Source organism: Pseudomonas brenneri (genome assembly GCF_007858285.1).
Classification (GTDB): Bacteria; Pseudomonadota; Gammaproteobacteria; order Pseudomonadales; family Pseudomonadaceae; genus Aquipseudomonas; species Aquipseudomonas brenneri.
In genome coordinates this window covers 514,882-572,552 of the sequence record NZ_VFIL01000001.1, presented here as the reverse complement: position 1 = coordinate 572,552, position 57,671 = coordinate 514,882, and the positions used below count along the sequence as shown (strand labels likewise).

Annotated in this window: 48 protein-coding genes and 1 pseudogene (1 of these 49 running past the window's edge); 26 read left to right on the top strand and 23 right to left on the bottom strand. The window is 60.3% G+C overall.

Going from position 1 to position 57,671, the window contains the following annotated elements; all coding sequences use genetic code 11:
- Positions 1-117: 117 nt before the first annotated feature.
- Together FJD34_RS02450 and FJD34_RS02445 are read left to right on the top strand one after the other, a co-directional pair.
- Positions 118-729 carry an FMN-dependent NADH-azoreductase gene (locus FJD34_RS02450; protein ID WP_090291047.1) on the top strand — a complete coding sequence of 204 codons (612 nt, stop codon included), beginning with the start codon at positions 118-120 and terminating at the stop codon, positions 727-729.
- 202 nt (positions 730-931) lie between these two features.
- Positions 932-1,969, top strand: a complete 1,038-nt coding sequence (locus FJD34_RS02445; protein ID WP_032860506.1) for an alpha/beta hydrolase family protein — start codon at positions 932-934, stop codon at positions 1,967-1,969.
- Here the strand turns inward: FJD34_RS02445 and FJD34_RS02440 are convergent.
- Both FJD34_RS02440 and FJD34_RS02435 read right to left on the bottom strand, forming a co-directional pair.
- Positions 1,963-3,135 (bottom strand): MFS transporter, encoded by a 1,173-nt coding sequence (locus tag FJD34_RS02440; RefSeq protein ID WP_090291048.1) that lies wholly within the window; start codon positions 3,133-3,135, stop codon positions 1,963-1,965. The genes FJD34_RS02445 and FJD34_RS02440 overlap by 7 nt on opposite strands.
- Positions 3,136-3,302: 167 nt before the next feature.
- Positions 3,303-4,889 carry an ABC-F family ATPase gene (locus tag FJD34_RS02435; protein ID WP_082445592.1) on the bottom strand — a complete coding sequence of 529 codons (1,587 nt, stop codon included), beginning with the start codon at positions 4,887-4,889 and terminating at the stop codon, positions 3,303-3,305.
- A 468-nt stretch (positions 4,890-5,357) separates the two neighbouring features.
- Here FJD34_RS02435 and FJD34_RS02430 point away from each other — a divergent pair, with 468 nt between their 5' ends.
- Entirely contained in the window at positions 5,358-6,170 is an 813-nt protein-coding gene (locus tag FJD34_RS02430) for a class I SAM-dependent methyltransferase (RefSeq protein ID WP_090291049.1), read from the top strand.
- A gap of 127 nt (positions 6,171-6,297) precedes the next feature.
- Here the strand turns inward: FJD34_RS02430 and FJD34_RS02425 are convergent, their stop codons facing one another.
- Complete coding sequence (locus FJD34_RS02425; protein WP_090293136.1) at positions 6,298-6,708, bottom strand: TIGR03067 domain-containing protein; 411 nt, start codon at positions 6,706-6,708, stop codon at positions 6,298-6,300.
- Between the two features lie 395 nt (positions 6,709-7,103).
- Between FJD34_RS02425 and FJD34_RS02420 the strand changes: the two genes are divergently transcribed.
- The 4 genes from FJD34_RS02420 to FJD34_RS02405 all read left to right on the top strand — a co-directional run bounded on the left by FJD34_RS02420 (position 7,104) and on the right by FJD34_RS02405 (position 11,279).
- Entirely contained in the window at positions 7,104-8,447 is a 1,344-nt protein-coding gene (locus FJD34_RS02420; protein WP_090291050.1) for a Wzz/FepE/Etk N-terminal domain-containing protein, read from the top strand.
- 278 nt (positions 8,448-8,725) lie between these two features.
- A complete protein-coding gene (lpxO, locus tag FJD34_RS02415) occupies positions 8,726-9,625 on the top strand; it encodes a lipid A hydroxylase LpxO (RefSeq protein ID WP_032860500.1) in 900 nt (299 codons plus the stop codon).
- A 159-nt stretch (positions 9,626-9,784) separates the two neighbouring features.
- Entirely contained in the window at positions 9,785-10,102 is a 318-nt protein-coding gene (locus FJD34_RS02410) for a hypothetical protein (RefSeq protein ID WP_065943233.1), read from the top strand.
- 19 nt (positions 10,103-10,121) lie between these two features.
- A complete protein-coding gene (locus FJD34_RS02405) occupies positions 10,122-11,279 on the top strand; it encodes a PQQ-dependent sugar dehydrogenase (RefSeq protein WP_090291051.1) in 1,158 nt (385 codons plus the stop codon).
- 105 nt (positions 11,280-11,384) lie between these two features.
- On the opposite strand, the gene FJD34_RS02400 is transcribed toward FJD34_RS02405, so the two are convergent.
- Positions 11,385-11,864, bottom strand: a complete 480-nt coding sequence (locus FJD34_RS02400; protein WP_032860495.1) for a nuclear transport factor 2 family protein — start codon at positions 11,862-11,864, stop codon at positions 11,385-11,387.
- Positions 11,865-11,896: 32 nt separating this feature from the next.
- Positions 11,897-12,460, bottom strand: coding sequence for a TetR/AcrR family transcriptional regulator (locus FJD34_RS02395; RefSeq protein WP_090291052.1), 564 nt, complete (start codon positions 12,458-12,460; stop codon positions 11,897-11,899).
- A 125-nt stretch (positions 12,461-12,585) separates the two neighbouring features.
- Between FJD34_RS02395 and pssA the strand changes: the two genes are divergently transcribed.
- Positions 12,586-13,929, top strand: a complete 1,344-nt coding sequence (gene pssA, locus FJD34_RS02390; RefSeq protein ID WP_090291053.1) for a CDP-diacylglycerol--serine O-phosphatidyltransferase — start codon at positions 12,586-12,588, stop codon at positions 13,927-13,929.
- On the opposite strand, the gene FJD34_RS02385 is transcribed toward pssA, so the two are convergent.
- The 5 genes from FJD34_RS02385 to efeU all read right to left on the bottom strand — a co-directional run bounded on the left by FJD34_RS02385 (position 13,926) and on the right by efeU (position 19,570).
- Positions 13,926-15,128 (bottom strand): MFS transporter, encoded by a 1,203-nt coding sequence (locus FJD34_RS02385; protein ID WP_090291054.1) that lies wholly within the window; start codon positions 15,126-15,128, stop codon positions 13,926-13,928. The genes pssA and FJD34_RS02385 overlap by 4 nt on opposite strands.
- A gap of 246 nt (positions 15,129-15,374) precedes the next feature.
- On the bottom strand, positions 15,375-16,193 hold the full coding sequence (gene efeO, locus FJD34_RS02380; RefSeq protein ID WP_090291055.1) for an iron uptake system protein EfeO: 819 nt from the start codon (positions 16,191-16,193) through the stop codon (positions 15,375-15,377).
- Between the two features lie 27 nt (positions 16,194-16,220).
- Positions 16,221-17,510 carry an iron uptake transporter deferrochelatase/peroxidase subunit gene (efeB, locus tag FJD34_RS02375; RefSeq protein WP_090291056.1) on the bottom strand — a complete coding sequence of 430 codons (1,290 nt, stop codon included), beginning with the start codon at positions 17,508-17,510 and terminating at the stop codon, positions 16,221-16,223.
- Positions 17,511-17,524: 14 nt separating this feature from the next.
- On the bottom strand, positions 17,525-18,727 hold the full coding sequence (gene efeO / locus FJD34_RS02370; protein WP_090291057.1) for an iron uptake system protein EfeO: 1,203 nt from the start codon (positions 18,725-18,727) through the stop codon (positions 17,525-17,527).
- A 9-nt stretch (positions 18,728-18,736) separates the two neighbouring features.
- Positions 18,737-19,570, bottom strand: a complete 834-nt coding sequence (gene efeU, locus FJD34_RS02365) for an iron uptake transporter permease EfeU (protein WP_090291058.1) — start codon at positions 19,568-19,570, stop codon at positions 18,737-18,739.
- Positions 19,571-19,771: 201 nt separating this feature from the next.
- Here efeU and FJD34_RS02360 point away from each other — a divergent pair, with 201 nt between their 5' ends.
- Positions 19,772-20,779 carry an AraC family transcriptional regulator gene (locus FJD34_RS02360; protein ID WP_090291059.1) on the top strand — a complete coding sequence of 336 codons (1,008 nt, stop codon included), beginning with the start codon at positions 19,772-19,774 and terminating at the stop codon, positions 20,777-20,779.
- A 197-nt stretch (positions 20,780-20,976) separates the two neighbouring features.
- Here FJD34_RS02360 and FJD34_RS02355 read toward each other — a convergent pair whose 3' ends face one another.
- The 3 genes from FJD34_RS02355 to mexE are packed head-to-tail and all read right to left on the bottom strand — an operon-like array spanning position 20,977 to position 26,831.
- Positions 20,977-22,392, bottom strand: coding sequence for an efflux transporter outer membrane subunit (locus FJD34_RS02355; RefSeq protein WP_090291060.1), 1,416 nt, complete (start codon positions 22,390-22,392; stop codon positions 20,977-20,979).
- A complete protein-coding gene (locus FJD34_RS02350; RefSeq protein WP_090291061.1) occupies positions 22,389-25,568 on the bottom strand; it encodes an efflux RND transporter permease subunit in 3,180 nt (1,059 codons plus the stop codon). The genes FJD34_RS02355 and FJD34_RS02350 overlap by 4 nt, the downstream gene beginning before the upstream one ends.
- 15 nt (positions 25,569-25,583) lie before the next feature.
- Positions 25,584-26,831: a multidrug efflux RND transporter periplasmic adaptor subunit MexE gene (gene mexE / locus FJD34_RS02345; RefSeq protein WP_090293138.1), complete on the bottom strand. Its 1,248-nt coding sequence runs from the start codon at positions 26,829-26,831 to the stop codon at positions 25,584-25,586.
- 367 nt (positions 26,832-27,198) lie between these two features.
- Here mexE and yddG point away from each other — a divergent pair, with 367 nt between their 5' ends.
- The gene (gene yddG, locus FJD34_RS02340; RefSeq protein ID WP_090291062.1) at positions 27,199-28,089 is read left to right on the top strand and encodes an aromatic amino acid DMT transporter YddG; all 891 of its coding nucleotides are present in this window, start codon (positions 27,199-27,201) and stop codon (positions 28,087-28,089) included.
- On the opposite strand, the gene FJD34_RS02335 is transcribed toward yddG, so the two are convergent.
- Positions 28,086-29,048, bottom strand: coding sequence for an arsenic resistance protein (locus FJD34_RS02335; protein WP_090291063.1), 963 nt, complete (start codon positions 29,046-29,048; stop codon positions 28,086-28,088). The two genes, yddG and FJD34_RS02335, sit on opposite strands and share 4 nt — an antisense overlap.
- Before the next feature lie 165 nt (positions 29,049-29,213).
- On the opposite strand from FJD34_RS02335, the gene FJD34_RS02330 reads away from it, so the two are divergent.
- Entirely contained in the window at positions 29,214-29,951 is a 738-nt protein-coding gene (locus tag FJD34_RS02330) for a FadR/GntR family transcriptional regulator (protein ID WP_090291064.1), read from the top strand.
- 120 nt (positions 29,952-30,071) lie between these two features.
- Here the strand turns inward: FJD34_RS02330 and FJD34_RS02325 are convergent, their stop codons facing one another.
- The 3 genes from FJD34_RS02325 to FJD34_RS02315 form a co-directional block, all read right to left on the bottom strand.
- Positions 30,072-30,959: an SMP-30/gluconolactonase/LRE family protein gene (locus tag FJD34_RS02325; RefSeq protein ID WP_090291065.1), complete on the bottom strand. Its 888-nt coding sequence runs from the start codon at positions 30,957-30,959 to the stop codon at positions 30,072-30,074.
- A 35-nt stretch (positions 30,960-30,994) separates the two neighbouring features.
- Entirely contained in the window at positions 30,995-31,819 is an 825-nt protein-coding gene (locus tag FJD34_RS02320; protein ID WP_090291066.1) for an NAD-dependent epimerase/dehydratase family protein, read from the bottom strand.
- Between the two features lie 72 nt (positions 31,820-31,891).
- On the bottom strand, positions 31,892-32,617 hold the full coding sequence (locus tag FJD34_RS02315; protein WP_090291067.1) for an oligogalacturonate-specific porin KdgM family protein: 726 nt from the start codon (positions 32,615-32,617) through the stop codon (positions 31,892-31,894).
- Between the two features lie 369 nt (positions 32,618-32,986).
- Here FJD34_RS02315 and FJD34_RS02310 point away from each other — a divergent pair, with 369 nt between their 5' ends.
- The 10 genes from FJD34_RS02310 (at position 32,987) to FJD34_RS02265 (ending at position 44,649) form a co-directional block, all read left to right on the top strand.
- Positions 32,987-34,141 (top strand): mandelate racemase family protein, encoded by a 1,155-nt coding sequence (locus tag FJD34_RS02310; RefSeq protein ID WP_090291068.1) that lies wholly within the window; start codon positions 32,987-32,989, stop codon positions 34,139-34,141.
- 72 nt (positions 34,142-34,213) lie between these two features.
- Positions 34,214-35,824 (top strand): ABC transporter substrate-binding protein, encoded by a 1,611-nt coding sequence (locus FJD34_RS02305; RefSeq protein WP_090291069.1) that lies wholly within the window; start codon positions 34,214-34,216, stop codon positions 35,822-35,824.
- A gap of 41 nt (positions 35,825-35,865) precedes the next feature.
- Positions 35,866-36,903, top strand: a complete 1,038-nt coding sequence (locus FJD34_RS02300; protein WP_090291070.1) for an ABC transporter permease — start codon at positions 35,866-35,868, stop codon at positions 36,901-36,903.
- 24 nt (positions 36,904-36,927) lie between these two features.
- Positions 36,928-38,538 carry an ABC transporter substrate-binding protein gene (locus FJD34_RS02295; RefSeq protein ID WP_090291071.1) on the top strand — a complete coding sequence of 537 codons (1,611 nt, stop codon included), beginning with the start codon at positions 36,928-36,930 and terminating at the stop codon, positions 38,536-38,538.
- A gap of 61 nt (positions 38,539-38,599) precedes the next feature.
- Positions 38,600-39,517, top strand: a complete 918-nt coding sequence (locus FJD34_RS02290; protein WP_090291072.1) for an ABC transporter permease — start codon at positions 38,600-38,602, stop codon at positions 39,515-39,517.
- A gap of 11 nt (positions 39,518-39,528) precedes the next feature.
- Complete coding sequence (locus FJD34_RS02285) at positions 39,529-40,368, top strand: ABC transporter ATP-binding protein (protein ID WP_090291073.1); 840 nt, start codon at positions 39,529-39,531, stop codon at positions 40,366-40,368.
- Positions 40,369-40,378: 10 nt separating this feature from the next.
- Positions 40,379-41,155: an ABC transporter ATP-binding protein gene (locus FJD34_RS02280; protein ID WP_090291074.1), complete on the top strand. Its 777-nt coding sequence runs from the start codon at positions 40,379-40,381 to the stop codon at positions 41,153-41,155.
- A gap of 263 nt (positions 41,156-41,418) precedes the next feature.
- Positions 41,419-42,330 (top strand): 5-dehydro-4-deoxyglucarate dehydratase, encoded by a 912-nt coding sequence (gene kdgD / locus FJD34_RS02275; RefSeq protein WP_090291075.1) that lies wholly within the window; start codon positions 41,419-41,421, stop codon positions 42,328-42,330.
- 111 nt (positions 42,331-42,441) lie between these two features.
- Positions 42,442-42,810, top strand: a complete 369-nt coding sequence (locus tag FJD34_RS02270; protein WP_090291076.1) for a 5-carboxymethyl-2-hydroxymuconate Delta-isomerase — start codon at positions 42,442-42,444, stop codon at positions 42,808-42,810.
- Positions 42,811-42,852: 42 nt separating this feature from the next.
- Positions 42,853-44,649: a glycoside hydrolase family 28 protein gene (locus FJD34_RS02265; protein ID WP_090291077.1), complete on the top strand. Its 1,797-nt coding sequence runs from the start codon at positions 42,853-42,855 to the stop codon at positions 44,647-44,649.
- 45 nt (positions 44,650-44,694) lie between these two features.
- Here the strand turns inward: FJD34_RS02265 and FJD34_RS02260 are convergent, their stop codons facing one another.
- From FJD34_RS02260 to FJD34_RS02235, 6 genes are all read right to left on the bottom strand, one after another.
- Positions 44,695-45,321 carry a LysE family translocator gene (locus FJD34_RS02260; RefSeq protein ID WP_065943222.1) on the bottom strand — a complete coding sequence of 209 codons (627 nt, stop codon included), beginning with the start codon at positions 45,319-45,321 and terminating at the stop codon, positions 44,695-44,697.
- Positions 45,322-45,421: 100 nt separating this feature from the next.
- Complete coding sequence (locus FJD34_RS02255) at positions 45,422-47,827, bottom strand: glucose/quinate/shikimate family membrane-bound PQQ-dependent dehydrogenase (RefSeq protein WP_090291078.1); 2,406 nt, start codon at positions 47,825-47,827, stop codon at positions 45,422-45,424.
- A gap of 221 nt (positions 47,828-48,048) precedes the next feature.
- Entirely contained in the window at positions 48,049-49,458 is a 1,410-nt protein-coding gene (locus FJD34_RS02250; RefSeq protein ID WP_223232672.1) for an ArnT family glycosyltransferase, read from the bottom strand.
- Positions 49,458-50,408 carry a glycosyltransferase family 2 protein gene (locus FJD34_RS02245; RefSeq protein WP_050593360.1) on the bottom strand — a complete coding sequence of 317 codons (951 nt, stop codon included), beginning with the start codon at positions 50,406-50,408 and terminating at the stop codon, positions 49,458-49,460. Before FJD34_RS02245 ends, FJD34_RS02250 begins: the two co-directional genes overlap by 1 nt.
- A gap of 16 nt (positions 50,409-50,424) precedes the next feature.
- Positions 50,425-50,820: a GtrA family protein gene (locus tag FJD34_RS02240; RefSeq protein ID WP_090291079.1), complete on the bottom strand. Its 396-nt coding sequence runs from the start codon at positions 50,818-50,820 to the stop codon at positions 50,425-50,427.
- Positions 50,821-51,200: 380 nt separating this feature from the next.
- Positions 51,201-51,671 carry an NUDIX hydrolase gene (locus FJD34_RS02235; RefSeq protein ID WP_032860477.1) on the bottom strand — a complete coding sequence of 157 codons (471 nt, stop codon included), beginning with the start codon at positions 51,669-51,671 and terminating at the stop codon, positions 51,201-51,203.
- Between the two features lie 183 nt (positions 51,672-51,854).
- Here FJD34_RS02235 and FJD34_RS28775 point away from each other — a divergent pair.
- The 5 genes and pseudogenes from FJD34_RS28775 to FJD34_RS02215 all read left to right on the top strand — a co-directional run.
- A pseudogene (locus FJD34_RS28775) lies at positions 51,855-52,673 on the top strand (HAMP domain-containing protein); the annotation flags it as partial.
- Entirely contained in the window at positions 52,668-53,531 is an 864-nt protein-coding gene (locus tag FJD34_RS28770; RefSeq protein ID WP_373290015.1) for a methyl-accepting chemotaxis protein, read from the top strand. The pseudogene FJD34_RS28775 and the gene FJD34_RS28770, both read left to right, overlap by 6 nt.
- Before the next feature lie 119 nt (positions 53,532-53,650).
- Complete coding sequence (locus tag FJD34_RS02225; RefSeq protein WP_090291080.1) at positions 53,651-53,890, top strand: hypothetical protein; 240 nt, start codon at positions 53,651-53,653, stop codon at positions 53,888-53,890.
- A gap of 491 nt (positions 53,891-54,381) precedes the next feature.
- Positions 54,382-57,093 carry a type VI secretion system Vgr family protein gene (locus FJD34_RS02220; RefSeq protein WP_090291081.1) on the top strand — a complete coding sequence of 904 codons (2,712 nt, stop codon included), beginning with the start codon at positions 54,382-54,384 and terminating at the stop codon, positions 57,091-57,093.
- Positions 57,090-57,671: the 5' end (the start) of a phospholipase D-like domain-containing protein gene (locus tag FJD34_RS02215; protein ID WP_090291082.1), read on the top strand. It continues 1,323 nt past the right edge of the window; the window shows 582 of its 1,905 coding nt (coding positions 1-582); its start codon is at positions 57,090-57,092; its stop codon lies off the right edge, out of view. Before FJD34_RS02220 ends, FJD34_RS02215 begins: the two co-directional genes overlap by 4 nt.

Here is a 57,671-nt window from a genome sequence, read left to right as displayed (position 1 = left end):
ATTGTCCTGTCAGTGGGACGAACTATCGCATTTTAACCGGCTAATCGGCTATTGGATTGATCTGTAGGATTCTCTCCATCAGATCGCCCGGTGGCGGTCCTCACTTGGAGATCCCACATGAAACTCTTGCATATCGATTCCAGCATCTTGGGCGACAACTCGGTGTCCCGTCAGTTGAGCCGCGAAGTGGTCAAGGCCTGGCAGGCAGCCGAGCCGGGTGTGGACGTGACCTACCGCGACTTGGCCAGCGAAGGGATCAACCACTTTTCCGGGATTACCCTGGGCGCCCTGGGCACCGCTGCCGAGCTGCGTGATGCGGTGCAGAAGCACGAAGCCGACCTGAGCGCCTCGACCCTGGCTGAGTTCCTGGCGGCTGACGCGGTGGTCATCGCAGCGCCGATGTACAACTTCACCATCCCAACCCAGCTCAAAGCCTGGATCGACCGCATTGCCGTCGCCGGCCAGACGTTCCGCTACACCGAAGCCGGCCCTGAAGGCCTGTGCGGCAACAAAAAAGTCATCGTGGTCTCCACCGCCGGCGGCCTGCACGCTGGCCAACCTACCGGTGTGGCGCACGAAGACTACTTGAAAGTGTTGCTGGGTTTCCTCGGTATCACCGATGTCGAGTTCGTGCGCGCCCATGGCCTGGCCTACGGTGACGAAGTGCGCAGCAAGGCGCTGAACGATGCCAACGCCCTGATCAGCGAGCAGCTGTTCATCGCTGCGTAAGTACGCTGTAAATTTCACCGCGGCTCGCTATCAATCTGATTCGAGACGCCTAAACTCTGTATTCTGATGGCCTGAAAGCCAGCGGAATACGGAGTTTTCTGTTTTGAACGGGCGAATCTGGCGCAGGTTATGCAGTGCAGAGCCATACCGCCCGGGCCTGAGCCGACTCCCAGGCTTCACGCAGCACAGGTGGACATCCCCCATGATGCGTCTTTGTGCAGTCTTGCTGGTTTCCCTGCTCGGCGGCCTCGTTTCGGTGCAGGCTGCGGTGGCGCCGCACCCTCATTGGAGTGTGGGCTATCACCGGATGAGCTTTCTCGACCCGCTGGATTTGCAGCCGATGAAAGCCATCGCCTTTTACCCATCCACAGGCCAGGAACATATCAGTCAGGTGGGGGCGTATCGTGTTGCCGCCACGGAGGACGCCAAGGTCGCCATTGGCCGCTTTCCGCTGTTGATGCTGTCCCACGGCAATACCGGCACGCCCCTGGCCTTGCATGACCTGGCGACGTCGCTGGCGCGCAAGGGTTTTGTGGTGGTGGCGGTGCTGCATCCGGGCGACAACTACAAAGACCACAGCCGCCTGGGTACCTTGAGCAATCTGTATGGGCGGCCGATCCAGATTTCCACAGCGATTACCGCCACCCTTGGCGACCCGATGCTGTCGCCATTCGTCAATGAGGACCAGGTGGGGGTGATTGGCTATTCGGCGGGCGGGGAAACGGCGTTGATCCTGGCCGGGGCCAAGCCGGACTTCGAGCGTTTGCGCCGTTATTGCCAGGAGCGTCCCGAAGACCATGATGCCTGTACGACCAAGGGTGAGCTGGTGGTCGACCGCGATGACCTGCAACCCCAGTCCGATCCACGGATCCATGCGTTGATGCTGATGGCACCGCTGAGTCTGATGTTTGGTCGGCACACCTTGGGCGACGTGCATGTCCCGGTGCTGCTCTACAGCGGTGATGGCGACAAGCTAGTGGCCGTGGATAAAAACGCTGCCGCCCTGGCGCGCAAACTGCCGCAGCCACCGGACTTTAAACTGTTGGCTGGGGCTGGGCACTTTATCTTCATGGCTCCGTGCGATGACGAGCAACTGGCGCTGATGCCGGCGCTGTGTACGGATGCCGACGGGGTGGACCGTGAGGGTATTCACCGCGACCTGATTTCCGAGGCCGGGCGTTTTTTCAGTCGCACCCTCGGCCAGCACTCGCGGGCCGGCATGCAGACCGCCGATCAGTAGGCCCGGCGCATCAACAGCAAGCTCAGGCCCAGGCCCGTGACGGACAGTAGGGCCGCGCAGAAGAAGATCCATGAATAACCCAGATTCAGCGCCACCGCGCCCATCAATGGCCCGGCAATCGCCAGCGCCAGATCAAAAAACACCGCATAGGCACTCAGCCCGGCGCCCCGGCTGCTGTTGGGCACCTGCTTGATGGCTTCGACGCCCAATGCCGGATACACCAGGGACAGGCCAAAGCCGGTGAGGCCGGCGCCGATCAGGGCGATGCCAGGAGACGGTGCGAGCCACAGCAGGACCAGGCCGATGGTTTCCAGGGTCATGCAGGCAATCGCTGCGCGAAAGCCGCCGAAGCGGTTGATGCTGGAGATAAACAGCAGGCGCGACAGGATAAAGCAGATGCCAAACACCGTCAGGCACCAGGCGGCGCCGATCCAGCCGCGACTGAGGTAGAACAAGGTAATGAAGGTGGTCAAAGTGCCATAGCCAATGGAGGCCAGGCACAGGCTGGCGCCAAACGGCGCAATTCGCCCGAACACCGCCCAGAACGGCAGGCGCTCGCCGCGCACCACCGGCACCGAGGGCTTTTTGCGAATCAGCACCAGGCCCAGCGCAGCCAACAGCGCCAGGGCGATACCGAGACTGTTGTAGCCGTATTGCGCAACCATCACCACGCCCAGCGGTGCGCCAATGGCGATGGCGCCATAGGACGCAATACCGTTCCACGAAATGGAGCGAGCGGTGTGTTCGGCGCCGACCTGGCCCATGCACCAACTGATGGTACCCACGCCGATCAGGCCCTGGGCCACACCGAGCAGTACGCGGCCGACAATCAGAACCCCCAGGCTCAGGCTGGGCAGGCTTTGCAGCAGAGTGGCGAAAAAGGTCAAGACACCGCTGAGCAGGATGCCGCTCAAGCCGAGCACGATCGCACGCTTGGTGCCGACGTTGTCCGACATGCGCCCGGCCATGGGGCGGCTGAGGAGGGTGGCCAGGTACTGCGAACCGATCGTCACACCTGCCACGACGGCGCTAAAGTCCAACTGTTCGTGGACGTAGCCGGGAATCACCGCAATCGGCAGGCCGATGCAGATGAACGCAATAAAGGTATAGAAGACGATGGAGACGATCTGCAGGGTGATCGACAGGGAGCTGGGAGCGGCAGGCATGGAGGCTCATTCGCGGCAGGGCGGTGAACGCATCATGGCAAGGGCTGGGGAGAAAAGGAAGCAGGCTAACGATCTATCAGCAGCGTAATTTCCGTCAATGTAAAAAGCCCCGTCACTGCTGGCGGGGCTTTTACTTGCTGCATGTGGCTAACCGCTATTGGCAGCCCTTAAAACACCACACCCTGGCTACGCAGGTAGTCGTCATAGGTGCCGCTGAAGTCGATCACGCCGCTTGGGCTCAGCTCGATGATGCGGGTGGCCAGGGACGATACGAACTCACGGTCGTGGCTGACGAAGATCAGCGTGCCCGGGTAGTTCTCCAGCGCCAGGTTCAGCGCTTCGATGGATTCCATGTCCAAGTGGTTGGTCGGTTCGTCCATGACCAGCACGTTGGGCTTTTGCAGGATCAGCTTGCCGAACAGCATGCGGCCTTGTTCGCCACCGGAGATGACCTTGACCGACTTGAGGATCTCGTCGTTGGAGAACAGCATGCGCCCCAGGGTGCCACGGATCACTTGTTCGCCCTGGGCCCACTGGCCCATCCAGTCGAACAGCGTGACGTCGTCTTCGAAGTCGTGAGCGTGGTCCTGGGCGTAGTAGCCCAGCTCGGCCGCGTCGGTCCATTTCACGCTACCGGCGTCCGGGGTCAGTTCGTTGACCAGGGTGCGCAGCAGGGTGGTCTTGCCGATACCGTTCGGGCCGATGATCGCCACGCGCTCGCCGGCTTCAACCTGGAAGCTGAAGTCCTTGAACAGCGTCTTGCCGTCAAAGCCTTTGGCCATGCGCTCGACGATGACCGCCTGGCGGTGCAGCTTCTTGGTCTGTTCGAAGCGGATGAACGGGCTCACACGGCTCGAAGGCTTGACCTCGGCCAGTTGGATCTTGTCGATGGCCTTGGCGCGGGAAGTGGCCTGCTTGGCTTTCGAGGCGTTGGCCGAGAAGCGGCTGACGAACGATTGCAGTTCGGAGATCTGCGCCTTCTTCTTGGCGTTGTCCGACAGCAACTGCTCGCGGGACTGGGTCGCCACGGTCATATACTCGTCATAGTTGCCTGGGAACAGGCGCAACTCGCCGTAGTCCAGGTCAGCCATGTGCGTGCACACGCTGTTCAGGAAGTGACGGTCGTGAGAGATGATGATCATCAGGCTGTTACGCTGGGTCAGGACGTTTTCCAGCCAGCGGATGGTGTTGATGTCCAGGTGGTTGGTCGGTTCGTCGAGCAGCAACACTTCCGGATCCGAGAACAGCGCCTGGGCCAGCAATACGCGCAGCTTCCAGCCTGGAGATACTTCGCTCATCGGGCCAAAGTGCTGCTCGATGCCGATACCCAGGCCCAGCAGCAATTCGCCGGCACGGGATTCGGCGGTGTAGCCGTCCATTTCAGCGAACTCGGTTTCCAGCTCGGCCACGGCCATGCCGTCTTCTTCACTCATTTCTGGCAGCGAGTAGATGCGATCGCGCTCGGCCTTGACCTTCCACAGCTCTTCGTGACCCATGATCACGGTGTCGATCACGTTGAATTCTTCGTAGGCGAACTGATCCTGGCGCAGCTTGCCCAGGCGCACGTTCGGCTCCAGCATGACCTGGCCGCCGGACGGATCGAGGTCGCCACCGAGGATTTTCATGAAGGTCGACTTGCCGCAACCGTTGGCACCGATCAAACCATAACGGTTACCGGCGCCGAACTTGACCGAGACGTTCTCAAACAGTGGCTTGGCGCCGAACTGCATGGTGATGTTAGCTGTGGAGATCAATTACTTTACCTATCAATAGCTTGGAGTGCGCTTATTTGGGCCGGGACCCATTCGGAGCCCGGGCCAACGGGCATGCGTCAACAGCGACATCAAGGCGTGAAGCCCAGTCGCCGAGCAGAAAATATGGGGTGCATGTTGGAATTTGGCGCGCATTGTCGCATATGTGAAGCGCGAGTTATATGACAGGCAGGCGTGTCGGTCGGCGACGAGTGCTTGGATTGTCTGTTTTGGCGATAAATTCTACAAAATTCATCGAGTTGTATCGAAATTGTATTGATTGTCCGATACACGGTTGATAACAGTTGAACATCCAATGGCTGTGGATTAAGTTTTCAGCGTTCGCCCTGCAGTGATGGCTCTTTACCGGTTCAAGGATGGCGAGGCTATCGGTGCGGGGCGAACTACCTTCTGTTTTCTGACGGCGCTCATTGCCATCCTGTCGCGCACGTTCAATGGTTTGGAGACGCAATGGACACGCTGTCTGCTCAACAGGCTATCGCCAGTAACAAGGCGGCCTGGAACGAATCCGCCGAACTGCATAAAGCTACCGATCACTGGCAAAGCCTGCTGGCTGCTGTTGGCGAGCCTGGCTTCAGCTGCCTGGATCCCACGCTGACCGCTTTGTTACTACAGGTCGGTGTCAAGGGCCGGGATGCGGTGCAACTGGGATGCAATAACGGTCGTGAGAGCCTCTCACTGTATGGCCTTGGCGCCAATAGCGTGGTCGGGGTCGATCAGTCCGGTGCGTTTCTGGCACAGGCGGCGCAGTTGGCCAGCCGGTCACCTCATTCGCCTGAGTTTATCGAAGCCGATATTCATCATTTGCCCGAGCGCCTGCAAGGGCGGTTTGACCTCGCCCTGATCACCATCGGCGTACTGAACTGGATGCCGGATATCGCGCTGTTCATGCGCCATGTTGCCAGCACCCTGAAAGAAGGGGGCACGCTGGTGATCTACGAGACCCATCCGTTCCTGGAGGTGTTCGACCCCGAAGCGGCCAATCCAATGCTACCGGTCACCTCGTATTTTCGCCGCGAGCCTTTTGTGCAGCACGAGGCAATTGTCTACGAGGGGGCGAGCAATAGTGCAGTCGCGGCGTCTTACTGGTTTGTATACACCCTTGGGGAGATTGTCAGCGCGGCCATCGCGGCAGGGTTGCAGATCAGCCATTTGCAGGAGTACCCGCACTCCAATCGCGAAGAGCTCTACGATCAATACGAGAACCAGTCGGCGCAGTTGCCGATGTGCTACACGCTGACAGCCATCAAGCGCTCGGCCTGAAGGCAAAAAAAGGCCCGCTGGGGCGGCGGGCCGAGGGATTCATCAGAGGAGTTGGGTTTAACCTACCGCGCTAAACGTGAAGAGTTTGTGAAAACCTTGTCGCAAAAACGCATGCAGCCTGATCCTCTCAAACCCTGCGCACGAACGTGCGCATTGTCTGCCCGGGTGTCGTACTAAAACGAACCGGTCGTGGCATGCCTTCATCCGCCGCAATAAAAACAAACTGGTCATTATCCAGTGTGTAGCTCGCGGGCAGTTGTTTGCCGGCGTCGGCCCCTATGGCGTCTATCCAGGTGATGCTTTTGGGCGTGGTGGTGGCGTCAAGGGTAAAACGCCCCTTGAGTAATACCTTGCCGTCCAGGGTCGTGACCCAGAATTGATTACCGTCAATCGTGGTTAGCGCACCAGGCGCACTGTGTTCGTCCGGCGGGTTGGCGATGCCGCTGTCTTCGAGGGCGATTTGCTCCCAGGTACCTTGCAGGGCCTGTTTGTCCACTTCGCAAGGGCTCGCCGTGGAGTCACATAAGGTCGATGACATGAAAAGGTCCTTTGGTTGATCGGGCATACAGGTCGGACTCATTCTCAGTCAAAACTAATTTTTAAAATAATCAATTAACCAATTTCGCGAGAAATGTCTCAAAAATATGTAGTTATGGAACTTTTCCCGTCATCAGAAACAATTTTGACATATCGTAAGAACGATGTAGGTCGATATGTCGTCTACGCTGATAATTCCATGTCTGACATTGATCTCGCTGCAAGGAAAACAATCTTCAGGGTGTAGGGATTTTTTCAGTGGCTGCATGGTCAGATAGCAGTTGCCTCGTGTCGTATCAGCCTGGCTCAGGGCGTTGTCCCTGCATTTTCAGTTGGTTATTCAGATCTGTTGTGTAGTGGGCCGTCCGCGTCCACTTTTTGAAGGGTGTCCCCATTTTGAATAGAACTCCCCAGGTGCAAGCTTCCGTGGTGTCTGATGAAATTGATTTATTTGACCTGTTCCACTCGATCTGGCGGCAAAAAAAACTGGTAATCGGCTGTACGCTTTTTGCAGGTGTCTTGGGTGTGGGTTATGCGCTGTTTGCGCCCCGCGAGTATCAGGTCAGCAGCGTGCTGCGGCCGGCAGCTATCAATGAGTTGGATGCGCTCAATCGTTCCGAGGTCTACAAGCTGCCGCCGGCGGACGCGCTGGCCAAAGTGGGCGCACAACTGGATTCGTACGACGCGCGACTGAGCTTCTTCAAGGCCAACCCGACATTGTTCCAGGCGTTTCAGGAACCGGGGCGCAGCCTTGAGCAGAATTTCGAAGCGTTCAACCGCAATTCGATCAAGCTGATCTTGCCTGACGCGAAGAAAGCGGACTCCCTGAGCAGCTATATTCGCCTCGAACTGCAATATCCCTCGGACATGGATGGCGTCGCGATACTCAACGGTTTTGTCGACTATGCCATTGCCGCAGAGCGCGAGCAGGTGGGCGCCGATCTCAAGGTGATCGTCAACAACCGCCTCACCGAGCTCAAAGGCAAGATTGATGCGGCGCGCGCCAATTACGACACCGACAAGGAGTCAAAAATCGCCAAGCTGCTGGAGGGCGACAAGCTCAAGCGCGCGCAGCTTGAAGATGAACTCAGTGCCCTGCGCCTGCAGATGAAAATGCAACGCTCCAATCGCCTGGCCGAGTTGAGCGAAGCCATCTCGATTGCCAAATCCATGGGCATCAAGAACCCGACTACACCTTCGTCCATGGCCGATGCAGGGCGCAGCGGTTCCAGCCAGGTGATGCGCACCGAGGTCAACAACCAGCAGATCCCCTTGTACTTTCTCGGTACTGAGGCTCTTGAGGCCGAGCGCACGGCCCTGCAGCAGCGTACCAGTGATGACTTCACCAACAGCCGTATCGCGGAAATCGGCAAGGAACTGCAGTTGCTGGAGGTCAATCGCCAGGTCGAAGTCATGAAGCGGCGGGGCAATGAAGATATTTTCCTGCAGGATGTCGAGCCCTTGCGTGCTGAAGTGGCGCGCCTGCGTGGCCTGAATATCGACATGAGCGCCTTGAAACTGGTGACGATTGACCGGCGTGCCCAAGAGCCACTGAGCCCGGTCAAACCGAAGAAAGCCCTGGTGGTTGCGTTGAGCCTGGTGGGTGGTTTGTTGCTGGGGATATTCATTGCGCTGGCTCGTCATCTGGTCCTGACGCACCGCAAGACAGTCGCATATTCCGCCCTGGAAGATGACCGTTTTACCCGGCGTGAACGCAAGGATGACCCGTCATTGGGCTGAGTCATACCGCTCTGTCCCGGGCTGAATCGCAGCCCGGCATACCCGCCACCGCACTTTCGAGGTGGCGCGGCTACACAGTTGGAAGACACCTTTTCACAATTCTTAGTTAACTTTTGGTTACATTCTGTGGCTAAATTAACTGCCATTGGCCACTATGCGAATGGTCTCCAAGACACTCGTGGGCCAGTTAATGACTTGTGATTTCAGGTGCTGCATTTTCCCTCCCTGGCCCGGCCTGGAGGAGCAGCCTGTACTCTTCTGACATGTGACGAATTCCCGTGAAACTCATCATTGTTGCTCTCTACGTTGTCTCCATTGCGTATGTACACCTGCGTGGCCGGGTGCGACATAAGCTGGGCCGTCAATTAAGCGACCACTCGACCTTTCTCGCACCGGTCAATTGCTTCCTCTACCTGTTCTCCAAGTTGCCTGCCCGCCCGTACCTTTCGCCCAGCGACTTTCCCGACCTGAGCCCACTGCAGGCGCATTGGCAGGAGATCCGCGAGGAAGGCCAGAACCTGATGCGGGCCGGGGAGATCAAGCGTTCAGACCAATACAACGATGTGGGCTTCAACTCGTTTTTCAAATCGGGCTGGAAGCGTTTCTACCTCAAGTGGTACGGCGACAGTCATCCGTCGGCCATGAAGCTGTGCCCGCGCACCACCGAGCTGGTGCAGAGTATCGGTTCGATCAAGGCCGCAATGTTTGCCGAACTGCCGCCAGGCTCCAAGCTGGTCCGCCATCGTGACCCCTATGCCGGCTCCTATCGCTACCACCTGGGGTTGGATACACCCAACGATCCGGGCTGCTACATCAATGTGGACGGTGAGAACTATTACTGGCGCGACGGCGAGGCGGTGATGTTCGATGAGACGTACATCCACTACGCCGAAAACACCACGGCGCAGAACCGCATCATTTTGTTCTGCGATATTGAACGGCCGATGAAGTATCGCTGGGCGGCAGCGTTCAATCGCTGGTTCAGCCGCAACGTCATGGCAGCCGCCGGCTCGCCCAATGATGCCGGGGACAAGACCGGTGGACTGAACCGTGCCTTTACCCGCCTGTACAAGATCCGCCTGCGGGGCAAGGAACTGAAAAAGCGTAACCGCACCCGTTACTACCTGGAAAAGTGGGCGATCTTCGCCGGCCTGGCAGTGATTTTCGTGTTGATCTGAGGTTCAGTCCTTTCAAGGGCGAGTACGGAGCTGGGCTGCATCAGGGGTGTTGGAAAAGCCGTGTTACACCTGCCTGGAAACTATTTGGTTACCAAAGCCGAACCCAGCGCGTAGCGTGGTATCGAATGCAGGTATTCCTCGCCCCAGAGAAACTTTGTCATGAACAGTCGCTCGCGTAGCCTTTTGGTGCTGTTCCTGGGCCTTGCCTTGAGTGGTGGGGCGCAGGCGCAGAACCTGCCCGGCAACAACAATCCATACAACAGCCCGATCAAACGGGCCAATCCCAACAGCATGCAGGGCACACAACCCAATACGCCTGCCACTCGCGGCACCTATACCGCGCCAGTGCCTCGGCCGCCGACCCTGGAAAACGGTGGCATCGGCAATCGCTATCCGCAGCGTGATGCTACTCCCGCCCGTCCTGCCACCCAACCTTCAGCCCCGACCCGAGATGCCAATGGCAATCGCCGGCCCTGAACGAAAGGAATTCCACGGTATGTTTCTACGCCAAGCCTTTTTAGCGACCTGCTGTGCCAGTGCCCTGGCAACGGCGTTTCCCGCGTTTGCCGCCGATACCCGGCAGTTCCCCAGCGAACAAGGCAGCATCACCGCGACCCCGATTGTCAGTGGCCTGGACCATCCATGGGCAGTGGCGTTTTTGCCGGACAAGCAGGGCTTCCTGGTCACCGAGCGCCCTGGTGCGCTGCGCTTTGTGAGTGCTGACGGCAAATTGTCTGCGCCGCTCAGTGGTGTGCCGCAAGTGTGGGCCAAGGGGCAGGGCGGTTTACTGGATGTGGTGCTGTCGCCTGATTTCAAGCAAGACCGGATGGTCTACTTGTCCTACGCCGAAGGTGGCGGCAAGGACGGTACGGCCGGCACCGCGGTAGGACGCGGGCGCCTGAGTGAGGACTTGAGCGGCTTGAAGGACTTCCAGGTGATCCTGCGCCAGGAGCCCAAGCTGTCGACCAGCAATCACTTCGGTTCGCGCCTGGTGTTTGACCGGGATGGCTACCTGTTTGTGACCCTGGGCGAGAACAATGACCGCCCCACGGCCCAGGATCTGGACAAACTGCAAGGCAAGGTCGTGCGTATCTACCCGGATGGCCGGGTGCCGGATGACAACCCATTTGTCGGTCAGCCAGGGGCCCGGCCGGAGATCTGGTCCTATGGCCAGCGCAACCCCCAGGGCGCAGCGCTGAACCCCTGGACCGGCACACTTTGGGAAAATGAACATGGCCCGCGCGGCGGCGATGAAATCAACATCATCGAGTGTGGCAAGAACTACGGCTGGCCACTGGCGACCCACGGCATCAACTATTCCTTGCTGCCGATTCCCGAGGCCCAAGGCAAGACGGCCGAAGGCACCGTCGGCCCCCACCATGTGTGGGAAAAGTCACCGGCCATCAGCGGCATGGCGTTCTACGACGCCGACCGCTTCAAGGCCTGGCAGCACAACCTGTTCATCGGCGCGTTGGCCAGCCAGGAGTTGATCCGCTTGCAGATCGATGGCGACAAGGTAGTACACGAAGAACGCCTGCTGGGTGAGTTAAAGGCACGCATCCGCGATGTGCGCCAAGGCCCGGATGGTTTCCTGTATGTGCTGACGGATGAGGCTGATGGTGTGTTGTATCAGGTCGCGCTGAAGCAGGATTGACGGCCATTGTAGGTGCTGGCTTGCCAGCGATGAACGTTAACGCTCACGCTGGCTACCTGACACACCACGGTGTTCTTGCTGACCTCATCGCCGGCAAGCCGTCTCCTACAACCCCAGCTCGGACAGCCCTGGATGCTCGTCCGGGCGCCGTCCCAGCGGCCAATGGAATTTGCGTTCGCTTTCCTTGATCGGCATGTCATTGATGCACGCATGCCGGTTGGACATCAGGCCGTCCTGGTCAAACTCCCAGTTCTCGTTGCCGTAGGAGCGGAACCAGTTGCCGGAATCGTCGTGCCATTCATAGGCATAACGCACGGCGATGCGGTTGCCGGTAAAGGCCCACAATTCCTTGATCAAGCGGTAGTCCAGCTCCCGGGCCCATTTGCGGGTGAGGAAGTCCTTGGCTTGTTCGCGGCTGTGGGCGAATTCGGCGCGGTTACGCCACTGCGTGTCCAGGGTGTAGGCCAGTGACACGCGCTGCGGGTCGCGGGAGTTCCAGCCGTCTTCGGCGAGGCGGATCTTTTCAATGGCCGATTGTTCGGTAAAGGGCGGCAAGGGCGGACGCACTTGTGCATTAGCGGTCATTTGACTGCTCCTTTGGAATGTTAGTCGTTAATTCAAAGTGCCAATAACAATTGCGCCATGCATTGCGCATTATCAGCGGCGGTGACATCGCCCATTATCAAGGCGATGGTAATGGCGCCATCGACCAGGATCAGCAGTTGCGCGGCCTGTTGTTCCGGGGTCGGGGTGCCATGTGCGTTACACAGTTCAAGCAGGTATTCGAACAGTTTCTGTTTGTGTGCCCTGGCCAGCAAACGTACCGGGTCTTGCGGGTTACCGGTCTCGCCGCTGGTGTTGATAAAGGCACAGCCGCGAAAGTCGGCGGAGCCGAACCAGGTCTTGAGTGCGCTGAACACGCCAAGCAAACGGGCGCCGCTGCCAGCGTATTGCTCGACCTCACTGCGCAGCCACTGCAGCCAACGTTCGTCGCGACGTTGCAGGGCGGCGATCACCAGTTCGTCCTTATTGGCGAAGTAGCGGTAAATGCTTTTCCTGGAGACACCGGCGGTTTTCACCAACAGATCCATACCGGTGGCCGCGATGCCGTGCCGGTAGATCAACTTTTCGATGACGTCCAGGATAATGTCGCGGGTTTCACTGCTGGTCATTTCGTTCATGTCGCAAACAGTAGAACGATCGTTCTTCTTGGTCAATAATTTATTTTAAGTGGCCAGTGGGCAGACCTGGGCACCCCCCATGGTGTAAGCTCTCGGGCTCTTCGGATTCGATCATTGCGAGCCCTATGCCGTCGTTCTTCAAACGTTCCCTGTTGCCCAAGTTGCGCGGTTTCCCCCTGGCCACCGACGCGATCGAGGTGCTGTCCGGTGCCGCCGAGTTTCGCCGTTGCCTGCTGGAGAAAATCGCCCAGGCCCAACACCGTATCTACATCGTCGCTTTGTACCTGCAACAGGACGAAGCGGGGCAAGAGGTGTTTGACGCGCTGCATGCCGCCAAGGCAGCACGGCCCGGGCTGGATATCGTGGTGATGGTTGACTGGCTGCGGGCCCAGCGCGGGCTGATCGGTGCGGGCAAGCAGCCAGGCAACAGCGCCTGGTACCAGGCGATGACCCAGTCGCACCCGACGCAAGTACCGGTGTACGGCGTACCGGTGCAGACCCGCGAACTGTTTGGCGTGCTGCATCTAAAGGGCTTTGTGATCGATGACAGCGTGCTGTATAGCGGCGCCAGTCTCAATAATGTGTATTTGCACAAGTTCGACAAATATCGCTTCGACCGCTATCACCTGATCCACAACAAACCATTGGCCGACTCCATGCAGCACCTGGTGGAGCACGGCCTGGTCGCCTCCAAGGCGGTGCACCGTCTCGACCTGCCCAACCTGCCCACCACTCGTAGCCTGCGCAATGACATCGGCGACTTGCGCAGCCGGCTCAAGCACGCGACCTATGACACCACGGCCGGCCAGGCTGGCATTGGCGGGTTGTCGGTCAGCCCGCTGCTGGGGGTGGGCAAGAACAACCCGCTGAGTCGGGTGATCTGCGAGTTGATCGCCAGCGCCCAGCAGCAGTTGACCATCTGCACCCCGTATTTCAACCTGCCGCTGCCGGTCACCCGGGAAATCAATCGTGCGCTGGCCCGTGGGGTGAAGATCGACATCATCGTTGGCGACAAGACGGCCAACGACTTCTACATCCCGCCCAGCGAGCCGTTCAGGATCATCGCCGCGCTGCCCTATCTCTACGAAATCAGCCTGCGCCGCTTTGCCAAGCGCCATCAGCGCATGATCGACAGCGGCCTGCTCAACCTGCACCTGTGGCGCGACGGGGACAACACCTACCACCTCAAGGGCATGTGGGTCGACGCGCGCTATACCTTGCTCACCGGCAACAACCTCAACCCCCGGGCCTTCCGCCTGGACCTGGAAAACGCCTTGCTCATCGACGATCCCCAGGGCCAGTGGCTTGCGCCGCGGGGGCGCGAGCTTGAGGAGATTTTCCGGCACACCACGCGGATCCAGGGCTACCAGCAGTTGCAGACGCTGGTGGATTACCCCGAAGCCGTCGGCAAGTTCCTGCGTCGGGTCAGTCGGGTACGGGTCGAGCGCTTGCTGTATCGGATCCTCTAGCGGCGCGGTGCTGGCCAGAGCGCTATGAGCAGCAGCAGGGCGGCGGCGACCAGGTAGGGCAGCCGTGGTTCGATGGCATAGATCAGGGTCCCGGCCAGTGGCCCGACCACTACGCCCAAGCCTTGCGCCGCACCGACTGAGCCGGCAGTGGCACCTTGTTCCGAGGCTTCCACCGCGTTGGCCGCCAGTGCGGCGAACGACGGGAAGATCCAGCCCATGCCCGCTGCCGAGACGAAGAAACACAGCCAGAGAATCCACGCCGTATCCGCGAACATGCTGCCGGCAAAGCCCAGTGCCGAGACAATGGCGCCGACGCGGATCATCCGCAGCGGTGGCCATTCGAGTTTGCGCACCAGCAATTGCGAGCAGATCAACGCCAGGCCCACCATCGTCAGGGCAATCCCGGCGGTTTGTGCGGCGTCGGCGGGGTTCATCTTCAGGCGGTCCAGGGCAAAAAAACCTACGGTGATCTGGGCGATGGATACACACAGCATGGCGGCAAATGCCACCACCAATGGGCGCCGCAAGCGCGGGTCCGAGAGGTTGACGGCCTTGGGCGGTTGCTTGAGATGCAGTTCCTGGCGCGGCAGTTTCACCAGCAACACCAAAAAGCCCAGCATGGGCAGCAGCGCCATCGCATAAAACGGCAGGCTCAGGCTGTAGCGGGCCAGCAGCGCGGCAATCGCCGGGCCCAGTACCAGGCCGCAGGCGTTCGCCGCCCCGAGCGAGGCCATGGCCTTGGCGCGGTGGGTCGGCTCGATATTGTCCGCGATCAGCGCATAGCCACCCACCGGGATCGCGGCGTAGAACACCCCGATCAACCCGCGCCCCAACACCAGCCCGATAAAGGCCAGCATGGCCGAGGGCAGCAGTTGCAGGGAGGCGTCGATAAACACGCACAGCGCCCAGTACGCGAGGGTGAAACCACCGGTGCCCAGCAGCAGCACTCGCCGTCGCCCCAGGCGATCACTGGCCTGGCCCCAGGGCCGCGCCAGCAGCATCCAGATCACCCCGGACACGGTCACCGCCGCACCCGCTTGCCAGGTCGCCAGCCCCAGCACCCGGGCGATGGGGCCGATCAGCGAGACAAACGCCATCATCGCCATGGTGCAGGCCATGTTGGCGATCAACAGGGGGCGCAGGTTGAATGACGTTGGGGTGGGCAAGGCAGCATCAATGCTGGCGGCCGAATCGGGCATGGGAAATCTTCCGTGAGTGGGATCGATTAAACGTTATAGGTAAGACGGTTAAACGCAAAGCGCGATTAGCGGCAATGATGAAGATCTACAGCTGCTCTGCGCCCTAATGCCGATCAGTAAGCGAAGATCAAATGTGGGAGCGGGCTTGCTCGCGAAAGCAGTGGGGTCAGTCAACATCAATGTTTGCTGGGCCGACGCCTTCGCGAGCAAGCCCGCTCCCACAGGGGGGATGCCTAAGTCTTTCTGTCAGTTCAGGCCCAGCTTGCCACGCAGGGTCGACAGGTCTTCGGCCAGGGTGTTGACCGGGCCGACCAGGGCCTTGCGGTCATTCTCCTTGACCTTGTCATAGGTTTCAAAGCCGCCATCGGCCGTCTTGTATTTGGCCAGGATCGTGTCCACCGAGGCAAAGTTCTTGTCGACCTTGGCCAAAAACGCCTTGTCCTGTTGCTCGATCTGCCCGCGGAACAGGTCGACGATCTTTTTCGCCCCGTCGATATTGCCCTGGAAGTCATACAGGTCGGTGTGGCTGTAGCGGTCTTCTTCGCCGGAGATCTTGGTAGCGGCCACTTCTTCGAGCAGTGCGGCAGCACCGCCGACGACTTTTTCCGGCGGGAAGGTCAGGCCGGCGACGCGGGTTTGCAGGTCTTTGACGTCCTTGTTCAAACCATCGGCCAGGACGCCCAGGCCCTGGGTGCTGTTCTCGGCAAACAGACTGTATTCAATGCGGTGGAAACCGGTGAAGTCCTCGGCCTTCACGCCTTTTTCGTGATCGTCGACCCGTGAGTCGATCGCGGCATCGAGGTCGCTGAACAACTCGGCGATCGGCTCGATGGCTTCATAGTGCACGCGGGTGGGCGCGTAGAGTTTTTTCGCGGTGGCCAGGTCGCCTTTTTTCACCGCGTCGGTGAAGGCCTGGGTCTGGGTCACCAGCTCATCGATCTTGTCGGTGACATAGATCTTGTAGTCCGAAACCGGGCCCACCAGATCCAGGGGCGCCGTCGCAGCCAGGGCCGCGAGTGGAGAAAGGGTCAACAACAACGACAACGCAAGAGACGACTTTTTCATGGGGCGGTTTCCGCTGTGGAGTGGGGTTCAAGTGTTGGCAGTGGCTTGCAGCAACGTGCGGCCGATGAAGTCCTGCGGCCCGGTGACGCCCGGCAGGGTGAAGAAGTAGCCGCCGCCCACTGGCTTGAGGTACTCCTCCAGGGGCTCGCCATTGAGCCGGGTTTGTACGGCGATAAAGCCTTTCTCCAGGTCCGCCTGATAGCAGATAAACAACAGGCCCATGTCCAACTGGCCGTTCTTGTTCACCCCGTTGGAGTAGTTGAAGGGCCGGCGCAGGATCAGGCTGGCCTGGGTCGCGGCGGTGCGCGGGTTGGCCAGGCGGATATGCGCATCGAGCTTGGTCAGTTTGCCTTCTGGATCCTGGCCGTAGTCCGGCACCTGGGTTTCGTTGTGGCCGCCCATGGGCGCGCCGCTGGTCTTGATCCGGCCGATGATGCTTTCCTGTTCCTGCAACGGCGTGCGGTCCCAGCGCTCGACGAAATTGCGGATGATCCGCACCGCCTGGTAGCTGCCATTGGCGGCCCAGGCCGGTTCGTCACTGCCCGGCTGCACCCACACAATCTGGTCCATGGCCTGTCTGTCGTTGGAATCAGGGTTGGCCGAGCCGTCACGAAAGCCGAGGAAGTTACGCGCACTTTGCGCCGGCTCGCCAGTACGGGCAGGGGCCTGGGGCGGCACGCTGCCTTCCTGTTTCCAGCGCACCAGCAGCAGGTCCGGCAGGTTTTTCACAATATCGCGCAGGGCGTGGATATTGGTGTCGGGGGTGTTGGAGCTCAACTGCAGGCTCAAGTCTCCATGGCACTGCGCAGGGTCCAGCGCATCATTGGGGAAGCCGATCATGCGGCTCAGGCGCCTTGGCTTGGCGCCTGCCAGCCCGAAACGCTCATCGAACAGCGACTCACCCACCGACACGGTAATCGTCAGGTTGTCCGGGGTGACCACCGGGCCGAGGATGCCGGAGTCGGTGGGCGGCAGTTTTGGATCGACCTGTGGCACCGTACCGCCGGTCATCAGGAAACCAATGCGCTCGTTGAGGGTGCGAAACAGCCGCTCCAGGTCCTCGCGATCGCTGGCCAACACATCGAACGCCACCAGCATGCCGCAGGCCGGGCGCGGGGTGACGATGCCGCTCTGGTGCTTGCCGTGGAAGGCATGATGGTCCTGGGTTTTCTCGCTGCTGGGCGCGGTGGTGACCTGGGCCGCGCCGGCCGCCAGCGCCGGGCAACTGAGGCTGCTGCCGGCAATCGCCGCACCAGTGGCGGCCATGCCCAGCAACACACGGCGGCGCTGGGCGTTGAACTGTTCTGAATCACTCATCTATTTGGTCGTCTTCACTGAAGGCCAGAGAGGCCAAGGGCTGGGTCGATTCCATCGAGTGCGGCGGCCAGAGCCTTGGCCTTGTCGGCGATCTGCTGGCGCTGATCGGCGGTAACGCTGTCATAGGTGCGGTAGTGGCCATCGACCTTCAGGCCGTCGAGTTGCGCCGCGAAGGTGCTGATCGCGCTATCGATCCCCGGCAACAGGTCGGCGGCGGACTTGGCCAGTAGCGGTCGCATCAGGTCTACCACCTTGCGCGCCACTTCAAGGTTGGCGGCAAAACCATTGAGGTCGAGGTGGCTGTAGCGTTCTTCCTCGCCACTGGCGGCACGCACGTCGGCCAGGCTGTTGAGGTTGCGCACCACGATGCTCACCAACTGCTCGGGCGGCAGCGACTGCGCCAGCAATTGCTGCTTGAGGGTGGTGACATCGTTCACCAGGCGCTGGGCAATCGGCGTCAGGCCGTCGAGGCTGTGTTGCGCGAACAGGCCGTATTCCAGGCGATGGAAGCCGCTGAAGGCCGGGTCCTGTTCGCGTTTTTCGAAGTAATCGGCGCGGGCGTTGATCGCGTTGTCCAGCTCGGCCAGGCGCTGGGCCGCCGGGGCCAGGTGCTGGTAAGCCTCGCGTGCCGGCAGGTACAGGGCCTGGGCTTGCGTCAGGTCGCCAGCAATCATCGCCTGCTCCAGGGCCGTGACGGCTTTGATCAAGGCGCCACTTTGGCTGCTCAGATACACGCGAAACTCTGACAGCGGGCCGATAAAGGCCACCATCGACGGCTTGGCTTTGGCCTGGGCGTCGGACTCGGCGGTGGGTGTTACATGCAGGGTGCCGCGCGGGTTGCTCAACAGGCCACAAGTAATGGCGTAGTCGCCCGGCAGCAGGTTGGCGTTGATCACCTGGCTCAGGCCCGGGGCGATGTTTTCACGCTCTTCGACGACCAGTACGCCGTCGAGGATCTCCCACTCAACCGCGCGATCCGAACGGTTGATGATGCGAAAACTCGCGCGACCGGCCGGTACTGTCAGGGCATTGGGTTCGCAGGCGTGAGCGTGGATGATCACGGCAATTTCATTGTGATTGATCTGACGCTTGGCGGCGGCCAATTGCGAGGCGTAGTAGAACAGGCCACCGGCGGCGATCATCACGATCACCGAGCCGGCTAACGCCCAACGCAAGGCGCGGGGTGGCGAGGCGGGGGCAGGGGCTTGGTTTGGCAAGGGACAACCTTACTGGCTGGAGACGGAAGAGGGGGTGGCTGGCGCGGCGGGCATGAAGAACATCAGCAACGCCAGCATCAGGTAAATCAGATAGGCGCCCAGGGTGCTGACGGTCGGCGCATCCTGATAGCCGAACATGCCAGCCAGCACCGAGCCCTGCGGGCCATCCATCGGCAGGGTTGCGCTGAAATCGAACAGTACGCGCTGCAAGTGGTTCCACACCCCGGCTTCATGCAGGGCCTGCACCGAGTTGGCGAGGATGCCGGCGGCCACCACCAGGATGAACAGCCCGGTCCAGCGAAAAAACGCAGCGAGGTTCAGGCGCATGCTGCCGCTGTAGATCAGGAACCCCACGACAATCGCCAGCACCAGGCCGAGCAGGGCACCGATGGGCGCAGCCGGGCCTTCGCTCTGCTGGAACACGGCCAGGAGGAAGAACACCGTTTCCAGGCCTTCGCGGGCCACGGCGAAAAACACCATGGCGATCAGCGCGATCACCTGGTTGCGCGAGCCCGCCAAGGCGTGATCCAGGGATTGGTGCAGGGAGTGCTTGATCGAGCGTGCGACCTTGCGCATCCAGAACACCATGGAACTGAGGATGGCCACGGCCACCAGGCCGACAATGCCTTCGAACAGTTCTTGCTGCTTTTGCGGGAACTCGGCGCTGACCAGCTCCAGGCCGCCACCGACCAGCAGGGCCAGGGCGGCGGCGAGAAACACGCCAATCCATACGGCCGGCATCCACTGGCCACGGCCGGTCTGTTGCAAGTAGCTGGCGATGATGCCAACGATCAAGGCGGCTTCAATGCCTTCGCGCAACATGATGAGAAAGGGGACGAGCATCGGACACCGCAACGTAATTAGTTAGGGTGCTAAGTTGTAACATAATGATACTCATTACTAAACAGAGGATCTTGACGTTTTCTGAACGCTGCCTGAACAGAGTTTCATAGCCCGGTGGCTACGGTGAGTGACGTTAATTTGAGTTCCTCACAAGCCAACACGCTCCTACAATGGCCGACTTACAAGATTGAGCCCTGGACCATGTCGGAAAAAGACACCATCTCTATCCATCTGGTGCATGAAGCGCTGTTGCAGAGCTGCGCCCCCGGTGCGGCGACGCGCGAGGCGCTGGTCAAGGTCGGGATTGATCCGGTTTTGCTGGAGCAGCCTGATGCCAGGGTCCCGGCGTTGGCTTATGCACGGCTGTGGCGTTTGCTGGCACGGCGCAGGGATGACGAATTCTTTGGCATGGACCCGCGCAAGCTCAAATCCGGCAGTCTGGAATTCCTCTGCCGTGCGTCCATGGCCCAGCCGACCCTGGCCGACGCCCTGCAAACCGGTCTGAGCTTCCTGTCGCTGATGCTGGAAAACCTGCCCGCCGAACTGGTGCGCCAACAAAGCCTGGCAGAAATCGTATTGCTGGAACCCGAAACAGAACCGCGCCGGGCGTTCACCTATTTTTGCTACTGGATGATCGTCCACGGCGTCGCCTGCTGGCTGGCCGGGCGGCGCATTCCGATCCTGGCCATCGAGTTGCGGGGGGCGCAGCCAGGGTTTTGTGACGATTACCAGGTGATGTTTTCCGACAACCTGCGCTTCGACCGGCCCCGTACCCGGATGATCTTCTCGGCCGACTGCCTCGACCTGCCGATCAAGCGCAGCCCCGAGGAGCTCAAGCGCTTTCTGGCCCTGGCACCGGCCAATATTCTGGTCAAGTACCGTGATCCGGACAGCCTGGCAATGCGCATCAAGCATGACCTGCGCCAGCGCCCGGCCCAACACTGGCCGGAAACCGAAAGCCTGGCCCACGACCTGTGCATGTCCGCTTCCACCCTGCGCCGGCGCCTGGCCGAAGAAGGGCAGACCTACCAGGGCCTCAAGGACAGCGTGCGCAAGGAGCTGGCGGTTGTCTGGCTGGCCGAGGCCGATATCAGCTTCGCCGAGATCGCCAGCCGCCTGGGCTTTGCTGATGTGAGTTCGTTCTACAAAGCCTTTCGCAAGTGGTCGGGGTCCAATCCCGGGCACTACCGCAGCTTGATCCTGACTTAAGTCAATTACTGTAGGAGCGAGCTTGCTCGCGAAAAACGTTAACGATAACGGGGCGCGCAGGGCGAACGCGGCGCTCTCAAGTTTTTCGCGAGCAAGCTCGCTCCTACCCGATAAGCAGGCCAAAAAAAGCCCCGTGACCGAATGGACCACGGGGCTAAAAATTGGCTGGATGCGACCAACCAAAGGAGCTCTTTACTTCACTTGAGGCTGGCGACCGTTGTCTCTGGCTGCCAACCGCCACCCAGCGCCTTGTAGATCGCCACGATGCCGCGATACAGGTCCACTTCGGCCAGGGCCTGGGCGTCTTCGGCGAGCAGGCGCTCGCGCTGGGCGTCGAGTAGCACGAGGAAGTCGGCAGTGCCTTCGCGGTAGCGAATCTCGGCCAGGTCGGCTGCTGCACGGCTCGATTCGCTCTGGCGGATCAGCGAGACCAGGCGTTGCTGGCGTTTGCCGTAGTCGCTGAATGCGTTCTCGGATTCTTCCAATGCCAGCAATACTTGCTGCTCGTAAGTCGCCAGGGCGCCGTCGGCCTCGGCGTCGGCACCGCGCAAACGGGCGCGCACGCTGCCCAGGTCAAAGGCGGCCCAGGTGATGCTCGGGCCCAGGGCCCAGGCATTGGCGGCGGATGAGCCGATCTGCGAGCCACGGCCAGCGGTAAAGCCGAGGAAGCCACTGAGGCTGACCCGTGGAAACAGGTCGGCCTTGGCTACGCCGATACGCGCGGTAGCGGCTGCCAGTCTGCGTTCGGCGCTGAGAATGTCCGGGCGCCGTTGCAGCAATTGCCCCGGATCACCAATCGGCAAGGCCTTGGCAATTGCCGGCAGGTTGGCCGGGCTCAGGTCCACCGTGAGTGTGTCCGGGCGCTGGCCGAGCAGGGTGGCGATGCGGTTGCGTTCGCGCACTTGTTCGGCCTGCAATTGCGGCACGCTGGCTTCGACCGCCGCCAGGCGCGCATCGGCACGTACCACGTCCAGTTGGTCGCCGACGCCGGCATCGCGCAGGCTTTCGGTGATGGTGCGCGAGTCTTGCTGGTTCTTCAGGTTGGCCAGGGCGATTTTTTCCCGCAGTTGCGCACCGCGCAGTTGGCCGTAGGCATCCACCAATTCGGCAATCAGGCTGACTTGCAGTTGATAGAGATCGGCTTCGGCGGCCTGCTGGTCGGCGTCGCTGGCTTCCAGGTTGCGCTGGATGCGGCCAAACAGGTCCAGCTCCCAGGCCATGTCCAGGCCCAGGTCATAGCGTTCGCTATTGACCCGGCGTGTGCTCTGGCCAGGGATCTGGCCCTTGGCCAAATCGCTGCTGACGCGGCTGGTGATGGTGGGCATCGCGTCATTACTGGCGTCATCACGAATCGCCCGGGCGGCCCGCAGGCGGGCAAATGCAACGCGCAAATCGCGGTTGCCTTGCAACGATTGCGTCACCAACTGGTTGAGCGTCGGATCTTCGAACTGCTGCCACCAGATACCTTCGAACTTGGCGTGGTCGTATTGCTTGGCATCGGCGGCGGCCGTGATAGTGGCCGCCTCCAGCTGCTGGGCTTTATAGTCCGGGCCGACGGCACAGGCGCTGAGCGCCAATACCAGCAGGCTCGGCATGAACACTTTCACACTCATTGCTGTGTCTCCAGCTTCAAGGCCTTGGCCGCTTTGCGCGCATCGCTGCGCTCCACATAGCGGCGGATCAACACGTAGAACACCGGCGTCAGCAACAGGCCGAAGAAGGTCACCCCGATCATCCCGGAGAACACCGCCACACCCATGGCGTGGCGCATCTCGGCACCGGCACCGCTGGAGAGCACCAGGGGCACCACGCCCATGATGAAGGCGAACGAGGTCATCAGAATCGGCCGCAGACGCAGGCGGCAGGCTTCCAGCACCGCAGCCAGCGGGTCGAGGCCTTCTTCCTGCTTATCCTTGGCGAATTCGACGATCAGAATCGCGTTCTTACAGGCCAGTCCCACCAGTACGATCAAGCCGATCTGGGTAAAGATGTTGTTGTCGCCACCAGACAGAATCACCCCGGTAATAGCCGACAGCAGAGTCATCGGTACGATCAGGATCACCGCCAATGGCAAGCTCCAGCTTTCGTATTGGGCGGCCAGTACCAGGAACGCCAGCAGTACGCAGAGCGGGAACACGAACAGCGCGGTATTGCCCGAGAGGATTTGCTGATACGTCAGGTCCGTCCACTCGTAGGTCATGCCGTTGGGCAGTTCTTCCTTGAGCAGTTTCTCGATCGCCGCTTGCGCCTGGCCCGAGCTGTAGCCGGGGGCGGCGTTACCGTTGATCTCGGCGGTGATAAAGCCGTTGTAGTGCATCACGCGGTCCGGCCCCGAGGTGTCGCTGACCTTGATAAAGGTCGCCAGCGGGATCATCTCGCCCCTGTTGTTGCGCACTTTCAGCTGGCCGATCTGCTCGTCTTCAAGGCGGAACTGCTGCTCGGCCTGGACGTTGACCTGATAAGTACGGCCAAAGCGGTTGAAGTCGTTGGCATACAGCGAACCCAGGTAGATCTGCAGGGTGTCGAAGATGTCGCTGATCGCCACGCCATGGGTCTTGGCCTTTTCACGGTCGATAGCGGCATCGACCTGGGGCACGTTGACCGTGTAGCTGGTAAACAGGCCGAACAGTTCCGGTACGTTGTGGCTCTTGGTAATGATGTTCTGTACTTCTTTGTACAGTTCCTCATAGCCCAGGTTGCCGCGGTCTTCGACTTGCAGGCGGAACCCGCCAATGGTGCCCAGGCCCTGTACCGGCGGCGGCGGGAAGATCGCCATGTAGGCTTCCTGGATATCGGCGTACTTGCCGTTCAGGGCACCGGCGATTTCACCAGCGGACATGCCCACGGCCTTGCGCTCGTCAAACGGCTTCAAGGTCACGAACACGATGCCGCTGTTGGGGCTGTTGGTAAAACCGTTGATCGACAGGCCAGGGAAGGCCACGGCACTTTCGACGCCCGGTTGCTTGAGGGCGATATCCGACATGCGCTTGATCACGTCTTCGGTGCGATCCAGGCTGGCGGCATCCGGCAGTTGGGCGAAGGCCACCAGGTATTGCTTGTCCTGGGCCGGGACGAAACCGGTCGGGGTGTGGGCAAAACCGAACCAGGTCAGCACTATCAGGCCGGCGTACAGGAACAGTGCAATGCCGCTGCCGCGGATTACCCGGCGCACGGTGCTGACGTAGCCACCACTGGCGCGTTCGAAGAAGCGGTTGAACGGGCGGAACAACCAGCCGCCAAACACCTTGTCGAGGACCTTGGAGAAACGATCCTTCGGCGCATCATGGCTGCGCAGCAACACGGCGGCCAGGGCAGGGGACAAGGTCAGCGAGTTGAAGGCCGAGATCACGGTGGAGATCGCAATGGTCAAGGCGAACTGCTTGTAGAACTGCCCGGTCAGGCCGCTGATAAAGGCTGCCGGGATAAACACCGCACACAGCACCAGCGCCGTAGCAATGATCGGCCCGGTCACTTCGCTCATGGCTTTTTCGGTGGCCGGGAATGGTTCCAGGCCCAGCTCGATATTACGTTCGACGTTCTCTACCACCACGATGGCGTCGTCGACCACGATGCCAATGGCCAATACCAGGCCAAACAGCGACAGGGCATTGAGCGAGAAGCCGAACAGGTGCATCACCGCAAAGGTACCGATCAACGATACCGGCACCGCTACCAACGGAATGATCGAGGCGCGCCAGGTCTGCAGGAACAGAATCACCACCAGCACCACCAGGATCAGTGCTTCGAACAGGGTGTGTACCACGGCCTCGATGGAGCCACGCACGAAGATGGTCGGGTCATAGACGATGCTGAAGTCCATGCCTTCGGGGAAGCTCTTTTTCAGCTCCTCCATCTTGTCGCGTACTTCATTGGAGATCTGGATCGCGTTGGAGCCAGGGCGCTGGAAGATCGGGAGCGCCACCGCCGGTTGGTTGTTGAGCAGCGAACGCAAGGCGTATTGGCTGGAACCCAGCTCGACCCGGGCAATGTCCTTGAGGCGGGTGATTTCACCGTTATCGCCTGCGCGAATAATGATGTTCTCAAACTCTTCCTCGGTGACCAGGCGTCCCTGGGTGTTGACCGACAACTGGAAGCTGGTGGCCGTTGGCGCAGGCGGTGCGCCGAGGGCACCGGCCGCTACCTGGCGGTTCTGCTCGCGAATCGCGGTCACCACATCGGTGGCGGTCAGGTTGCGTGAAGCGGTCTTGTTCGGGTCCAGCCAGACGCGCAACGAGTAGTCGCCCATGCCGAACAACTGCACATCACCGACACCGCCCAGACGCGCCAGCTCATCCTTGATATTGAGGATGGCGTAGTTGGACAGGTAGAGCATGTCGTAACGCTGATCCGGCGAGGTCAAGTGCACCACCATAGTCAGGTCGGGGGAGGCCTTGTCCACGGTAATACCAATGCGCGTCACTTCTTCCGGCAGCATGGGTTGGGTGCGGGTCACCCGGTTCTGCACCTGCACCTGCGCGTTATCCAGGTCGGTGCCCAGGGCGAAGGTGATGGTCAGGGTGATCGTGCCGTCGGCAGTCGATTGCGAGGACATGTAGAGCATGTTCTCGACACCAGTGATCGCTTGTTCCAACGGCGCGGCCACGGTTTCACCGATGACTTTGGGGTTGGCGCCCGGGAAGCTGGCCCGTACGACAACGGTCGGCGGCACCACTTCCGGGTATTCACTGATCGGTAACTGGAACAGCGAGATCGCGCCGGCGATCAGGATCAGCAGCGACAACACTGCTGCGAAGATCGGCCGCGAAATGAAGAACTTGGAGAAATTCATCTTGTGTGTAGTCCCTTAACCGCGTGGAGTCGCGACACTGGCGAGCTTGGGTGCGGCTTTGTTGTCCGGCGTCACTTGCTCCAGATTGCTGGCTTCAAGCGCTTGTCGTTGTTGTGCCAAGGCGGCGAGGGTGGCCTGGCTGGCCATCGGGATGGTCTCCGGTGCTACCGGCGATCCCGGACGCACCCGCTGCAGGCCCTTGACGATAATCGTGTCGTCCTTGGTCAGGCCGCTGCGCACGATGCGCAAGCCTTCGATCTTTGGCCCCAGTTCGACGGCGCGGTAGGCAGACTTGTTGTCGCCGTCCATGACCAGTACGAACTTCTTGCCCAGGTCAGTGCCCACGGCCTCGTCGGTGATCAGCACGGCGGAGTAGGTGCCGCTGCCCACCAGTTTCAGGCGTGCGTACAGTCCGGGGGTGAAGCGCCCGTCTGTGTTGTCGAACACGGCGCGCCCACGAATGGTGCCGGTGGCCGGGTTGACCTGGTTGTCGACAAAGTTCATCTGGCCCAGGTGCGGGTTGCCGTCTTCGTTGGACAGGCCCAGGTACACCGGGGTGGTGGCGCCGCGACGGCCCTGGCGCGCCAGTTCGGTGTACTTGAGGTACACGCGTTCATCGGCGTCGAAGTAGGCATAGACCTTGTCGGTGGAGACCACGCTGGTCAGCTCGGTGACATCGGCGGTCACCAGGTTACCGGCGGTGATCGCCGCGCGGCTGACGCGGCCGCTGATCGGTGAGATGACGCGGGTGAAGCTCAGGTTCAGCTTGGCCAGGTCCAGTTGCGCCTGGATTCCGGCCACGGCAGCACGGGCTTCCTGGGCGGCAGTGGTCCGCGAATCGGCCAGCTCGGCGGAAATCGCATTACTCTGGCGCAGGCGCTCGCCACGCTGGGCTTCGTTGTCACTGCGCGAAGCGGCGGCTCGGGTCTGTTGCAGTTGAGCTTCAAGGCGGCGCACTTCAGCCTGGAACGGACGCGGGTCGATCTGGAACAGCAGGTCGCCTTTCTTCACCAGCGCACCTTCGGTAAACGCTACCTGGTCGATCTGGCCTGATACGCGCGGGCGTATCTGCACGGTTTCCGGGGCTTCCAGGCGGCCAGTGAACTCATCCCATTCATTGACCGGTTGTTCCAGGACCTTGGCAACGCTGACTTTGCTGGCGGGCATGGCGGCCGCTTGCTCGGGGGCCTTGCCGCATGCGCTCATCACCAACACGGCCAACAGGGCCAGGGGATAGCGCAAATGTTTGAGTGACTGTTCCATGAGGTGCATCCGCCAATGTATTTGAGATGGGCGGATCATGCTCGGCGGGCTGCTATCTCACGAATCGAATGAAGCAAAGGTAACTATCATTCGGAATGATATAAGCGCCGGGAAAGCCCTCTAGCATGGGGTTTTCGTTAGGGTGCTATCAATCCAGCTGATAACAAAACACCATTGCGCAAACCGCAATCAAAATCCCCGGCACGACATTCCCTTGTAGGAGCCGGCTTGCCGGCGAAAAACCCGAGAGCAACACGGGGTACCAGGCTCCCCGCTTTATCGTTAACGATTTTCGCCGGCAAGCCGGCTCCTACAAGGTGTGATTTACCTGTACCGTTGCAGCTTTTTAACCTTCAGAGAGTCAGCAATGCAGATCAGGGGTGAACGGGCCGCGACGGCGTGTGGTTTGGTGGCAATCCTTTTGTGGAGTACCGCTGCCGGGCTGATCCGCAGTGTCAGCGAACTGTTCGGTCCCTTGGGCGGCGCGGCGCTGATCTACACGTTGGGTGCCGTCTTGCTGATGGCGTGGCTCGGGCGACCACGCCTGCGCGCCACGTCCTGGCCGTACCTGATCATGGGCAGCGCACTGTTTGTCGCGTATGAGGTGTGTCTGTCCCTGGCCCTGGGGTTTGCCAGCAGTCGCAACCAGGCCATCGAACTGGGCGTGGTCAATTACCTGTGGCCGTGCCTGACGGTGTTGCTGGCGATTGTCATGAATGGGCAAAAGGCTCGCTGGATCATCGTGCCGGGCAGTGCGCTGGCGCTGTTTGGCATCCTGTGGGTGGTCAGCGGTGATGGCCTGGCATTGGCAACCATTGTCGCCAATGTGCAATCCAACCCTCTGAGCTACAGCCTGGCCCTGGGGTGTGCGATCACCTTTGCCTTGTATTGCAATGTCACACGACGCTATGCCGGCGGACAAAACCTGGTGGTGTTGTTTTTCATCCTGACGGCAGCGGTGCTGTGGGTGAAGTACGGCTTGAGTGCCGAGGTGCTGCCGGCCGTGACCCTGGGCAACAGCCTGGAGTTGTTGGCCACGGGCATTGCGATGGCGGGCGGCTATGCCCTGTGGAATATCGGCATCCTGCGCGGCAACCTGACCTTGCTGGCGACGGCGTCCTACGGCGCGCCGGTGCTGTCGTCGGCATTCGCGGCGCTCTGGCTGGGCGCCCACCTCACCCCGCAATTCTGGCAGGGCGCGGTGTTGGTGACCGCAGGTTCGCTGGTGTGCTGGCACGCGACACGTGCGCAGTCCTAACGGCTGCGCCAGACCAGGGCCGGGATCACGCGGATATAGATCAGCTCAAATACCAGCTCGATCAAGGTTTGGGTGATGACGGCGGCGGCGGCCAGTGCGCGGATATCTTCCGGCAGTGCGAATGCCAGCGGCAGGACCACCAGTGAGTTGCGGGTCGCACTGCTGAACGTGACCGCGCGCGCGGTGGTTGCCGGCAAACGAAAGGCCCAGGCCGTGAGCGCCCCGACCACTGGCGCCAGCAGCATAAAGCCTAAGTAGACCGGCACCACCGGCAGCAACTGCTCGATCTCCTGCGCGACAAACGCGATCTGCGAGCCAATCACCACGATCAGCACCGCCGCCATGGCCGGTACTGGCATCCACGCCCAGCCATCGTTCCAGCGCCCGATCAGGCGTGAGCGCCGGGCCCCGGTGCAGGTCAGCACCGCCAGCAGCAGTGGCGCCACGATCAGCAGTAAAAAGGCTTCGACAAACGGGCCGATGGAGATCGCCACCGCTGCGTCACCAGAAGGTATCAGCGCCAGGTACAACGGCAGTAGGACCAATTGCAGCAGCAGCAATATCGGGGTGGCGGCCAGCGTCAGCCGCGCATCGCCTTTGCCAATGTGGGTAAACACCACCACGTAGTCGATGCACGGCGTAAGCAGCACCAGCAATGCGCCGATCAGGAGGGCCGGGCGGTCGTTCAAGCCACGGGTCAGGCCCCAGACCAGCAGCGGGATCAACACAAAGTTGGCGATCAGCAGCGCCGCTATAAAGCGTCTGTTGGCAAGCCCCTGGCGCAGTTGCAGAAACGGGATCTGCAAGAACATGGCGTACATCAGCACGGCAATCGCCGGGGTTACCAGTGCGCCAAGACCCGGTGCGACCTGCGGGGCGAGCAGGCCTGCGAGCGCGGCGCCAATAACGGCGACGAGGTAGACGGGGATCTGCTTTTGCTCAAGTTGTTCTCGGTTCATGGTGTCCTTGTCACGTTGGGTCAGTGCTGTTTGCACCGTGCAGGGTAATCGAAGCGACAGGGCTGCGCGCGGATTGGCAGAGATGCCCTGGCCCAGAACGTGTTGTCGTACAACTACTTGCGCTATGATGCGGGCCTATTCGCAAACCTGAGGCTAACGCTCTTGATGGACCATCAGAACGTCCAACGCCGTGCTCGCCCCAAGCATCGAAGCCTGACCGAAGAGTTGGTCAGCGAGCTGTCGCGACGCATTCATGACGGCGAATGGGCGTGTGCGACCAAGCTGCCGACCGAGTCCGAGGTCATGCAAGAGCACGGTGTGAGCCGCACGGTGGTGCGCGAAGCTATCTCGCGCTTGCAGGCAGCGGGCCTGGTGGAAACCCGGCATGGGGTGGGCACCTTTGTGCGGGATGTACCGGGGCCTAGTGGCTTTCGGATTGACCCGGCCAGCATTGTCTCGTTGCAGGATGTGCTGGCGGTGCTGGAGTTCCGGATCAGCCTGGAAGTCGAGGCGGCGGGCCTGGCTTGCGCGCGGCGCTCCGATGAGCAACTGCAGGCGATGCGCGACTCGCTGGATGCACTCAATTCCAGGGTGGTCAGTGTGGATTATGCGGTGGCGTCGGACTTTCGGTTCCACCAGCAAATCGCCCTGGCAACCGGCAATCGTTATTTCACCGACATCATGCTGCACCTTGGGGTCAGCATCGTCCCCCGCGCACGTCGGCATTCGACGCGGCTGGTCAATGACAACCAGGAGCCGTACCTGGAGCGCTTGAGCCGCGAGCATGAGGATATCTACCAGGCCATTGCCCGGCGCGATGCCGATGCGGCAAGGGCGGCGATGCGTTTGCACCTGTCCAATAGCCGTGAGCGGTTGCGCCGGGCGTATGAGGCCACGAGCTGACCTTGTAGGAGCGAGCTTGCTCGCGAAGGACGTTAACGATAACGCGTGTTTCAGGGGCATGCGGCGTGCTTACGTTTTTCGTCGGAACGCCGCCCGGAGACAAGCCTGCTCCTACACGGATCACACGACCTTGGCTGGAGTTTCCGCCAGGCCTCTGACCCCGGGATTGAGCGCAAACACGCCGCCGGCCAGCGGCTGGTCACTCAGGTCGATGCCTTGCGGGCGGATCGAGGTGACAAACAGCGTGTCCAGCCCCGGGCCGCCAAACGCGCACATGGTGGGCTTCTTCACCGGTAACGCGAGGACGCGATCGAGTTTGCCCTGCGGGGTAAAGCGCAGCACCTGGCCGGCGTCGATGGCGCAGATCCAATAGCAACCCTCGGCATCCACCGCTGCACCGTCCGGGCGGCCCGGGTGGTTGTTCATATCGACAAAGCTGCGCTGGTTGTGGGGCATGCCGCTGTCGATATCGTAGTCAAATGCCCAGATCTGTTGCCGTGCAGGGTGGGAGTCGGACAGGTACATCACCTTGCCGTCGGGGCTGAAGGCCAGGCCGTTGGGCACCAGCAGGCTTTCCAGTTGTGCTGCCAGCACGCCATCGCGCTGAGCATCCAGGCGATACAGCGCGCCTACTGTCTCGGCCCCCATGTCCATGTGCAGGGTGCCAGCCCAGAAGCGGCCCTGGCGGTCGCAGCGGCCATCGTTGAAGCGCATGTTGTCGATGGCATGCTCGACGCCAGCGAGCTTGTTCGCTGTCAGGCGTCCGTCAGCGTGCGGCGCCAGTTGGAAGATCCCGCTTTGCTGCGCGCCAATCCATTTCCCCTCGGCGGTGCGCGCGATGCAGGCGAGCATTTCGTCGGCCTGCCATGACCTGGTGCTGCCGTCGAGCTGCCAGCGATGCAGGCGGCCGCCAGGAATATCCACCCAGTACAAGGCATTTTCTTGCGCCACCCACACCGGGCTTTCGCCCGTGGCGTTGCGGGCATCGACGATAAGTTCGGCGTTCATAAGCCTGTTTCCTTAGATGAAGTGGGAAGGGCGTGTCAGTCGTCAAACGGCCCGGCAGCGGTAAAGGCGCCGCCCTGGAACAGGCTGTCAGGCGAATCCACGGGTGGCTTGGGCTGCTGCTCGACTTGCGCGCGAAACACGTGCGAGCTGTCTTGCGGGACAAAACCCAGGTGCTCGGCATGGCGGTTGTTCCACCAGACATCGCGGTTGGCGGAAACCCCATAGACCACGCTATGCCCCACATTCGGGCTCAACAGTGCACGCGCCACCAGGCGATCGAGATCGGCGTAACTCAGCCAGGTCGAGAGCATCCGCAGGTTGCGCGGCTCGGGGAATGACGAACCGATGCGCAGGCTCACGGTTTCGATGCCATAGCGGTGGAAGTAGAACGTCGCGAGATCCTCGCCGTAGGATTTTGACAGCGCGTAATACCCATCCGGGCGGCGTGGCGAGTGCGCATCGAGTTCTACGTCCTGCGGGTAGAAACCGGTGACATGGTTGGAACTGGCGAAGACGATGCGCTTGATCCCGTGTTTGCGGGCCGCCTCGTAGATATGAAAGGTGCCGCGAATATTTGCGTCGAGGATTTCTTCAAACGAACGCTCAACCGAAATCCCGCCCAGATGCACGATTGCCTCGACATCCTGGGCCAGGGCGTGGACCGCGGCCTTGTCGGCCAGGTCGCACTGCACGACTTCCTCCTGCGTGCTCCGGCTTGGGGCCATCGGGCTGATGTCCGAGGCGCGCACAATGGCGCAGTGGGTGTGCAGGGTTTCGCGCAGGATCTGCCCCAGGCCGCCGGCGGCGCCGGTCAACAGGATGCGCTTGAAGGGTTTGGGTGAAGCAGGGGAGGTGGACATGGTTGGGTTTCCATTACTCAGGTGGTCGGTTACCTGCCTGGCGCCCGAGACACAAGCGCCAGGCAAGGCGGCTTACATAAAGTTGTACTGCACCCCCAGGCGCCAGCGGGCCTGGCGGTCATCGCTGGTGGAGTTGACCTTGATGTCACCGACTTCCATGAACGGCGCCCACTGTTTGGTCAGCTTGTATTTGACGATCAGGTTCTGCTCGTAGTCGCTCTTCTTGTTGTCGTAGCGAATGTAATCGGTCTTGAAGTAGATGTACTGGTACTCATAGGCCCACTTGCTTTGCGGCGTGTAGCCTAGCCAGCCTTCGACGCGGTTGGTGTTCTGGTTGTCCTTGCCGCGATCGGGCACGTCCTCGTTGATCAGGTCGCGATCGAGCTTCTTGGCATCGTGCCGGTAGCGCGCGGCAACATAGAACGCATCATTGATTTTGTAGCTGTACTTGAGCCCCAGCTTGTAGCTGGTCGAGTCTTTCGAGCTGTCTATCTGGAAGGCCGGGGTGAGGGTCGATTGCGCGCTGAGCTTGTAGTTGTAGCTGGTCGTGAGCTCATGGCCGTTGTTGACAATGTTGTCATAGGCGACGTCTTCACGATCCCCGGCGGTGCGGTACTTCAATTCCCCCTCGAACCCCAGGCCGTTGTCCATGCGATAGCTCAGTTTCACGCGGTCGGCGTGAATACTGTCGCTTTCGGTGAACTGGTGGCGGTAGTTGATGCTGGCGGAGTCGGCGATGACACAGAGGGGCAGGCTAGCAGCCGCGACGGCGATGAGCGTACGTAGAGTGCTGTTCATGTGGTCTTCTTTTATTGTTTTTGTTGGGTGTTTAACACGATCCTGCAGGCGGTCGTTGTTGCGGTTATTTCTTATTGGTCTTACAGAAATACGTTATCGTACAACCTATGATGTGTCTACGCGATTTGTGTTGTTTTGAAACATTTGGACATATGTTTTTTCGATTAATGCCGCTATATAGGGTGTGTCGTATTTTTTAAGATGTCCTTTGATCGTCTTTAAAATTATGTATTTGTTAGGGTTTAAGAGCATTTATGGTGTGGTTATGGATTTTTTAGGGTGCCTTTTCAAAAGTTGTACGATGACATATGATCGTCCTCAGCAGCCGATGCTCCTGTCAAAAATCCAATAAAAAGGCTAAAGACATCCATGAGAATCACAGCAGTCAACGTCCAGGTTTTCTCCTACCCGACCCGCCGCGCCGTGGACAGTGCCGGGCATGCCCACCCCGGCGACATCACTCAGGCCAAGATGGCCTTGCTGCGCATTCAGACTGAAGACGGCAATGAGGGTTTTGCCTTCGGGGCCCCGGAATTGATCCGCCCTTATGTGCTCGATGGCTTTGTGCGCAAGGTGCTGGTGGGGCAGAACGCGTTTGACCGGGAAAAGATCTGGCATGACCTGGCGCACTGGCAGCGCGGTAGCGCCAGCCAACTGACGGATCGCGCCCTGGCCTTGGTCGAGCAGGCCTTGTGGGATTGGGCGGGGCGCAAACTGAACCTGCCGGTACACAAGTTGATCGGTGGTTTTCGCGACAAGGTCCCTGCGTACGGTTCGACCATGTGCGGCGACGAACTGCCGGGCGGCTTGGCTACGCCCGAAGACTACGGGCGCTTTGCCCTGACCCTGGTGCAGCGCGGCTACAAGGCGATCAAGCTGCACACCTGGATGCCGCCGGTGTCTTTCGCCCCTAGCCCGCAGATGGATATCAAGGCTTGCGCCGCAGTGCGCGAAGCGGTTGGCCCGGATATAGCCCTAATGCTCGACGGCTACCACTGGTACAGCCGTACCGAAGCGCTGTCGATTGGCCGAGCGCTGGAGAAGCTCGACTTCGCCTGGTTTGAAGAACCGATGATGGAAGAGTCAGCCGAATCCTATGCCTGGCTGGCCGGCCAGTTGGATATCCCGGTGCTGGGCCCGGAAACCCTGTCGGGTAAACACCTGAGCCGCGCTAGCTGGGTGAAGAACGAGGTCTGCGATATTCTGCGCGCCGGCGTGGCGGGTGTGGGCGGGATTGCGCCGTGCCTGAAGGTCGCGCACCTGGCCGAATCTTTCGGCATGGACTGCGAAATCCATGGCAATGGCGCCGCTAACCTGGCTGTGGTCGGGGCGATCAAGAACTGCACCTGGTACGAGCGTGGCCTGCTGCACCCGTACCTGGATTACGACGAAGTACCGGCTTATCTCAAGCGCTTGGTAGACCCGATGGACAGCGATGGCTTCGTCCACTTGTCTGACCTGCCGGGCCTGGGTGAAGAGATTGATTTCAACTTTATCGAGACCAATACCCTCAACAGTTTCTGATGCATGCGCGGGCGGCCCGGTGCATTCCGGGCCGTCCAAGAGCCCTATAAATATAAGAAAGGCACTCTGGTTATGAACATTCTTCCTTCGCTTTGGGCGCGGGTATTTGCGGCTACCTTGGCGTTCAGCGCCGTGCCTGTCGCCTATGCCAAGACGCCGGCCGACCAGTTGATTGTCGGCATGAGCATGATCAACCTGCTGTCCCTGGACCCGGCCGCGGCCACCGGCCTGGACGTGTCGGAGGTCAACGCCAACCTTTACGACATGCTGCTGGTGCAGGACGTGAAGCAACCGGATCGCTTGCTGCCGGCGCTGGCCGAGCGCTGGCAGGTCAGTGACGACCGCATGACCTTGACCTTCAACCTGCGCTCCGACGTGCAGTTCCAGTCCGGCAACCCTTTGAGCGCCGAGGATGTGGCCTGGTCACTGCAACGGGTCCTCAAGCTCAACCTGGCCCTGGCCTCGACCTGGAAAGCCTACGGTTTTACGGCCGATAACGTCGAGCAACAGATGCGGGCGGTGGACGCCACGACCTTTGTCATCGAACTGCCGCGCCCGACCGACCCGCTGTTGGTGCTCAATACTTTAGCGACATCGCCCAGCGCGTTTATCCTCGACCGCAAGAAAGTCCTCGAGCACCAGAAGAACAACGACATGGGGGCCGCCTGGCTGGTGACCCATGCCGCGGGCAGTGGTGCATTTGTGCTGAACGACTGGCGCGCCAACGATGTGATCCTGATGACCCGTTTCGACGGCTACTGGGGAGGCCCGGCCAAGCTCAAACGTATCGTCATGCGCAACATGACCGAGTCCCAATCCCTGCGCCTGATGATCGAGCGTGGCGACCTGGACATCGCGAAGGGCATGTCCGCCCCGGATATCCAAGCCTTGCAAGGCAACGACAAGGTGCGCACCCAGACCTTGCAGCGTGGCACGCTCTATTACGTGGCGCTCAGTGTGAAGCAACCGATGTTCGCCGACGCCCGCGTGCGCCAGGCCGTGCGTTCGCTGATCGATTACCAGGGCATCAACCAGACGGTGATGCCGCACTACGGCCTGATCAATCAGCGTCCATTGCCCCTGGGCCTCGCGGCGCGCCTGCCGGATCCAGGTTATCGCCTGGATGTGGCGCAGGCCAAGAGGCTGCTGGCCGAGGCCGGCTACCCCGAAGGTTTCAAGACCACCATCCGCGTGCTGGCCGAGCCACCGTTCATCAATATCGCCTCCAATCTGCAATCAACCCTGGCCCAGGCCGGGATCCAGGCCAACATCATCACCGGCACCGGCAACCAGATCTACGGCGCGATGCGCGAGCGTAGCTTCGACATTATCGTCGGCCGTGGCGGCGGCGGGGCAGAGCGTCATCCTCATTCCAGCCTGCGTACCTTGGTGTACAACCCCGACAACCGAGACGAAGCCAAGTTGAGTAACTTCCAGGGCTGGCGTACCTCGTTCTACAGCCCCGAGTTGAACCAGTTGATCGAGAGCGCCGAAGTCGAGTCCGATGCCGGTAAGCAACTGGCCCAGTACCGTTCGATCCAGGAGCAGCTCGACCAGCAGGTGGGCGCGATCCTGCCCGTCTCGCAGATGACCGATACGGTGCTGGTCTACGGCGATGTGGTGGATTTCCAGGGCCACACGGCGGCGACCACGCGCTACAAGGACGTCTACAAGAACCGTTGAGTACCGCCCGGTACCCGTGACCGATCTATCAGGAGCTCACTATGTTTGTTTCGACTGCCTCTGTGTTGGGGGCGCGCGCGTCCAACACCGCCCGGCGTGCCAGTACGGTTCTGGTGACCTTGCTCGGCCTGCTGGCCCTGACCTTTGTCATTGGCCGGGTCATGCCGCTGGACCCCGTCCTGGCGGTGGTCGGGCCGGATGCCGATAGTTCCACCTATGACCAGGTCTACCAGGCCATGGGCCTGGACAAGCCGATCTGGACCCAGTTCGGCCTGTATCTCAACGACCTGCTGCACGGTGATTTCGGCAACGCACTGTTGACCGGCCACCCAGTGCTGGATGACATCCTGCGGGTGTTCCCGGCGACTATTGAGCTGGCGACCCTGGCCATTCTGTTCGGGATACTGATCGGTTTGCCGCTGGGTGTGTGCGCCGCCAGCAACCAGGGTCGCCTGGGCGACCATGTGGCCCGTGTGATCACTTTGTTCGGTTACTCCACGCCGATTTTCTGGCTGGGCATGATGGGCCTGCTGGTGTTCTACGCCTGGCTCGGCTGGGCTGGCGGCGCCGGGCGCATCGACCTGGCCTATGACGGCATGGTGCCGGAGGTAACGGGCCTGTTGTTGATCGACTCGACCCTGGCCCGCGACTGGGATGCCTTTGCCAGCGCCCTGCGCCATATCGTGCTGCCGGCGCTGATCCTGGGGCTGAACTCGGTGGCGTATATCAGCCGCATGACCCGCAGCTTCATGCTCGAACAGCTGTCCCAGGAATACATCATCACCGCCCGGGTCAAGGGTTTGTCCCGGCGCCAGGTGGTGTGGGGCCACGCCTTTCGTAACATTCTCGTGCAACTGCTGACGGTGGTGGCGCTGGCCTACGGTTCCCTGCTCGAAGGGGCGGTGCTGATCGAGACCGTGTTTGCCTGGCCCGGTTTCGGCCAGTACCTGACCAGCAGCCTGATGCTGGGGGACATGAATGCGGTGATGGGCTGCGTCCTGGTGATCGGCTTGATCTTTGTCGCGCTCAACCTGATCAGCGATGCCTTGTACAAGGTGTTCGACCCGCGTACCCGCTAAAACTATAAGAACAAGGAATCTGCAATGAATAGCCCTTTGTCCAAACTGCACATGAGCCTGCTGGCTGCGGTCCTGGCGCTTGCGCCAATGACGGCGGTCAACGCCAAGACCCCGGCCGACCAACTGATCGTCGGCATGAGCATGGTCAACCTGTTCTCCATCGACCCGGCCAACGCCCCGGGTCTGGATGCCTCGGGGGTCAATGCCAACCTCTATGACACCCTGGTCAAGCGCGATAACAACAACCCGGAAAAGCACCAGCCGCAATTGGCCGAGCGCTGGCAGATCAGCGATGACGGCAAGCAAGTGACCTTCCATTTGCGCCAGGACGTGAAATTCCACTCCGGCAACCCGCTGACTGCCGAGGATGTAGCCTGGTCGCTGTACCGGGTCATGAAGCTCAACTATGGCCTGGCTACCACCTGGAAGGCCTACGGCTATAGCGTGGAAAATATCCAGGCGCTGATCCGTGCCACCGATAGCTACACCCTGGTTGTCGATCTGCCCCAGGTCATGGACCCGTTGCTGCTGGTAGATTCCCTGGCGATCTCGCCCAGCGCCGTGGTGGTCGATCGCAAGGCGGTGATGGCCCATGAGAAAAATGGTGACCTCGGCGCCGCCTGGCTGGTGACGAATGAGGCGGGCAGTGGGCCCTTCGTGCTGACCAAGTGGAGCGTCAACGACTCTCTGCTGCTGACCCGTTTTGACGGTTACTGGGGCGGTGCGGCCAAGCTCAAGCGTGTGGTGGTGCGGCACATGACCGAATCCCAGTCCCTGCGCCTGATGCTTGAACGTGGTGACCTGGACCTGGCCTATGGCATGTCCGCGCCGGACATCCGCGCCATCGACGGCTCGGACAAGCTGCAGGTGCAATCCCTGCAGCGCGGCACCCTGTACTACGTCGCCATGAGCATGAAACAGCCAGAGTTCGCCAAGTCCAAGGTGCGTGAGGCGGTGCGCAACCTGATTGACTACAAGGGCCTCGACCAGCAGGTAATGCCTTACTACGGCACGCTCAACCAGCAGCCGATGCAACTGGGCCTGGATGCGCGCCTGCCGGATCCCGGGTATCACATGGACGTCGCCAAGGCCAAGGCGTTGCTGGCCGAAGCCGGTTACCCGGAGGGCTTTGACACCACCATCCGCACGTTGTCCGAGCCGCCGTTCATCGACATCGCCGCCCGCCTGCAATCGACCCTGGCCCAAGGCGGGATCAAGGCCACGATTGTCACCGGCACCGGCAACCAGGTGTATGGCGCAATGCGTGCGCGCAATTTCGAAATCATCGTCGCGCGGGGCGCCGAGCGTTATCCGCACCCGTATTTCAGCCTGCGCACCTTTGCCTATAACCCCAACAACAGCGACGACGCCGGCTTGCCGAACTTCCAGGGCTGGCGTGCCTCGTTCTTCAATCCACAGCTCAATGCGCTGATCGACCAGGCAGGGGTTGAGCGTGACAGCGCCCAGCGCCTGAAACTGTATCACCAGGCGCAGAACCTCTACGACCAGCAGGTCGGCCCGATCATGATGGTTTCGCAAATGACCGACACCGTGGTCAGTGCCGCCGACGTCAAGGGTTTTGACGGTGATGACGCGCTGGCCACCCGTTACCTGGGCGTGCACAAGCAACGTTGAGTGCTGCCTGGCGCGCCTGTGGGCACGCTGGGTGATTTCCCTTTTAATCCGAGAAATGCCAATGATTGCCAACATGTCTTCTACCGGGTCCGCCGCCAAACGGCAGGCGCAACGCACGCCCGGGTCCAGCTTCGATGCCTTGTGCAAGAACGGCCTGCGTGTGTTGTATCACCTGTTGCGCAACCCCATGACCCTGGCCGGGCTGCTGGTGGCGATGCTATTGATCGTCGTTGCAGCCTTTGCGCCGTGGATCGCTACCCACGACCCGGTGGCGCAGAACCTGGCCAACGCGCTTCAGGCGCCCGGCGCCGCGCACTGGTTCGGTACCGATGAATACGGTCGGGATATTTTCAGCCGCCTGGTCTACGGCTCGCGCATCACCCTGTACATCATTGCCCTGGTCACAGTGATCGTGGGGCCGATCGGGCTGTTTATCGGCACCGTGTCCGGCTACTACGGTGGGATTGTCGACACGGTGTTCATGCGTCTGACCGACATCTTTATCTCGTTCCCCAGCCTGGTCCTCGCACTGGCGTTTATCGCGGCCCTGGGCCCTGGGCTGGAGCACGCCGTGGTCGCGATTGCCCTGACATCCTGGCCACCGATTGCACGCCTGGCGCGGGCCGAAACCCTGTCGCTGCGCAAGGCTGATTTTGTGGTGGCGGTGGAGCTGCAAGGCGCTTCGTCGTCGCGGATCATCCTGCGGCATATTGTACCCATGTGCCTGTCGTCGGTGATCATCCGGCTGACCATGAACATGGCCGGGATCATCCTCACCGCGGCTGCCCTGGGCTTCCTTGGACTGGGTGCACAGGCACCGTTGCCGGAGTGGGGCGCGATGATCTCCACCGGCCGGCGCTACATGCTTGAGTGCTGGTGGCTGGTGGCCGTACCCGGCGCTGCAATTATGCTGGTGAGCCTGGCTTTCAACCTGTTGGGCGACGGCCTGCGGGACATTCTTGACCCGCGTAGCGAGTAATCGGAGGCTGTATGTCTGCCATCAAACTGAACGTCGAAGGGCTCAATGTGCGCTTCGTCAACGGCCAGAAAGAAACCCATGCGGTGCGTGACGTGTCGTTCACCCTGGGTCGCGAAAAGCTCGCCATCGTCGGCGAGTCCGGCTCGGGCAAGTCCACCGTGGGACGCAGCCTGCTTAAGTTGCATCCGACCAGTGCGAGGATCAGCGCCAAGGCCATGCAATTTGGCGACGTCGATCTGCTGTCGGCCAGCGAAAAGGCCATGCAGAAGATTCGCGGCCAACGCATCTCGATGATCATGCAAGACCCCAAATACTCGCTCAACCCAGTGGTCAAGGTCGGTGACCAGATCGCCGAGGCCTACCTGGCCCATCACAAGGCCAGCCGCAGCGAAGCCCGCGAGCGGGTGATGCAGATGCTGGACAAAGTGCATATCCGCGATCCGCAGCGGGTCTACAACCTTTACCCCCATGAAGTCTCGGGCGGTATGGGGCAGCGCATCATGATCGCCATGATGGTGATCACCAACCCTGAAGTGATCATTGCCGATGAGCCGACTTCGGCCCTTGACGTCTCGGTGCGCCAGCAAGTGTTGAGCGTGCTCGAAGAGCTGGTGGGGCAGCAGGAGCTGGGGCTGATTTTCGTCAGTCACGACCTCAACCTGGTGCGTAACTATTGTGACCGGGTGCTGGTGATGTATGCCGGACGGGTCGTTGAGTCCCTGGCGGCCTGCGACCTGCAATACGCCGAACACCCTTATACCCGTGGCCTGCTGGCCGCACTGCCGAGCATGGACAACCGTCGCCCACGGTTGCCGGTGCTGCAGCGCGATCCGCAGTGGCTGACTTGCTGAGGAACTGACCATGTCCATGATCCAAGCGCATTCGCTGAACCTGAGTTTCGGTGCCGGCCCGGCCCTCAACCAGGTGTTGCATGACGTCAATCTCAGTGTCGCCGATGGCGAATCCTTCGGTCTGGTGGGGGAGTCCGGCTCGGGCAAGACTACCGTGCTGCGCTGCCTCGCCGGACAATACCGGCACTGGAGCGGCGAGTTGAGCATTGCTGGCGTGCCGTTGCAGCAGAAAATCCCCAAGGCGCATTTTCGCCAGGTCCAGATGGTGTTCCAGGACCCGTACGGTTCGTTGCACCCACGCCACACCATCGACACCGCATTGCGTGAGCCGCTGATTATCCATGGGGTAGGGGACAAGGACGATCGGATCAACGAGATCCTGCTCAAGGTAGGTTTGAACGACAGCTTTCGCTATCGCTACCCGCACCAGTTGTCCGGTGGCCAGCGCCAGCGCGTGGCGATTGCCCGCGCATTGATCCTGGAGCCGCGGGTGCTGTTGCTTGACGAGCCGACCTCGGCCCTGGATGTCTCGGTGCAGGCGGAGATCCTCAACCTGCTGGCCGACCTGCGCCAGCGCGAGAAACTCACCTACCTGATGGTGACCCACGACCTGGGCGTGGTCACCCACCTGTGCGACCGGGTGGCGGTGATGCAGCAGGGCAGGATCGTTGAGTTGCTCGACAGCCAGGCCCTGAGCCGGGACTGCGCCCAGCATGACTACACACGAATGCTGGTGCAGGCAAGCCGGGACTTTAGCCAGGAGTCCCAGCGAAAAATCGCCAGTTAAACGCTAGGTTGTCATACAACAAGACCCTTTGTAGGCGTCGGCTTGTCGGCGAAAATCGCCAGCGATAACGCATGGTAATTGACGCGATAGCGCCGCCATTATTGGCTGTTTCGTCAAGTGTTCGGCGCCTGCAGGACCGGGAAAGCCAATAGAACGGTTTTTACCATGGCCCTTTGCAATTCATAGTTGTACGATAACGTACCTCTAGATCATCTAGATTTTCAGGTATCACCTTTTTACTTTCAGCATGAGATTTGCGAACCATGACTCCACAAGAATTAAAAACCGTCCTGTCTTCCGGCTTGCTGTCGTTCCCCGTCACCGACTTCGATGCGGCGGGGGATTTTCGCGCCGACACCTATGCCCGTCGTCTGGAATGGCTGGCCCCGTATGGCGCCAGTGCGCTGTTCGCCGCCGGCGGCACGGGTGAGTTCTTTTCCCTGGAATCCAATGAGTACTCGCGCATCATTAAGACTGCGGTAGATACCTGCCGTGGCCAGGTGCCGATCCTTGCCGGCGCCGGTGGGCCGACCCGCCAGGCCATCGCCTATGCCCAGGAAGCCGAGCGCCTGGGGGCGGCGGGGATCTTGTTGATGCCGCACTACCTGACCGAAGTCAGCCAGAAGGGCCTGGTAGCCCACGTTGAGCAAGTGTGCAATTCGGTGGACTTTGGCGTGGTGGTGTACAACCGTAACCTCTGCCGCCTCAACGCCGACAGCCTGGAACAACTGGCCGAGCGTTGCCCGAATCTGATCGGCTTCAAGGATGGCATTGGCGAAGTCGAATCCATGGTTTCCATTCGCCGTCGCCTGGGTGATCGCCTGACCTACCTTGGCGGCTTGCCAACGGCCGAGGTCTACGCCGCCGCCTACAAGGCCCTGGGCGTACCGGTCTACTCGTCGGCAGTGTTCAATTTCATCCCGAAAACCGCGATGGATTTCTACCACGCCGTGGCCCGTGACGATCACGACACCGTGGGCCGTTTGATCGACGATTTCTTCCTGCCTTACCTGGCCATCCGCAACCGCTGTGAGGGGTATGGCGTCAGCATCGTCAAGGCCGGCGCCCGTTTGGTTGGGCATGACGCAGGCCCTGTGCGCGCACCGCTGACCGACCTGTTGCCCGAGGAAGTGGAGCAATTGGACGCGCTGATCAAGTCCCTCGGCGCCCAGTAAACCCTGCGCCCTGCGGCGCCTGCAGGAGCTGGCTTGCCAGCGAGAAAATCCCAGGCGCCGTGTTAACACCCATCGCCTGCAAGCCGGCTCCTACACATACGGAGATGAACGATGCCCCATTGCATCATCGATTGTTCACAAGCCCTGGTCGTACAGCTCGGCGAGCAACAGCTGCTGGCCGCCGTCCACGATACCCTCGACGCTTTCGGCGTATTCAAACCGGGGGACATCAAGGTGCGCCTGAACGGCTATGCGCATTACCGTTGCGGGCACACCCAGGATGACTTCGTACACGTGGCCCTCTACCTGTTCGCCGGGCGCAGTGCCGCGCAACAACGCGAATTCGCCAGCGCCACCCTGGCCGCACTGATCGCCCTATTGCCGCAGGTCGAGGCCTTGTCCATGGATGTGCGGGAGATGCCGCGCGAGACCTTCGTCAACCGTAGTCAGTACCTGCAAGAGGCCGGGTTACCGGCGTAAAGCCCCCGGTGTGATCACAGGCAAAAACAAGGAAAACAAAAAATGCCGTATCAAACCACTGTTATCGGTCAACGCCTGGTACTGGCGCTGGCCCTCGGTTGCAGCCTGCCGGCCTGGGCGCTGCAAGCACCGTCCAAGGTGCAAGTGCCAACGCTGGCATTTGATGAGCGGGAAATCATCCTGGTCTGGGAAAAGCCGGCCGAGCACCGTGTCATCAAGGATTACCGGGTGTATGCCAACGGCATGTTGCTGGGCAGTGCCAATGCCAATAACGACCGGGTGTCGCCGGCCAAGCCATACATCGACCACTTTTATGCGCAGGACACCCGCAACTTCCATCACCGCATCGCGATCCACAGCTATACCGTCCAGGGCCTGAAAGCCAATACCCAGTACCGTTTCACTGTGCGTTCGGTGGACGCCGCCGGTAACGAGTCCGCCGACAGCCCCGCCCTGGTCCAGCGCACTGCCCCGGTGCCTAAGGTTTTTGATGTCCGCCAGTACGGGGCCAAGGGCGATGGCAGCCACCTTGAGACCCTGGCAATCCAGGGCGCCATCGATGCCTGCACTCCTGGCTGCAAAGTGTTGTTGCCCAAGGGCACCTACAAGAGCGGTGCGCTGTACCTCAAGAGCAATATGACCCTGGAAATCGCCGAAGGCGCGACCCTGCTGGGTTCCGAGCGTGCTGAGGACTATCCGCTGGCGGGCTATATCCAATACCCGTATTCGAGCACCGTACGCCCGGCATCGCTGATCAACGCCTTGCCCCGTGATCCGCGCAGTCATCAAGCATTCGAGAACATCCGCATTGTCGGCAAGGGGGTGATCGATGGCAACGGCTGGAAGCGCCAAGCCGATGTGCCGGGCGAGCGTGGCCAGGCGCTGCCGTTCTACCTGCCCAGCGATAACACCCGTTACATGCAGGACGGCATCCTGGCCAAGGCCCAGGTGGAACAGGCCGTGGCCCGTGGCATGAACGTCAAGGATGCCTACGGCCAGATGCGCTCATCGCTGATTACCCTGCGCGATGTGAAAAATGTCTTCTATGGCGGCTTTACCGTGGTCAACCCGGCGTTCCACGGGATCATGAACCTGGAAACCGAAAACGTCGTATTGGCCAACACCACCCATAAAACCTACGACGCGAACAATGGCGACGGCATCGAGTTTGCCAACAGCAAGGGGGCGATGGTCTTCAACAACTTCTTTGACACTGGCGATGACTGCGTCAACTTCGCCGCCGGCACTGGCGCCGACGCGGTGCATCAGAAGCCCCAGGAAGATGCCTGGATCTTCAACAACTACTTTCGCAAGGGCCATGGCATGGTCGTCGCGGGCAGCCACACCGGGGCCTGGATCCAGAACATCCTGGCCGAAGACAATGTGTCCGATGGCACCGATGCGGGCCTGCGCATGAAAAGCACCAACTTTATGGATGGCGGTGCGCGTAATGTCATCTTCCGCGACTCGGCGATGCGCAACACGGTGAAGCAGGCATTCATCTTTACCCTCGATTACAACGACCCGAACGCCAAGCTCGACTACAAGCGTTCTACGGTGCCGGGGCAGTTCAGGGACATCCGCGTGAGCGATGTCAGTGTCGAGAATGCCCAGGGCGCGGCCATCGAGGTCAAGGGCGACAGCACCCGCAATGCCTGGCACCAGGGGCTGGTGTTCGAGCGCGTGCGCTTCAGCGGCCCGGCCAAGGTGCGGCTGGATGGTCTGAAGGAATCGCGCTTTGAACAGGTGGTATTCAGTGAAACCGGAGCCGCCAATCCCTGGCAGATCACCGAGAGCCAGGGATTGACCTTCAAGGATGTCGAGCCGGCGCCGTTGTAGGTTGTCACCGTAGATTGAATGTCCGCGTACAGCCCACGGCCCGGTTCACTTTTGACTCAGTGCCGCCACCGAAAGACCGGACGCGACGAAGGTCAGTCCGGCGCCCACATTCAGGCCATTGACGACTTTTGGCTTGCGTTGCAGCCAGGTCGACAGGCGCGTTGCAAAAATCCCCATGAGCGCAAAACCCAGGGCGGTCAATGCGGCGAACCAGGCGCCGTAGACCATCATTTGCAGCGTGACCGAGCCCAATGCCGGGTTGACGAACTGCGGGATGAACGCGAGCACAAACAGCCCCGGCTTGGGGTTCAGCGCCGCCGACAGGAAGCCGGTGAGGAAGATACTTTTGAGCGGTTGCCGCGCCGCCGGCTTGAAGTTGATCAGGCTGCGCGAACGCAAGACCTTGATGCCCAGCCACACCAGGTAGCTGGCGCCGATCACTTTAACCACCCAGAACGCCACGGCGGATGTCTGCATCAACAGGGTCAGGCCCAGCGAGGCGGTGGCCACGTGAAACAGGATCCCGGTGCCCGAAGCCACCCCCGAAACGGCCGCTGCCATGCGCCCCTGGCTCAGGCCCCTGGCGATGGCCAGCAGGTTGTCCGGGCCGGGGGAGAGCACCAGCAACAGGCAGGCGGCGGTATAGGTCAGCCAGATTTCCAGTGGGAACATAACGACACTCCTTTCGTCAACGGCGCAAGGCGGTCATCGTGTTCCAACCGGGCCTCCAAGATCAAGGTCAATCCCGCGATGCATCAGTACCGCGCGGGACTCAAGGCAGGGCGTAGGCGATCACGTAGTCGCCACGGTCGGTGGATTGGCGCGCGCCGCCGGCGGTGATGACTACGTATTGCTTGCCGGTTTTCGGCGAAACATAGGTCATCGGCCCACCCTGGCTGCCCACGGGCAGGCGGGTTTTCCAGGTTTCTTCGCCATTGGCGCTGTTGAAGGCGCGCAGGTAGAAGTCCTGGGTGCCGGCGATGAACACCAGGCCGCCTTGGGTCGATAGGGTAGCGCCGAGTGTCGGCAGGCCGACCTTGATCGGCAGGTGCATGCGAATGCCCAGTGGACCGGTGTCTTCAACGGTGCCGACCGGTACTTGCCAGGCAATTTTCTGGGTCTTCATGTCAATGGCGGTGAGGGTGCCGAACGGCGGAGCCTGGCACGGAATGCCGGCCACCGACAGGAAGCGGTTCTTGTTCACCGCGTAAGGCGTGCCCTTGAGCGGTACCGCGCCCATGCCGGTGTTCAGCGCTTCACCCCCTGTAGAGGCCTGGGCCTTGTTCTGCGAGGGGATCATCTGGATCCACAGGCCCAGGCGCATGTCGTTGACGAAGATAAAGCCATGCACTGGATCGGTGGAAATACTGCCCCAGTTCATGCCACCCAGGGAGCCGGGAAAACTCAGGGATTTATCAGTGCCAGGCGCTGTGTACAAGCCCTCGTAGCGCATGCCTTTGAAGTCGATGCGGCATAGCAACTGGTCATACGGGGTGGCGCCCCACATGTCCGATTCGCTCAAGGTTTGTGCGCCAATTTGCGGCATACCCACGGATTTAGGCTGGGTCGGCGAGTAAGGTTCGTTGGGGATATTGGCGGCCTTGACCGGTACTTCTTCAACCTGGGTCAGCGGCTTGCCGGTGGCGCGGTCCAGTACATAGATCTGCCCGGCCTTGGTGCCGATCACCACGGCTGGGACGGTCTTGCCGTTGGCCTGGGTGAAGTCGATCAGGCTGGGTTGCATCGGCAGGTCGAAGTCCCAGAGGTCATTGTGGACGGTCTGGTACACCCACTTTTCCTCGCCCGTGGAGGCGTCCAGCGCCAGTACCGAGGCACCGTACTTGTGATTGAGCTGGGTGCGCTCGACACCATAGATATCGGTGGATGAGCTGCCCATCGGCAGGAATACCGTGTTCATCAGCGGGTCATACGACATCGGCGCCCAGCTGTTGGGTGTGCTGCGCACATAGGTGTCGCCCGGGGCGGGCGCTTGCTTGTCTTCAGGGTTGCCAGGGTCGAATGCCCAGCGCATCGCGCCGCTGATCACATCGAAGCCACGGATCACGCCGCCCGGCATGTCGGTCTGGACGTTATCGGCAACGCGCCCGCCAACCACCACGGTAGTGCCGGCGATCAATGGTGCGGAGGACAATTGGTAGTAGCTGTCCGGGACATTGCCCAGGCCAGCTTTCAAATCCACCTGGCCGTGGTTGCCGAAGTCCTGGCAAAACTCGCCGGTATCGGCATCCACTGCAATCAGCCGTGCATCAATGGTGTTGGTCAACAGGCGCCGCTCACACTGCGCACCGGCCGGCACGCTGGCGGCAATGATCGGCGAGCGGTTGGCTTGGGTCGGCTGGACGATCGGCGCGGTGGCATCGAAATACGCCATACCGCGGCAGCGCTGCCACACCGCCGACTGGGCGTTGATGCTGTTCTTCCACAGCTCTTTGCCGGTGTCGGCATCCAGCGCGATCAGGTTGTTGTGGGGCGTACAGATAAACACCTTGTTGCCGATCTGCAGGGGCGTGAGTTGGTCTTCAGCGCCGTTGCCATCGCTGACCGCCACATCACCGGTGCGATAGGTCCAGGCCACCTTGAGCTTGTCGACGTTGCTGCGATTGATCTGGTCGAGCGCGGCAAAACGGCTGCCGCCTTCGGTGTTGCCGTAGTGTGCCCAGTCTTTTTGCGCCTGCGCCGGATCGACGGCAGTCAGGCCCGGGCCATCACCAGTCGGGGCAACACTGGGGTGGGCGACAAACATGTTACCCGCCGCCACGGCCAATGCCACCGCCAGCACGCCCGCCACGCCGTAGGCGCCACGGCGCGTGCCTGGCGCCAGCAGCGGATACACCAGCACCACTGCCAGGCCGATCACGGTGAACATGAACAGCCGCGAAAACAGTGGCCAGAACACCAGGCCCACCTCCAACACCGCCCACACCGCAGTGCCGAGCAAAAAGGCCGCGAACAACCAGGCACCCGCTGGTTTGCGCCGCGCGATCAACACGCCAGCAATGGCCATGGACAAGCCGCCGACCAGGAAGTAGCCGGAGCCTCCCAGGCTCAGCAGTTTTGCACCACCGGCTGCCAGGGCCAGGCCGAGCAGGGCGATGATCAGGCCCAGGCCCAGCAAGAGGAATCGAGAGGCGCCAGCGGCGCTCGAGGCGTGTTTCATGTCGAAAAACTCGAAGTAAGGGTTCGATCGACAATGGTAGCAAGCTAATTAACTGTTTGGTACATTTTGTGTCGCTGTCGATTCCTTCAAGCCTGGACACTCTCAATGTGGGGTTTGCCCGCGATGACGTCCGGTAGATCTCTGCGAGGTGTCAGATAGCCAGTGTCATCGTTTAACGACCATCGCGGGCAAGCCCGCTCCTACATTTGATACGTGTTGCCTTAAGGCTCCTGCACGGGGCCGCACCTGAATAACACGCTCTGGCTGGCGCGCAGTTGCTCGACACAATTGAACGGCTGCAAGCCCTGGATACCTCGCTTGAGGTCACGTACCCGACGCGCGATGTAAAAGGTGCGGTCAACGGGCAAGGTAGCCAAATCCTCGACCCGGCGTGCCTGGCCCTGGGTATAGAACTCCCCCGAGTAGGAGCGCCGGCCCCAGTAAAAGAGGGTTCCGGGACGGTCTGCCTGCAACTGCTGCCAGGCCCTGGCGAGATCACGTTGGTTATTCGGCCGGTCAAAGGCGCGGCCGTCGATGGCAGCGATAAGCAGCCATACCGGCAGCAGCAGCGCGAGGATCAACCCAATGATGGTTTTGCCGGTTTGCCAGGGTACTGCCTTGAGCGCGCCAGCCAGCAGCAGGCTCCAGGCTGGCAGCGATGGCAGCAGGTAAGTCCACAGGATATTGCCGGAGAACGTGAAAAACACCGGCGTAGCCAGGGCCCACAGGGCGATAAACCCGTAGTAGCGACCCGACAGGGCCGAGCGGCGCAGGGCGAAGTACAACGCTGGCAACAGCAGCGTCCAGGGGAAAAGCGCGAGCATCAGGTCCATCCAGATGGCGCCCGTGGGCCGGGCATGGGCGCTGCCGTACAAGTCTCCGGCCCATTTGCTGACCACATAACGCTTCCAGTGCTCGCCGATCAGGAAGTAATCGAGAAACCCCGGCGTGCGCTGTTCAGCAATCACGTACCAAGGCACGGCAATCACCAGCATCAACGCAAGGCCCAGCAGCCAGGGCAAGTGCAAAAAGGCACGCCATTGTCGGTAGTAAAGCGTCCAGATCACAGCTGGAGCCCCCACCAGCACCAGCACCAACGGCCCCTTTGCCAGCAACCCGAGGCCCAGGCCGGCAAATCCTGCCAGAGCCCAACGGCGGTCGCCGCGTGTCATGCCGCACCAGAAGCCATAGCTGGCCAGCAGTACCGAGAAACTCAATGCCGGGTCGGTCAATACCACACCTGCCGACAACAGGCCGAGGGTTGAGCTGGAAAAGATAATCGCCGCCCATACCGCCGTTTTTTCATCGGCCTGCTCACGGGCAAACCGGATGATGATCAGGCAACTGGCGACATGCAGCAGCCATGCCGGAAAGCGAATGGCGAATTCATTGATACCCAGCAACTTCATGCCCAGCGCCTGGGTCCAGAACGACAGCGGCGGCTTGCCCCAAAAAGGTACGTCAAGCTCGAACAGCGGGGTTACCCAGTTGCCGAGCACCAGCATCTTGCGCGCCATTTCGGCGTAGCGGGCTTCGGAGGTGTCCATCAACGGGTACAGCCCCAGGCTTGCCAGGCGCAGGGCCAAAATAGCGATCAATACCAGCCATAGCGTACGGGTCGTTATCATCATCAGTGGTTTTCTTGTTCGCGAGGGTGTATCGGGCAGGGGTGCTCTGGCCGTTCAGGGGCTTCGCCGAGCAGGTTGTCGAGTAGATAGATGGGACGCTGCCTGACTTCGCTCAACGTTGCCCCGAGGTATTCGCCGATCATTGCTATGCCCACGGTAATGAACGCAGCAATGCCCATGATCACGTGATGGGCATTGACGGTGTTGACGCTCATCTGCTGGATGATGAACACCGTGGTGGCGATGAAAATCATCAGGCTGAGCAGGCTGAACCAGCGCAACGGCTTGCGCGACAGCGCCAATACGCCTTCGATACCGAGGTCGATCAGCGCCAGCGGCCCCCATTTGCTGAGGCCGGCGCTGCGCGGCTCACGGTCATAGGGCAACTCGATGGTATTGAACCCCAGCCAACTGATCAGGCCCTTCATGAAACGCGTCCGTTCCGGCATGCCGCGCAGCGCTGCCAGGGGCGCCGGGCCAATCAGGCGGAAGTCGCTGACGTCTGCGGGAACATCAAACTTGTCGGCCAAAAAGTTCATCAGTTTGTAGTAGAGGTGGGCACTGATACGTTTGCTTGAGGTATCAGACAGACGACTGCGCCGCTGCATATTGACGATATCGCTACCGGTCAGCCAATGATGAACCATGAGTGGAATAAGTTCGGGCGGGTCTTGCAAGTCGGCATCAATAAATAACAACGCATCCCCGACCGCATAATCAATGCCGGCGACCATGGCGGCTTCCTTGCCGAAGTTACGGCTCAGGTTCAAACAGCGAACGCCAGGCGCCTGGCAATAACCATCCAGTAGCGCCAGTGTTTCATCGCGGCTGCCGTCGTTGACATATACGACTTCGTAGCGAATGCTGAGCGTCTTAAGTACAGCCATTAGCCGCTTATGAAAAAAAGGCAGTACCTTGGCTTCGTTATAACAACAGACAATCACACTGAGCATCGGACGAGGGGAGCGCTCAGCTCTTGATCGATTCATGGCGAAAGCTCCAGTACTGGTTGATTTGGTAAGTGATCAACGTCAGGGCGCAGGTGGTGATCACCTGCATCAGCCATAGGCGCTGGGGCCAGTGCTCCAGCAGGAACGCCATCAGGGCCAGGTTTGTACCGTTGTAGACCAAGGCCGTGATGCTGAAGCGCAGCCATTGATAAGTGTCGGGTGGACGAGCCTTTGTAAACGTCCAGCGTTTGTTGCCCTGATAACTAACAACAGTCCCGACTATTGCTCCCAGTAACGTCGCAATGAGTGCGGGCAGAGCTAGAGACAATAACAAAAGTGTTATGTAATGAGCGCCAGTGGCAAATATCCCAACGATCAGATAGTAAGGCAAGGTTGTAGGGGGTGGCGATATCATTGAGAGAACTGCATGTGTTCAAGAGGCTGTATGGTGTTGACTTTAACTACTCGTGGAAGCCGGCGTGTGAAAAAAATGTTTAAGGGGGGGTGATATTACTAAAGTGTAATTTTGGTGTTGGGTGAATGTTAGAGTTGGCGAGTTTTAACCGATAAAACACACTGCCACATTAGTCATCGACTCCAGTTGCCTGGAGAAAGGGTCAACCGCTCCCTTTCTACCAGACTGTCTTAGCAGGTTGATGATCAGACGGACAGATGCCCATTGGCACTGGTGACCATCGATAACGCACTCATGGATTGCCTTATCCGCTGATGGCGGAACCTAAAACAGATAAGGCAGGGTAGGGGGTGTCCTATGGGACAGAGTCAAGCCTAATGTCATGAAGGGTGCGTCGCCGATTTGAAGATACCTGCATCCACGAGCATCTCCACCAACGCCTCGGGCCATACCGTTTCCTCAGTCGATCTCAGCTCCTGGGCGGACCACCAGTGATGATCGGCCATGACCTCGGCCTCCTCTACGGTCCAGTCGGCACGGGAAAGCACCTGGTTTGGCGCATGTACAACAAAGTACTGCTCCAGCGCGAGCACCGTCTCGCCACTGGGCAGGAGCATTGAAAACTGCCGCTCGGCCACAGGCCCTTTAACGGTGTCGACTTGAATACCGGTCTCCTCACGCAGTTCACGGATTGCCGCAGCCTGGAAGGTTTCTGCGTGTTCAAGACCGCCGCCAGGGGTGGCCCAGTAGTTTCTGCCGGCCAGGGCCCCATCCTTGTGAACGAACCTGAAAAGGAGGACCTCTTGAGAGGGGCTTATCACGAGTAATCGTGCGGCTTTTCGCTCGCGCATTTGGGGTATCTCTTCTGGATAGGGCTGCGTTGGTGTCGGGGAGGTTAGCAAGTTGGCCGCTTGGGTTGCGAGCGCTTCGCACGCGAACGCCGCAGTTGTTACGCAAGCCCGTTTCAAGATAGGAGCGACCTGAAGCAGCGAAAACCTGCAAGTAGGCTTAAATCAGGGGTAGCGAACGCGTCGATGGGGTTCCACACGGCAGCCATCAACACCTTGCTTCAGTCCATAACCGCCGAGGGCTTGGGGATGTCGATAAAACTCCGTCTGTTGTTGCTGATCGGCACCAGTGTGCTCACGGTACTGGTCATCAGCCTGGTGAACTACCTGGGGAATGCGCGGATGGAGGCGGCGATGATTGACAGCGAGGTCAGCATGACCGCACTGAGCAATCATCTGGAAGCCGACATGATGCACGACGCGCTGCGTGCCGATGTGCTGTCGGCGATGCTGGTGGGGCTGGGCAAAAGTGTCAGCAGCCGCGATGAAGTGCTGGAGGCTATTACCGAGCATGCAGCGCATTTTCGCAAGGCGCTGGGCGACAACCTTGCGCTGCCCCTCAACCCCGCCCTCAAGACCGCACTGAGTGATATCAAGCCCAGCCTCGACAACTACATCACCTCGGGTGAGCGGATTGTCGGTGTGGCGCTGAACGATCCCGTCGAGGCCCAACAAGAGCTGGGCACCTTCAGCGAGGCGTTCATCCAGCTGGAAGGCCAGATGGCCAGCCTGAGCGAACTGATCGAAAACAACTCCAAGGCCAGTGGCGAGCAAACCCGTCAAACCGTGCGCAGCGCCAATTTCACCCTCGGCGTGGTGCTGGTGTTGTGCCTGTTGCTGCTGGTCGTGCAAGGTTATTGGGTTACCCGCAGCATCATGCGGCCGTTGCAGCTTGCGCGGCAGATTGCCGAGAGCATCGCCCACGGCAACCTCAGCGAGCCGATCCCCGAACCTGCCAGCCACGACGAGGCCAGCATGCTGATTCGCAGCCTGGCCGTCATGCAACATGACCTGCGCGGCATGATTGAAGTGGTGCGCAACAATGCCCAGGGCGTCACCCGCATGAGCCAGCAGCTAAGCAGCGGTTGTCATGAAGTGGCCGCCAGCAGCCAGCAACAGAGCTCGGCGGCGGGCACCATGTCGGCCGCCACCAGCCAGATGACCGCCAGCATCGAAGAAATCACCCGGCATGCCCAGCACGCGCTGGAAATGGCCAACCAGGCGCAAACCCTGGCCAAGAACGGCGGGCAGGTTATCCATCAAGTCGTGAGCGACATGGACGATATCGCCCGTTCGGCGCAACAGTCGGCCCTGGTGATTCGTACCCTGGACAAGGAGTCCGAAGGGATCTACAGCATTATCCAAGTGATCAAGGGCATTGCCGACCAGACCAACCTACTGGCCCTCAACGCCGCCATTGAAGCCGCGCGTGCCGGTGAACAAGGCCGCGGCTTTGCTGTGGTGGCCGACGAAGTTCGCACTTTGGCAGCACGTACCAGTGCGTCCACTCAGGAAATCGCGAGCATGGTCGCCCGCATTCAGCAAAGCACCCGCGAGGCTGTGACCAGCATGGAAGCGGGTGTTGCCCAGGTGGATAAAGGCATGGCGGTGACAGCTGATGTGGAGCGGGCGATCCGTGAAATTCTGGAGGCGACGCTGAACACCACACAGCTGGTCAACGACATCACCCGCACGATTGGCGAGCAGAGCCTGGCCAGTAATGAAATTGCGCACCAGGTGGAGATGATTGCCGGGATGTCAGAGGGCAATACCCGCGTGATTGGCCAGACGGCGGGGACCACGGATGAGTTGTCGGCGTTGGCAGGGCAGTTGGCGCAGTCGGTAGGGCGGTTTCGGCTTTGATTGGCTGGGGTGCGAAATTGCATCTCACTTGACCACCTAATTGCATTGCCACTGACCAGTCGTTTGCATTCGCGCTGACCACCCCACCGATAGCCCGAGCACTTCACAACGTTCTATTGATGGTGAGCATCGAGCTGCACCCGCATAGAACGGCTTTCAAGCGCTCATTGACCTGGCTGCAACGGGTCAAGATCATGCAGCGCTTGCTTAAAGATGATTTCGAGATGGATGTGCAGTTCGCCATGGCCCCGCAGTTCGATCTGAATGATGAACTGGAGGTCCCAGAGGCGGTTGCCAAGAATTACTGGCGCGCAGCAGGACTACGCGAGTGGGGCTGGGAGCAGATCATGAATGGATGATGTGAAGCCTTCCCGCCGACAGAACTCATCCTCTAAGTCAGGTTCGTTATGTCTTTCAAGGTGCCGCGCAACTGAGAAATGAGCTCGACATAACGTTCACTGTCTTTATCGCTCTTTGTCGGAAGATTCCGAATGTTTTTGGGACGTTTCCTGCATTAATTCCTTTTCCGCTTTGTTAGCGTCCGTGCTTATTTATATTTTCGGGCCCGGTATGACGCCAACTGTCGCGTTTTTTTGGTTGCCCTGCCTGCGCACCAAAGCCTGCCCTACCTGGGCAAATAAGGAACAATGGATGTTCAACGCCTCCCCACGTCTGATGAGCAATATAGGCTCACGGCGCCAAATCCATCCGCATATATCACCGTCTCAAATCCAATTGCATATAGGCACTGAGCATCGCGGCTCAAATGGCTGGAGCAACCCCTGGGCGATAGTGATGAGCAAGGTATTACTCTGCGCTTCACTGACCTCGTCGCCACGGAGGTATGAATATGCTCAATGAACTGCGCACCTTCTTCGACCACAGCCGGCACACACTCAGTGTTCGCGAGGTCGACGCACGGCTTGACGTGCTGGCCTTCCAGGGCACAGAGGGCCTGAGTCAACCGTTCAACTACCGTGTGGAATTCACCTGCACCGACGGCGACATCGGTGCCGAAAAAATGCTCGGCCAGGGCGCCAGTTTCAGCCTGTATGGCGCCCCGCAAAACCTGCCTTTTTTGGGGGTGAGTGCGCCCAAGGTGAAGCCACTGCGTACGTTGCACGGTGTGGTCACCGGGTTTAAACGCCTGTCTGGCTCTGCTGATGAAGCCCGCTACGAAATCACCCTGGAACCGCACCTGGCCCTACTTGGCCAAGGCCGACAATTCCGTATCTACCAGCACCAGTCAGTGCCGCAGATCGTCGAAAGCATTCTGCGCAGCCGCCACAACTTTGAAGGCCAGGACTTTCTCTTCAACCTGGTGCGTGAATACCCCAAGCGTGAACAGGTCATGCAGTACGGCGAAAGCGACCTGATCTTCATCTCCCGCCTGCTGGCCGACGTTGGCATCTGGTACCGCTTCACCTGCGACGAACGCCTGAAGATTGACGTGGTGGAGTTTCACGATGACCAGCGCCACTACCAGTTCGACGTCGAGCTGGCGTACCGCCCGCAATCGGGGCTGAGCAGCAACGGACAAGACGGCGTGTGGGCCCTGCAATCGAGCCACCAGGTGGTGGAGCAGCACGTCCATATCCGTTCCTACCACCATCGCGTCGCTAATACCCACCTGAACGGTGACATCGACCAAAGCCGTGGCGCCAGTGGCACCTATGGCGAGGCTTATCACTACGCTGAACCCTACACCGTCATGGGTGACCGCTACGCCCATGACGAAGACCTGCAAAGCGAAAGCGGTTTTTTCTATGCACGCCTGCGTCACGAGCGTTACCTCAACGACCAGACTCACCTCAGTGGCATCAGCAGCAGCGCTACCCTGGCACCCGGCCAAGTCCTGAAAATCTCCGGCGGCGCCCCGCAAGCCTTTGGCCCCGGTGTGGTGATTACCCAACTGACCACCCGCGCTGCTCGCGATCGCAGTTTTGAAGTCAGCTTTGAGGACATCCCCTACTCGGAAACCGTGTGCTTTCGCCCAGAGCTGCAAAACAAACCGCAAGTTGCCGGTACCGTCCCGGCCCGCGTCACCAGTCCGCAAGAGAACGATCCTTACGGTCACATCGATATCGAAGGGCGTTACAAGGTCAACTTTCTGTTTGATCGCGACAGTTGGAAGCCCGGCGAAGAAAGTCTGTGGTTGCGCATGGCACGTCCCTATGCGGGTGACACTCACGGCCTGCACCTGCCGCTGATCCCCGGTACCGAAGTTGCTATCGCCTTCGAGCAAGGTGACCCCGACCGTCCCTACATCGCCCATGCTCTGCACGACAGCCAACACCCGGATCACGTGACCTTGCGCAACTACAAACGCAACGTGCTGCGCACCCCGGCCAACAACAAACTGCGCATGGACGACATGCGGGGGCAGGAGCACGTCAAACTCAGTACCGAGCACAGTGGTAAGAGCCAGCTCAACCTGGGACATATCGTCGATGACCAGCGCCAGCCACGAGGCCAGGGCGCGGAATTGCGCACCGATGGGCATGCCGCTATCCGTGCTGGCAGCGGCATCTTTATCAGTGCCGATGCACAGCCTAAAGCCCAGGGTCAGATGCTTGAAATGGCTGCTGCGTTGGGCCGGTTACAACAGGCCGGCGATCAGTTGGAAGGCTTATCGGTCGATGCCCAGGCCGCCAACGCGGATCCGGCGGACGTGCAGGCGCAGTTGAGCTTGCTCAAGCAAGACCTGGAGCAGCTTAAGTCGTCTGTCCTGCTGCTCAGCGCTCCCCAGGGTATCACCCTGACCAGCGGCCAGCATTTGCAGTTGGCGGCGCAGAACAACCTGATGATTAACGCTGGGGCCGAGGCGGATATCAGCGTGGTCAAGCGGCTGTTTATGGGAGTGGGCCAAGGGGTAAGCCTGTTTGTACGCAAGCTGGGCATCAAGTTGATCGCCAACCAAGGCCCGGTGAACATCCAAGCACAAAACGACACGCTGGAACTGATGGCCCGCCATGCTCTGGAGATCACCAGTACCGAAGATGAAATCCGCATCGTCGCCAAGAAGAAAATCACCCTCAATGCCGGTGGCAGCTACATCACCCTGGATCAGAACTGCATCGAGTCTGGTACCCAGGGGGACTACAACGTTAAGTCGGCGCATTTTGACTACAGCGGCCCGGCCAGCTTGACGGCCTCGCATCCAGAGTATCCACAGAGCCTGTCCAAACAAATGTTGCGGTTCAGCGTACCGCAAACCCCGAATGCCTCTAATCAAGGCTGGGCAGGCATGCCCTACACGCTCTACGCTGACGGGACAGTGCTCAAGCAGGGCGTGTTGGATAAGACCGGGCAAGTGTTGATCGACCACGAGGTTGTGACCAAGCAGTACCGAATGGAGTTGGCTAACGGTGTGAACTACCAGATCCCGGTACCCACCGACTACCGCAATGCCGAACAAGCACACCTGGCCAATGGGGGCTTGCACAATCATCTCTCACAAGCCGACACAGAGGTGAGCCAGCCCACATCCCACACGGATCACCGGGCTCTGTACGCCGCCGTGATGAGCCCAATCAGTGACCAGGAAGGGAAAACCTCATGACTGAACCCGACATCGTTACCCCTGTCGCCCTGCAACACACCCAGCAGGTGACCTGCACCTCGCCCTGGTACGTGCAGAACACCGAATACCCTCCAGCGATGGCTACCTATCAACCACTGATCAATGGCGAAGAAGCCTTCAGGGCCGTGCATTTGGCTATCGCGAAAGCCACTAAGACCGTGGACATCATCTGCTGGGGTTTTCAGCCGTCGATGTTCTTCATCCGTGACGGCCGTGCGCCGAGCATCGGTGAGTTGCTGATGATCAAAGCCCGGGAAGGGGTCGAGGTTCGGGTGCTGGGTTGGGAGGCGCCGTTTAATACTGCTGGGGCAGGGGGCGAAGCCAACCTGCCCGGCAAAGGCCCGTACCGTATCGCAGATAGGGCGCTGCAACCCTCCACCGATGACCAATATGCCGAGGATCGGCAATGGTTTTCCCGATGTGCGTTCGCCGATCACCTGGCACCTGCGATGCGAGTGGCTCGTAATGTGCCGGTATTTGTCGGTCGCGGTTTCAGCGTGTATGAACGAGCTGAAATTGCCTATCAGGCCAAATATAAAAGCCTCGACCCGCAGCTC

Bases quoted from the DNA above. Each gene is read 5' to 3' on its own strand.
- FJD34_RS02450 (WP_090291047.1), top strand. From the start codon at position 118: ATGAAACTCTTGCATATCGATTCCAGCATCTTGGGCGACAACTCGGTG.
- FJD34_RS02445 (WP_032860506.1), top strand. From the start codon at position 932: ATGATGCGTCTTTGTGCAGTCTTGCTGGTTTCCCTGCTCGGCGGCCTC.
- FJD34_RS02440 (WP_090291048.1), bottom strand. From the start codon at position 3,135: ATGCCTGCCGCTCCCAGCTCCCTGTCGATCACCCTGCAGATCGTCTCC.
- FJD34_RS02430 (WP_090291049.1), top strand. From the start codon at position 5,358: ATGGACACGCTGTCTGCTCAACAGGCTATCGCCAGTAACAAGGCGGCC.
- FJD34_RS02425 (WP_090293136.1), bottom strand. From the start codon at position 6,708: ATGTCATCGACCTTATGTGACTCCACGGCGAGCCCTTGCGAAGTGGAC.
- FJD34_RS02410 (WP_065943233.1), top strand. From the start codon at position 9,785: ATGAACAGTCGCTCGCGTAGCCTTTTGGTGCTGTTCCTGGGCCTTGCC.
- FJD34_RS02405 (WP_090291051.1), top strand. From the start codon at position 10,122: ATGTTTCTACGCCAAGCCTTTTTAGCGACCTGCTGTGCCAGTGCCCTG.
- FJD34_RS02400 (WP_032860495.1), bottom strand. From the start codon at position 11,864: ATGACCGCTAATGCACAAGTGCGTCCGCCCTTGCCGCCCTTTACCGAA.
- FJD34_RS02395 (WP_090291052.1), bottom strand. From the start codon at position 12,460: ATGAACGAAATGACCAGCAGTGAAACCCGCGACATTATCCTGGACGTC.
- pssA (WP_090291053.1), top strand. From the start codon at position 12,586: ATGCCGTCGTTCTTCAAACGTTCCCTGTTGCCCAAGTTGCGCGGTTTC.
- FJD34_RS02385 (WP_090291054.1), bottom strand. From the start codon at position 15,128: ATGCCCGATTCGGCCGCCAGCATTGATGCTGCCTTGCCCACCCCAACG.
- efeO (WP_090291055.1), bottom strand. From the start codon at position 16,193: ATGAAAAAGTCGTCTCTTGCGTTGTCGTTGTTGTTGACCCTTTCTCCA.
- efeB (WP_090291056.1), bottom strand. From the start codon at position 17,510: ATGAGTGATTCAGAACAGTTCAACGCCCAGCGCCGCCGTGTGTTGCTG.
- efeU (WP_090291058.1), bottom strand. From the start codon at position 19,570: ATGCTCGTCCCCTTTCTCATCATGTTGCGCGAAGGCATTGAAGCCGCC.
- FJD34_RS02360 (WP_090291059.1), top strand. From the start codon at position 19,772: ATGTCGGAAAAAGACACCATCTCTATCCATCTGGTGCATGAAGCGCTG.
- FJD34_RS02355 (WP_090291060.1), bottom strand. From the start codon at position 22,392: ATGAGTGTGAAAGTGTTCATGCCGAGCCTGCTGGTATTGGCGCTCAGC.
- FJD34_RS02350 (WP_090291061.1), bottom strand. From the start codon at position 25,568: ATGAATTTCTCCAAGTTCTTCATTTCGCGGCCGATCTTCGCAGCAGTG.
- mexE (WP_090293138.1), bottom strand. From the start codon at position 26,831: ATGGAACAGTCACTCAAACATTTGCGCTATCCCCTGGCCCTGTTGGCC.
- yddG (WP_090291062.1), top strand. From the start codon at position 27,199: ATGCAGATCAGGGGTGAACGGGCCGCGACGGCGTGTGGTTTGGTGGCA.
- FJD34_RS02335 (WP_090291063.1), bottom strand. From the start codon at position 29,048: ATGAACCGAGAACAACTTGAGCAAAAGCAGATCCCCGTCTACCTCGTC.
- FJD34_RS02330 (WP_090291064.1), top strand. From the start codon at position 29,214: ATGGACCATCAGAACGTCCAACGCCGTGCTCGCCCCAAGCATCGAAGC.
- FJD34_RS02325 (WP_090291065.1), bottom strand. From the start codon at position 30,959: ATGAACGCCGAACTTATCGTCGATGCCCGCAACGCCACGGGCGAAAGC.
- FJD34_RS02320 (WP_090291066.1), bottom strand. From the start codon at position 31,819: ATGTCCACCTCCCCTGCTTCACCCAAACCCTTCAAGCGCATCCTGTTG.
- FJD34_RS02315 (WP_090291067.1), bottom strand. From the start codon at position 32,617: ATGAACAGCACTCTACGTACGCTCATCGCCGTCGCGGCTGCTAGCCTG.
- FJD34_RS02310 (WP_090291068.1), top strand. From the start codon at position 32,987: ATGAGAATCACAGCAGTCAACGTCCAGGTTTTCTCCTACCCGACCCGC.
- FJD34_RS02305 (WP_090291069.1), top strand. From the start codon at position 34,214: ATGAACATTCTTCCTTCGCTTTGGGCGCGGGTATTTGCGGCTACCTTG.
- FJD34_RS02300 (WP_090291070.1), top strand. From the start codon at position 35,866: ATGTTTGTTTCGACTGCCTCTGTGTTGGGGGCGCGCGCGTCCAACACC.
- FJD34_RS02295 (WP_090291071.1), top strand. From the start codon at position 36,928: ATGAATAGCCCTTTGTCCAAACTGCACATGAGCCTGCTGGCTGCGGTC.
- FJD34_RS02290 (WP_090291072.1), top strand. From the start codon at position 38,600: ATGATTGCCAACATGTCTTCTACCGGGTCCGCCGCCAAACGGCAGGCG.
- FJD34_RS02285 (WP_090291073.1), top strand. From the start codon at position 39,529: ATGTCTGCCATCAAACTGAACGTCGAAGGGCTCAATGTGCGCTTCGTC.
- FJD34_RS02280 (WP_090291074.1), top strand. From the start codon at position 40,379: ATGTCCATGATCCAAGCGCATTCGCTGAACCTGAGTTTCGGTGCCGGC.
- kdgD (WP_090291075.1), top strand. From the start codon at position 41,419: ATGACTCCACAAGAATTAAAAACCGTCCTGTCTTCCGGCTTGCTGTCG.
- FJD34_RS02270 (WP_090291076.1), top strand. From the start codon at position 42,442: ATGCCCCATTGCATCATCGATTGTTCACAAGCCCTGGTCGTACAGCTC.
- FJD34_RS02265 (WP_090291077.1), top strand. From the start codon at position 42,853: ATGCCGTATCAAACCACTGTTATCGGTCAACGCCTGGTACTGGCGCTG.
- FJD34_RS02260 (WP_065943222.1), bottom strand. From the start codon at position 45,321: ATGTTCCCACTGGAAATCTGGCTGACCTATACCGCCGCCTGCCTGTTG.
- FJD34_RS02255 (WP_090291078.1), bottom strand. From the start codon at position 47,827: ATGAAACACGCCTCGAGCGCCGCTGGCGCCTCTCGATTCCTCTTGCTG.
- FJD34_RS02250 (WP_223232672.1), bottom strand. From the start codon at position 49,458: ATGATGATAACGACCCGTACGCTATGGCTGGTATTGATCGCTATTTTG.
- FJD34_RS02245 (WP_050593360.1), bottom strand. From the start codon at position 50,408: ATGCTCAGTGTGATTGTCTGTTGTTATAACGAAGCCAAGGTACTGCCT.
- FJD34_RS02240 (WP_090291079.1), bottom strand. From the start codon at position 50,820: ATGATATCGCCACCCCCTACAACCTTGCCTTACTATCTGATCGTTGGG.
- FJD34_RS02235 (WP_032860477.1), bottom strand. From the start codon at position 51,671: ATGCGCGAGCGAAAAGCCGCACGATTACTCGTGATAAGCCCCTCTCAA.
- FJD34_RS28770 (WP_373290015.1), top strand. From the start codon at position 52,668: ATGCAACATGACCTGCGCGGCATGATTGAAGTGGTGCGCAACAATGCC.
- FJD34_RS02225 (WP_090291080.1), top strand. From the start codon at position 53,651: ATGGTGAGCATCGAGCTGCACCCGCATAGAACGGCTTTCAAGCGCTCA.
- FJD34_RS02220 (WP_090291081.1), top strand. From the start codon at position 54,382: ATGCTCAATGAACTGCGCACCTTCTTCGACCACAGCCGGCACACACTC.